The sequence below is a fragment of the Streptomyces sp. NPDC027189 genome, from assembly GCF_055566975.1.
This window is the reverse complement of the sequence record NZ_JBVHRI010000038.1, coordinates 1-55,947: the sequence shown is the minus strand read 5'-3', so window position 1 is coordinate 55,947 and position 55,947 is coordinate 1. Positions and strand designations below refer to the sequence as shown.

The 55,947-nt window shown below is 71.0% G+C and carries 52 protein-coding genes (1 of these 52 only partly in view); 40 read left to right on the top strand and 12 right to left on the bottom strand.

The window, feature by feature from the left end; genetic code table 11:
* Positions 1-239 carry the 3' end of an elongation factor P gene (efp, locus tag ACZ4RZ_RS45655; RefSeq protein WP_037742222.1) on the top strand. Its footprint begins 328 nt before the window's first position, so only the last 239 of its 567 coding nucleotides appear in the window; the start codon falls outside the window, past its left edge; it ends in the stop codon at positions 237-239.
* A gap of 2 nt (positions 240-241) precedes the next feature.
* Positions 242-676 (top strand): transcription antitermination factor NusB, encoded by a 435-nt coding sequence (nusB, locus tag ACZ4RZ_RS45650; RefSeq protein ID WP_189188034.1) that lies wholly within the window; start codon positions 242-244, stop codon positions 674-676.
* A 209-nt stretch (positions 677-885) separates the two neighbouring features.
* On the opposite strand, the gene bldD is transcribed toward nusB, so the two are convergent.
* On the bottom strand, positions 886-1,386 hold the full coding sequence (gene bldD, locus ACZ4RZ_RS45645; protein WP_067366005.1) for a transcriptional regulator BldD: 501 nt from the start codon (positions 1,384-1,386) through the stop codon (positions 886-888).
* A gap of 253 nt (positions 1,387-1,639) precedes the next feature.
* Here bldD and pyrR point away from each other — a divergent pair, with 253 nt between their 5' ends.
* The 14 genes from pyrR (at position 1,640) to ACZ4RZ_RS45575 (ending at position 18,454) form a co-directional block, all read left to right on the top strand.
* On the top strand, positions 1,640-2,230 hold the full coding sequence (pyrR, locus tag ACZ4RZ_RS45640) for a bifunctional pyr operon transcriptional regulator/uracil phosphoribosyltransferase PyrR (protein WP_399076288.1): 591 nt from the start codon (positions 1,640-1,642) through the stop codon (positions 2,228-2,230).
* Between the two features lie 90 nt (positions 2,231-2,320).
* Positions 2,321-3,298, top strand: a complete 978-nt coding sequence (locus tag ACZ4RZ_RS45635) for an aspartate carbamoyltransferase catalytic subunit (protein WP_467753475.1) — start codon at positions 2,321-2,323, stop codon at positions 3,296-3,298.
* A 5-nt stretch (positions 3,299-3,303) separates the two neighbouring features.
* The gene (locus ACZ4RZ_RS45630; RefSeq protein WP_467753474.1) at positions 3,304-4,590 is read left to right on the top strand and encodes a dihydroorotase; all 1,287 of its coding nucleotides are present in this window, start codon (positions 3,304-3,306) and stop codon (positions 4,588-4,590) included.
* A 14-nt stretch (positions 4,591-4,604) separates the two neighbouring features.
* Complete coding sequence (locus ACZ4RZ_RS45625) at positions 4,605-5,156, top strand: PH-like domain-containing protein (protein ID WP_467753485.1); 552 nt, start codon at positions 4,605-4,607, stop codon at positions 5,154-5,156.
* Positions 5,153-6,295, top strand: a complete 1,143-nt coding sequence (gene carA / locus ACZ4RZ_RS45620) for a glutamine-hydrolyzing carbamoyl-phosphate synthase small subunit (RefSeq protein ID WP_467753473.1) — start codon at positions 5,153-5,155, stop codon at positions 6,293-6,295. The genes ACZ4RZ_RS45625 and carA overlap by 4 nt, the downstream gene beginning before the upstream one ends.
* Entirely contained in the window at positions 6,288-9,596 is a 3,309-nt protein-coding gene (gene carB / locus ACZ4RZ_RS45615) for a carbamoyl-phosphate synthase large subunit (protein WP_467753472.1), read from the top strand. Before carA ends, carB begins: the two co-directional genes overlap by 8 nt.
* A 72-nt stretch (positions 9,597-9,668) precedes the next feature.
* Positions 9,669-10,775 carry a quinone-dependent dihydroorotate dehydrogenase gene (locus ACZ4RZ_RS45610; RefSeq protein WP_467753471.1) on the top strand — a complete coding sequence of 369 codons (1,107 nt, stop codon included), beginning with the start codon at positions 9,669-9,671 and terminating at the stop codon, positions 10,773-10,775.
* Positions 10,772-11,614 (top strand): orotidine-5'-phosphate decarboxylase, encoded by an 843-nt coding sequence (pyrF, locus tag ACZ4RZ_RS45605; RefSeq protein WP_467753470.1) that lies wholly within the window; start codon positions 10,772-10,774, stop codon positions 11,612-11,614. Before ACZ4RZ_RS45610 ends, pyrF begins: the two co-directional genes overlap by 4 nt.
* Before the next feature lie 310 nt (positions 11,615-11,924).
* A complete protein-coding gene (locus ACZ4RZ_RS45600) occupies positions 11,925-12,248 on the top strand; it encodes an integration host factor (protein WP_016638838.1) in 324 nt (107 codons plus the stop codon).
* A gap of 37 nt (positions 12,249-12,285) precedes the next feature.
* Positions 12,286-12,843, top strand: coding sequence for a guanylate kinase (gene gmk, locus ACZ4RZ_RS45595; RefSeq protein WP_467753469.1), 558 nt, complete (start codon positions 12,286-12,288; stop codon positions 12,841-12,843).
* A gap of 37 nt (positions 12,844-12,880) precedes the next feature.
* Complete coding sequence (gene rpoZ / locus ACZ4RZ_RS45590; protein WP_003982715.1) at positions 12,881-13,153, top strand: DNA-directed RNA polymerase subunit omega; 273 nt, start codon at positions 12,881-12,883, stop codon at positions 13,151-13,153.
* 96 nt (positions 13,154-13,249) lie between these two features.
* Entirely contained in the window at positions 13,250-14,452 is a 1,203-nt protein-coding gene (gene coaBC / locus ACZ4RZ_RS45585; protein ID WP_467753468.1) for a bifunctional phosphopantothenoylcysteine decarboxylase/phosphopantothenate--cysteine ligase CoaBC, read from the top strand.
* A 240-nt stretch (positions 14,453-14,692) separates the two neighbouring features.
* A complete protein-coding gene (gene metK, locus ACZ4RZ_RS45580; protein ID WP_467753467.1) occupies positions 14,693-15,901 on the top strand; it encodes a methionine adenosyltransferase in 1,209 nt (402 codons plus the stop codon).
* A gap of 405 nt (positions 15,902-16,306) precedes the next feature.
* A complete protein-coding gene (locus ACZ4RZ_RS45575; protein ID WP_467753466.1) occupies positions 16,307-18,454 on the top strand; it encodes a primosomal protein N' in 2,148 nt (715 codons plus the stop codon).
* 106 nt (positions 18,455-18,560) lie between these two features.
* Here ACZ4RZ_RS45575 and ACZ4RZ_RS45570 read toward each other — a convergent pair whose 3' ends face one another.
* Positions 18,561-19,103: a hypothetical protein gene (locus tag ACZ4RZ_RS45570; RefSeq protein WP_467753465.1), complete on the bottom strand. Its 543-nt coding sequence runs from the start codon at positions 19,101-19,103 to the stop codon at positions 18,561-18,563.
* A gap of 496 nt (positions 19,104-19,599) precedes the next feature.
* On the opposite strand from ACZ4RZ_RS45570, the gene fmt reads away from it, so the two are divergent.
* A complete protein-coding gene (gene fmt, locus ACZ4RZ_RS45565; protein WP_467753464.1) occupies positions 19,600-20,532 on the top strand; it encodes a methionyl-tRNA formyltransferase in 933 nt (310 codons plus the stop codon).
* Between the two features lie 182 nt (positions 20,533-20,714).
* Positions 20,715-22,148, top strand: coding sequence for an RsmB/NOP family class I SAM-dependent RNA methyltransferase (locus ACZ4RZ_RS45560; RefSeq protein ID WP_467753463.1), 1,434 nt, complete (start codon positions 20,715-20,717; stop codon positions 22,146-22,148).
* An 18-nt stretch (positions 22,149-22,166) separates the two neighbouring features.
* Here ACZ4RZ_RS45560 and ACZ4RZ_RS45555 read toward each other — a convergent pair whose 3' ends face one another.
* Entirely contained in the window at positions 22,167-24,338 is a 2,172-nt protein-coding gene (locus ACZ4RZ_RS45555) for an MMPL family transporter (protein ID WP_467753462.1), read from the bottom strand.
* Positions 24,339-24,472: 134 nt separating this feature from the next.
* On the opposite strand from ACZ4RZ_RS45555, the gene rpe reads away from it, so the two are divergent.
* The 7 genes from rpe (at position 24,473) to ACZ4RZ_RS45520 (ending at position 29,699) form a co-directional block, all read left to right on the top strand.
* Positions 24,473-25,159: a ribulose-phosphate 3-epimerase gene (gene rpe / locus ACZ4RZ_RS45550; RefSeq protein WP_467753461.1), complete on the top strand. Its 687-nt coding sequence runs from the start codon at positions 24,473-24,475 to the stop codon at positions 25,157-25,159.
* A 78-nt stretch (positions 25,160-25,237) separates the two neighbouring features.
* A complete protein-coding gene (locus ACZ4RZ_RS45545) occupies positions 25,238-26,281 on the top strand; it encodes a sugar-binding transcriptional regulator (protein ID WP_467753460.1) in 1,044 nt (347 codons plus the stop codon).
* A gap of 50 nt (positions 26,282-26,331) precedes the next feature.
* Positions 26,332-26,745, top strand: a complete 414-nt coding sequence (locus ACZ4RZ_RS45540) for a guanyl-specific ribonuclease (protein WP_467753459.1) — start codon at positions 26,332-26,334, stop codon at positions 26,743-26,745.
* Positions 26,742-27,119 (top strand): barstar family protein, encoded by a 378-nt coding sequence (locus ACZ4RZ_RS45535; RefSeq protein ID WP_467753458.1) that lies wholly within the window; start codon positions 26,742-26,744, stop codon positions 27,117-27,119. Before ACZ4RZ_RS45540 ends, ACZ4RZ_RS45535 begins: the two co-directional genes overlap by 4 nt.
* A 107-nt stretch (positions 27,120-27,226) precedes the next feature.
* Positions 27,227-28,669, top strand: coding sequence for a GuaB1 family IMP dehydrogenase-related protein (locus ACZ4RZ_RS45530; protein ID WP_467753457.1), 1,443 nt, complete (start codon positions 27,227-27,229; stop codon positions 28,667-28,669).
* Positions 28,670-28,747: 78 nt separating this feature from the next.
* Positions 28,748-29,272, top strand: coding sequence for a GNAT family N-acetyltransferase (locus ACZ4RZ_RS45525; protein WP_467753456.1), 525 nt, complete (start codon positions 28,748-28,750; stop codon positions 29,270-29,272).
* Positions 29,273-29,303: 31 nt separating this feature from the next.
* A complete protein-coding gene (locus ACZ4RZ_RS45520) occupies positions 29,304-29,699 on the top strand; it encodes a hypothetical protein (protein ID WP_467753455.1) in 396 nt (131 codons plus the stop codon).
* 34 nt (positions 29,700-29,733) lie between these two features.
* On the opposite strand, the gene ACZ4RZ_RS45515 is transcribed toward ACZ4RZ_RS45520, so the two are convergent.
* From ACZ4RZ_RS45515 to ACZ4RZ_RS45505, 3 genes are read right to left on the bottom strand one after another with little or no spacing between them, the layout of a single operon-like run.
* Complete coding sequence (locus ACZ4RZ_RS45515; protein ID WP_467753454.1) at positions 29,734-30,678, bottom strand: GDSL-type esterase/lipase family protein; 945 nt, start codon at positions 30,676-30,678, stop codon at positions 29,734-29,736.
* Positions 30,675-31,466, bottom strand: a complete 792-nt coding sequence (locus ACZ4RZ_RS45510; protein ID WP_467753453.1) for an SDR family NAD(P)-dependent oxidoreductase — start codon at positions 31,464-31,466, stop codon at positions 30,675-30,677. The genes ACZ4RZ_RS45515 and ACZ4RZ_RS45510 overlap by 4 nt, the downstream gene beginning before the upstream one ends.
* Before the next feature lie 56 nt (positions 31,467-31,522).
* Complete coding sequence (locus ACZ4RZ_RS45505; protein ID WP_467753452.1) at positions 31,523-32,635, bottom strand: LLM class flavin-dependent oxidoreductase; 1,113 nt, start codon at positions 32,633-32,635, stop codon at positions 31,523-31,525.
* A 327-nt stretch (positions 32,636-32,962) separates the two neighbouring features.
* Between ACZ4RZ_RS45505 and ACZ4RZ_RS45500 the strand changes: the two genes are divergently transcribed.
* Positions 32,963-34,456, top strand: coding sequence for an amino acid permease (locus ACZ4RZ_RS45500; protein WP_467753451.1), 1,494 nt, complete (start codon positions 32,963-32,965; stop codon positions 34,454-34,456).
* A 10-nt stretch (positions 34,457-34,466) separates the two neighbouring features.
* Positions 34,467-34,919, top strand: a complete 453-nt coding sequence (locus tag ACZ4RZ_RS45495; RefSeq protein ID WP_015661832.1) for an Lrp/AsnC family transcriptional regulator — start codon at positions 34,467-34,469, stop codon at positions 34,917-34,919.
* A 108-nt stretch (positions 34,920-35,027) separates the two neighbouring features.
* Here ACZ4RZ_RS45495 and ACZ4RZ_RS45490 read toward each other — a convergent pair whose 3' ends face one another.
* Positions 35,028-35,768 carry a GntR family transcriptional regulator gene (locus ACZ4RZ_RS45490; RefSeq protein WP_467753450.1) on the bottom strand — a complete coding sequence of 247 codons (741 nt, stop codon included), beginning with the start codon at positions 35,766-35,768 and terminating at the stop codon, positions 35,028-35,030.
* 211 nt (positions 35,769-35,979) lie between these two features.
* On the opposite strand from ACZ4RZ_RS45490, the gene ACZ4RZ_RS45485 reads away from it, so the two are divergent.
* The 8 genes from ACZ4RZ_RS45485 (at position 35,980) to ACZ4RZ_RS45450 (ending at position 44,849) form a co-directional block, all read left to right on the top strand.
* Positions 35,980-37,137 carry an ABC transporter substrate-binding protein gene (locus tag ACZ4RZ_RS45485; protein ID WP_467753449.1) on the top strand — a complete coding sequence of 386 codons (1,158 nt, stop codon included), beginning with the start codon at positions 35,980-35,982 and terminating at the stop codon, positions 37,135-37,137.
* Complete coding sequence (locus tag ACZ4RZ_RS45480) at positions 37,134-38,039, top strand: ABC transporter permease (protein WP_467753448.1); 906 nt, start codon at positions 37,134-37,136, stop codon at positions 38,037-38,039. Before ACZ4RZ_RS45485 ends, ACZ4RZ_RS45480 begins: the two co-directional genes overlap by 4 nt.
* A complete protein-coding gene (locus tag ACZ4RZ_RS45475; RefSeq protein WP_467753447.1) occupies positions 38,027-38,839 on the top strand; it encodes an ABC transporter permease in 813 nt (270 codons plus the stop codon). Before ACZ4RZ_RS45480 ends, ACZ4RZ_RS45475 begins: the two co-directional genes overlap by 13 nt.
* A gap of 3 nt (positions 38,840-38,842) precedes the next feature.
* Positions 38,843-39,919 carry an ABC transporter ATP-binding protein gene (locus tag ACZ4RZ_RS45470; RefSeq protein WP_467753446.1) on the top strand — a complete coding sequence of 359 codons (1,077 nt, stop codon included), beginning with the start codon at positions 38,843-38,845 and terminating at the stop codon, positions 39,917-39,919.
* 66 nt (positions 39,920-39,985) lie between these two features.
* Positions 39,986-41,467 (top strand): HAD-IA family hydrolase, encoded by a 1,482-nt coding sequence (locus ACZ4RZ_RS45465; RefSeq protein ID WP_467753445.1) that lies wholly within the window; start codon positions 39,986-39,988, stop codon positions 41,465-41,467.
* Between the two features lie 188 nt (positions 41,468-41,655).
* The gene (locus ACZ4RZ_RS45460) at positions 41,656-44,001 is read left to right on the top strand and encodes a sensor histidine kinase (protein ID WP_467753444.1); all 2,346 of its coding nucleotides are present in this window, start codon (positions 41,656-41,658) and stop codon (positions 43,999-44,001) included.
* The gene (locus ACZ4RZ_RS45455; protein ID WP_467753443.1) at positions 43,991-44,461 is read left to right on the top strand and encodes a roadblock/LC7 domain-containing protein; all 471 of its coding nucleotides are present in this window, start codon (positions 43,991-43,993) and stop codon (positions 44,459-44,461) included. Before ACZ4RZ_RS45460 ends, ACZ4RZ_RS45455 begins: the two co-directional genes overlap by 11 nt.
* A gap of 7 nt (positions 44,462-44,468) precedes the next feature.
* Positions 44,469-44,849 (top strand): DUF742 domain-containing protein, encoded by a 381-nt coding sequence (locus ACZ4RZ_RS45450; protein ID WP_467753442.1) that lies wholly within the window; start codon positions 44,469-44,471, stop codon positions 44,847-44,849.
* A gap of 44 nt (positions 44,850-44,893) precedes the next feature.
* Here ACZ4RZ_RS45450 and ACZ4RZ_RS45445 read toward each other — a convergent pair whose 3' ends face one another.
* Positions 44,894-45,445 (bottom strand): Repetin, encoded by a 552-nt coding sequence (locus ACZ4RZ_RS45445; protein ID WP_467753441.1) that lies wholly within the window; start codon positions 45,443-45,445, stop codon positions 44,894-44,896.
* A gap of 293 nt (positions 45,446-45,738) precedes the next feature.
* Here ACZ4RZ_RS45445 and ACZ4RZ_RS45440 point away from each other — a divergent pair, with 293 nt between their 5' ends.
* Positions 45,739-46,527 (top strand): carbon-nitrogen hydrolase family protein, encoded by a 789-nt coding sequence (locus tag ACZ4RZ_RS45440; protein ID WP_467753440.1) that lies wholly within the window; start codon positions 45,739-45,741, stop codon positions 46,525-46,527.
* A gap of 52 nt (positions 46,528-46,579) precedes the next feature.
* A complete protein-coding gene (locus ACZ4RZ_RS45435; RefSeq protein WP_467753439.1) occupies positions 46,580-48,274 on the top strand; it encodes a flavin monoamine oxidase family protein in 1,695 nt (564 codons plus the stop codon).
* A gap of 27 nt (positions 48,275-48,301) precedes the next feature.
* On the opposite strand, the gene ACZ4RZ_RS45430 is transcribed toward ACZ4RZ_RS45435, so the two are convergent.
* Positions 48,302-49,231, bottom strand: a complete 930-nt coding sequence (locus tag ACZ4RZ_RS45430) for an LLM class F420-dependent oxidoreductase (RefSeq protein ID WP_467753438.1) — start codon at positions 49,229-49,231, stop codon at positions 48,302-48,304.
* 88 nt (positions 49,232-49,319) lie between these two features.
* Complete coding sequence (locus ACZ4RZ_RS45425) at positions 49,320-49,994, bottom strand: DUF5995 family protein (RefSeq protein ID WP_467753437.1); 675 nt, start codon at positions 49,992-49,994, stop codon at positions 49,320-49,322.
* A gap of 171 nt (positions 49,995-50,165) precedes the next feature.
* Between ACZ4RZ_RS45425 and ACZ4RZ_RS45420 the strand changes: the two genes are divergently transcribed.
* Positions 50,166-51,281 (top strand): glycoside hydrolase family 6 protein, encoded by a 1,116-nt coding sequence (locus ACZ4RZ_RS45420; protein ID WP_467753484.1) that lies wholly within the window; start codon positions 50,166-50,168, stop codon positions 51,279-51,281.
* Here ACZ4RZ_RS45420 and ACZ4RZ_RS45415 read toward each other — a convergent pair.
* A complete protein-coding gene (locus ACZ4RZ_RS45415; RefSeq protein ID WP_467753436.1) occupies positions 51,263-52,657 on the bottom strand; it encodes a uracil-xanthine permease family protein in 1,395 nt (464 codons plus the stop codon). The two genes, ACZ4RZ_RS45420 and ACZ4RZ_RS45415, sit on opposite strands and share 19 nt — an antisense overlap.
* A gap of 121 nt (positions 52,658-52,778) precedes the next feature.
* On the opposite strand from ACZ4RZ_RS45415, the gene ACZ4RZ_RS45410 reads away from it, so the two are divergent.
* Both ACZ4RZ_RS45410 and ACZ4RZ_RS45405 read left to right on the top strand, forming a co-directional pair.
* Positions 52,779-54,044: an alginate lyase family protein gene (locus tag ACZ4RZ_RS45410; protein WP_467753435.1), complete on the top strand. Its 1,266-nt coding sequence runs from the start codon at positions 52,779-52,781 to the stop codon at positions 54,042-54,044.
* An 88-nt stretch (positions 54,045-54,132) separates the two neighbouring features.
* Positions 54,133-54,594: an acyl-CoA thioesterase gene (locus tag ACZ4RZ_RS45405; RefSeq protein ID WP_467753434.1), complete on the top strand. Its 462-nt coding sequence runs from the start codon at positions 54,133-54,135 to the stop codon at positions 54,592-54,594.
* Here ACZ4RZ_RS45405 and ACZ4RZ_RS45400 read toward each other — a convergent pair.
* A complete protein-coding gene (locus ACZ4RZ_RS45400; protein ID WP_467753433.1) occupies positions 54,554-55,765 on the bottom strand; it encodes an MFS transporter in 1,212 nt (403 codons plus the stop codon). The genes ACZ4RZ_RS45405 and ACZ4RZ_RS45400 overlap by 41 nt on opposite strands.
* Positions 55,766-55,947: the final 182 nt, after the last annotated feature.

The window sequence follows — 55,947 nt, the reverse complement described above, 5'->3', positions numbered from 1 at the left end:
TCACCGCCACCGTCGCGCAGCACGAGGGCGAGGTGCTCTTCGTCGAGCTGCCGGCCGCCGTCGAGCTCGTCGTCCAGGAGACCGAGCCGGGCGTCCAGGGCGACCGCTCCACCGGTGGCACCAAGCCCGCCACCCTGGAGACCGGCCACCAGATCCAGGTCCCGCTCTTCATCACCACCGGTGAGAAGATCAAGGTCGACACCCGCACCAGCGACTACCTCGGCCGGGTGAACAGCTAACCGTGGCTGCCCGCAACACGGCCCGCAAGCGCGCCTTCCAGATCCTCTTCGAGGGCGACCAGCGCGGCGTGGACGTCCTGACGGTCCTCGCGGACTGGATCCGGCACTCCCGGACCGACACCCGGCAGCCGCCGGTGAGCGAGTACACGATGCAGCTGGTCGAGGGCTACGCCAAGAAGGCGGCCCGGATCGACGAGCTGCTGGCGCAGTACGCCGTCGGCTGGACGCTGGACAGGATGCCGGTCGTCGACCGCAACATCCTGCGCCTCGGTGCCTACGAGCTGATCTGGGTCGACGAGACCCCGGACGCCGTGGTGCTCGACGAGGCGGTGCAGTTGGCGAAGGAGTTCTCCACGGACGAGTCGCCCTCGTTCGTGAACGGCCTGCTGGGCCGGCTGAAGGACCTGAAGCCGTCGCTCCGCCGGGACGAGGCGTAGGCGCTCCGCTGGGAGGGCGGGTGTGAACAGGGGAACCGTTGGCTCCGCCCCCAGAAGCCGTCACGGAGGGCCCGCAGCGGACGCTGCGGGCCCTCCGGCGTTCCCGTACCGCTGAGGCTCCCGAGGCGCGCAGAAAGCCGCCGGGGTGGGCGGAACCATGAAATTCCGGCCACCCCGGCGGCACGTTTCTGCTGAGTTGCCCGAAGGGGTCAGCCCTCGTCGTGGGAGACAGCGCGGCGCGCGTCCGCGTCAAGGACGCCCCAGCTGATCAGCTGCTCGGTGAGGACCGAGGGCGACTGGTCGTAGATGACGGCGAGGGTGCGCAGGTCGTCCTGGCGGATCGACAGCACCTTGCCGTTGTAGTCACCGCGCTGGGACTGGATCGTCGCCGCGTAACGCTGGAGAGGACCCGCCTTCTCGGCCGGCACGTGGGCCAGCCGCTCCAGGTCCAGGACCAGCTTCGGCGGCGGCTCGGCGGCCCCGCCCGGCGTGGTGCCCGGCAGCAGCTCCTGCACCGGGACCCCGTAGAAGTCCGCCAGCTCCGCGAGGCGCTGCACGGTGACGGCGCGGTCGCCGCGTTCGTATGAACCGACCACGACCGCCTTCCAGCGTCCCTGGGACTTCTCCTCTACGCCGTGGAGGGAAAGGCCCTGCTGGGTGCGGATGGCGCGGAGCTTGGCCCCGAGCTGTTTGGCGTATTCGCTGGACATATAGCTCCCCGGACGCTGTATCAACGTGCGGCTCCGCCGCGCGGCTGGTGACTCTTGTGACTCACAGTGAGGTTACGCAGCGTTACTCTTCCCCGTCAAGCCGAATGGTCCGGACCGACCCTTGCGTGGGAGTCACCGGCGGTGGCTTGAAGGGGGGTGATCAGGCGCGTTGTCGGGCTGGTACCGTGGATGGCGCAATTCCGACGTCCTTTAATGATCCGTCCCGTGAGGCGGAGAAGGAGGTCCGTTTCGTATGGACACAGAGCAGGACAAGCAGAGTTACGAAGCCGATGCGCGGCCCGTTCTCGAAGCCCCCGACATCGCGCGGGTGCTGACCCGCATCGCCCACGAGATCGTCGAGCGCGCCAAGGGCGCGGACGACGTGGTGCTCCTCGGCATTCCGACCCGAGGCGTCTTCCTGGCCCGCAGGCTGGCCGACAAGCTCGAAGAGATCACCGACCGCAAGATCCCGGTCGGCTCCCTCGACATCACCATGTACCGCGACGACCTGCGCATGCATCCGCCGCGTGCGCTGGCCCGCACCGAGATTCCCGGTGACGGCATCGACGGCCGCCTGGTCGTCCTCGTCGACGACGTGCTCTTCTCCGGCCGCACCATTCGCGCGGCGCTCGACGCGCTGAACGACATCGGCCGCCCGCGCGCCGTGCAGCTCGCGGTCCTCGTCGACCGCGGTCACCGCGAACTGCCCATCCGCGCCGACTACGTCGGCAAGAACCTCCCCACGTCGTTGCGGGAGACGGTCAAGGTCCAGCTCGCCGAGGAGGACGGTCGCGACACCGTGCTGCTCGGTGCGAAGCGGACCTCCTCGGACGCACAGCAGTAGCCCTCCGGCGTACGCCGCTGTCGTACGCCCCTGAGCACGCTCTGCCTGCCCGAATCCTCCCGAACTGAACTGCCTTACGGAGCCTGACAGATGCAGCGTCATCTCATCTCGGCCGCCGACCTCACTCGCGACGACGCCGTCCTGATCCTCGACACCGCCGAGGAGATGGCCCGGGTCGCCGACCGGCCGATCAAAAAGCTGCCGACCCTGCGCGGTCGCACCGTCGTCAACCTCTTCTTCGAGGACTCGACCCGCACCCGGATCTCTTTCGAAGCCGCCGAGAAGCGCCTCTCCGCGGACGTCATCAACTTCACCGCCAAGGGATCGAGCGTCTCCAAGGGCGAGTCCCTGAAGGACACCGCCCAGACGCTCGAAGCCATGGGTGTCGACGCCGTCGTCATCCGGCACGGCGCCTCCGGTGCCCCGTACCGGCTCGCCACCTCCGGCTGGATCGACGCCGTCGTCATCAACGCCGGCGACGGCACCCACCAGCACCCCACGCAGGCCCTGCTCGACGCCTTCACCATGCGCCGCCGCCTGGTCGGCCGGGACGCCGGGATAGGGCAGGACCTGTCCGGCAAGCGCATCACGATCGTCGGCGACATCCTGCACAGCCGGGTCGCCCGCTCGAACGTCGATCTGCTGCACACCCTCGGCGCCGAGGTCACCCTCGTCGCTCCGCCGACCCTGGTGCCGGTCGGCGTCGAGACCTGGCCCTGCGAGATCTCGTACGACCTGGACAGCACGCTCTCCAAGTCCGACGCGGTGATGATGCTGCGCGTGCAGCGCGAGCGGATGAACGCGGCGTTCTTCCCCACCGAGCGCGAGTACTCGCGGCGCTACGGCCTCGACGGCGACCGCATGGCGCGGATGCCCGAGCACGCCATCGTGATGCACCCCGGCCCGATGGTCCGCGGCATGGAGATCACCGCCGAGGTCGCCGACTCCGAGCGCTGCACCGTCGTCGAGCAGGTCGCCAACGGCGTCTCGATCCGGATGGCCGTCCTGTACCTGCTCCTTGGCGGCAACGAGCCCGCCGTCACCCACACCCGTACCGAGGAGAAGTAAGAACCATGAGCAAGATCCTTATCCGTGGTGCGAAGGTGCTCGGGGGCGAGCCGCAGGACGTCCTGATCGACGGTCGGACGATCGCGGAGGTGGGTGTCGGTCTCAGCGCCGACGGGGCCGAGGTCGTCGAGGCCAACGGCAAGGTGCTCCTTCCGGGGCTCGTCGACCTGCACACGCATCTGCGTGAGCCGGGCCGCGAGGACTCCGAGACCGTGCTGACCGGCACGCGGGCGGCGGCGAGCGGTGGCTACACGGCCGTGTTCGCCATGGCCAACACCTTCCCGGTCGCCGACACCGCCGGTGTGGTCGAGCAGGTCTACCGGCTCGGCCAGGAGCACGGCTATTGCGACGTGCAGCCGATCGGCGCCGTCACCGTCGGCCTGGAGGGCAAGAAGCTCGCCGAGCTGGGCGCGATGCACGAGTCGGCGGCCGGCGTCACGGTCTTCTCGGACGACGGCAAGTGTGTGGACGACGCGGTGATCATGCGCCGCGCGCTGGAGTATGTGAAGGCCTTCGGCGGTGTCGTCGCGCAGCACGCGCAGGAGCCCCGCCTCACCGAGGGCGCCCAGATGAACGAGGGCGTCGTCTCCGCCGAGCTGGGGCTCGGCGGATGGCCCGCGGTGGCCGAGGAATCGATCATCGCCCGGGATGTCCTGCTCGCCGAGCACGTCGGCTCGCGCGTCCACATCTGCCACCTGTCGACGGCCGGTTCGGTCGAGATCGTGCGCTGGGCCAAGTCCCGGGGCATCGACGTCACCGCCGAGGTCACCCCGCACCACCTCCTCCTCACCGACGAGCTGGTGCGCACATACAACCCGGTCTACAAGGTCAACCCGCCGCTGCGCACCGAGCGTGACGTCATGGCGCTGCGCGAGGCGCTCGCCGACGGCACGATCGACATCGTCGCCACCGACCACGCGCCGCACCCGCACGAGGACAAGGACTGCGAGTGGGCCGCGGCCGCCATGGGCATGGTGGGCCTCGAAACCGCGCTGTCCGTCGTCCAGCAGACGATGGTCGAGACCGGCCTGCTCGACTGGGCCGGCGTCGCCGACCGTATGTCCGTCAAGCCCGCCCGGATCGGCCGGGCCGCGGGCCACGGCCGTCCCGTCTCGGCAGGTGAGCCCGCGAACCTCACGCTGGTCGACACGGCATACCGTGGGGCCGTGGACCCCGCGGGCTTCGCCTCGCGCAGCCGCAACACCCCCTACGAGGGCCGTGAGCTGCCGGGCCGGGTCACGCACACCTGGCTGCGGGGCAAGGCCACCCTCGTCGACGGGAAGCTCGCGTGACACCTCTCATCTCGATGGCCGCCGAACAGAAGTCGGCGCCCGTGACCGACTGGGCCGGCCGGATCGGCTGGCTCGTCGGGCTCACCCTCTTCGTCGTGCTCGTCTACTGGCTGATGCGCGAGGGCTGGAAGTGGCGCGCCACTCTCCAGGGTGACCTGCCCGAGCTGCTTACCGCGCCAGAAGACCTCGGCCCGGCGAAACTGAGCATGAGCGGCCGCTACCACGGCTCCACCACCGCAGGGCAGTGGCTCGACCGCATCGTGGCGCACGGCCTGGGCACCCGCAGCCGGGTCGAGCTGACTCTGACGGAGGCGGGCCTGGATGTCGTACGCCCGGGAGCGACCGACTTCTTCGTGCCTCTCGCGGCCCTGCGCGAGGCCCGGCTCGACAAGGGCATCGCCGGCAAGGTCCTCACCGAGGGCGGACTCCTCGTCGTCACCTGGGCGCACGGCGACAAGCTGCTCGACTCCGGCTTCCGCTCGGACCGCGCGGCCGAGCACAACGAGTGGGTCGACACCCTGAACAGCATGATCAACAAGAGCAACGACACGGAAGGCGCGCGATGACGACCTCCACCAGGGGAGCTGCCAAGGTTCCCGCCGTACTCGTCCTGGAGGACGGCCGGTTCTTCCGCGGCCGTGCCTACGGGGCCGTGGGGGAGACCTTCGGCGAAGCGGTGTTCTCCACCGGCATGACCGGCTACCAGGAGACCCTCACCGACCCGTCGTACCACCGCCAGGTCGTCGTGATGACCGCCCCGCACGTCGGTAACACCGGCGTCAACGACGAGGACCCCGAGTCGCAGCGCATCTGGGTCTCCGGCTATGTCGTACGTGACCCCGCGCGCGTGCCCTCCAACTGGCGCGCCAAGCGCTCGCTGGACGAGGAGCTCCGCCACCAGGGCGTCGTCGGCATCAGCGGCATCGACACGCGTGCGCTGACCCGCCACCTGCGCGAGCGCGGCGCCATGCGCGTCGGCATCTTCTCCGGCAACGCGCTGCCCGACGAGGGCACCATGCTCGCCGAGGTGCGCCAGGCCCCCGAGATGAAGGGCGCGAACCTCGCAGCCGAGGTCGCCACCAAGGAGACGTACGTCGTCCCCGCGATCGGCGAGAAGCGCTTCACCGTCGCCGCCGTCGACCTGGGCATCAAGGGCATGACCCCGCACCGCATGGCCGAGCGTGGCATCGAGGTGCACGTGCTGCCCGCGACGGCCACGGCCGAGGACGTGTACGCCGTGAACCCCGACGGCGTGTTCTTCTCCAACGGCCCGGGTGACCCGGCCACCGCCGACGGTCCTGTCGCGGTCATGCAGGAAGTGCTCTCGCGCAAGACGCCGCTCTTCGGCATCTGCTTCGGCAACCAGATCCTGGGCCGCGCGCTCGGCTTCGGCACGTACAAGCTGAAGTACGGCCACCGCGGCATCAACCAGCCGGTGCAGGACCGCACGACCGGCAAGGTCGAGGTCACCGCGCACAACCACGGCTTCGCCGTCGACGCCCCGCTCGACAAGGTGTCCGACACCCCCTACGGCCGCGCCGAGGTCTCCCACGTCTGCCTGAACGACAACGTGGTGGAGGGCCTCCAGCTGCTCGACCAGCCGGCCTTCAGCGTCCAGTACCACCCCGAAGCGGCAGCGGGCCCGCACGACGCCGCCTACCTGTTCGACCGCTTCGTATCCCTGTTGGAGGGCCAGCGTGCCTAAGCGCACCGATATCCAGTCCGTCCTGGTCATCGGCTCCGGCCCGATCGTCATCGGCCAGGCCGCCGAGTTCGACTACTCGGGCACCCAGGCGTGCCGCATCCTGCGCGCCGAGGGCCTGAGGGTCATCCTGGTCAACTCCAATCCGGCGACGATCATGACCGACCCGGAGATCGCCGACGCGACGTACGTCGAGCCGATCACCCCGGAGTTCGTCGAGAAGATCATCGCCAAGGAGCGCCCGGATGCGCTCCTGCCCACCCTGGGTGGCCAGACGGCGCTCAACACCGCCATCTCGCTGCACAAGGCCGGGACTCTCGAGAAGTACGGCGTCGAGCTCATCGGCGCCAACGTCGAGGCCATCAACAAGGGCGAGGACCGCGACCTCTTCAAGGACGTCGTGGAGGCGGTGAACCAGAAGATCGGGCACGGCGAGTCCGCCAAGTCCGTCATCTGCCACTCCATGGACGACGTGCTCAAGGGCGTCGAGACGCTCGGCGGCTATCCGGTCGTCGTCCGCCCCTCCTTCACTATGGGCGGCGCCGGCTCCGGCTTCGCGCACGACGAGGAGGAACTGCGCCGCATCGCCGGTCAGGGCCTCACGCTCTCGCCGACCACCGAGGTGCTCCTCGAGGAGTCCATCCTCGGCTGGAAGGAGTACGAGCTGGAGCTGATGCGCGACAAGCACGACAACGTCGTGGTCGTCTGCTCCATCGAGAACTTCGACCCGATGGGCGTACACACCGGTGACTCGATCACCGTCGCCCCGGCGATGACGCTCACCGACCGCGAGTACCAGATCCTGCGCGACATCGGCATCGCGGTCATCCGCGAGGTCGGCGTGGACACGGGTGGCTGCAACATCCAGTTCGCGGTGAACCCCGAGGACGGTCGCGTGATCGTCATCGAGATGAACCCTCGCGTGTCGCGCTCCTCGGCCCTCGCCTCCAAGGCGACCGGCTTCCCGATCGCCAAGATCGCCGCGAAGCTCGCCGTCGGCTACACGCTCGACGAGATCCCGAACGACATCACGGAGAAGACCCCGGCCTCCTTCGAGCCGACGCTCGACTACGTGGTCGTGAAGGCCCCGCGCTTCGCCTTCGAGAAGTTCCCGTCCGCCGACTCCACCCTGACGACCACCATGAAGTCGGTCGGCGAGGCCATGGCGATCGGCCGCAACTTCACCGAGGCGCTGCAGAAGGCGCTGCGGTCGCTGGAGAAGAAGGGCTCGCAGTTCACGTTCGTGGGCGAGCCCGGCGACAAGAAGCTCCTCCTCGAAGAGGCCGTACGGCCGACCGACGGGCGCATCAACTCCGTCATGCAGGCCATCCGCGCCGGCGCCACGCCCGACGAGGTCTTCGAGGCGACGAAGATCGACCCGTGGTTCGTCGACCAGCTGTTCCTGATCAAGGAGATCGCGGACGAGCTGGCCGCCGCCGACAAGCTCGACCCCGAGCTGCTGGCGGAGGCCAAGCGCCACGGCTTCTCCGACGTGCAGATCGCCGAGATCCGCGGGCTGCGCGAGGACGTCGTGCGCGAGGTGCGGCATGCGCTGGGCGTGCGCCCGGTGTACAAGACGGTCGACACGTGCGCCGCCGAGTTCGCGGCCAAGACGCCGTACTTCTACTCCTCCTACGACGAGGAGACGGAGGTCGCGCCCCGCGAGAAGCCCGCGGTGATCATCCTGGGCTCCGGCCCGAACCGTATCGGCCAGGGCATCGAGTTCGACTACTCCTGCGTCCACGCCTCGTTCGCGCTCAGCGACGCGGGCTACGAGACCGTGATGGTCAACTGCAACCCCGAGACCGTCTCCACGGACTACGACACCTCCGACCGCCTGTACTTCGAGCCGCTGACGCTGGAAGATGTACTGGAGATCGTCCACGCGGAGTCGCTGGCCGGTCCGATCGCGGGTGTCATCGTCCAGCTCGGCGGACAGACCCCGCTGGGCCTGTCGCAGGCGCTCAAGGACAACGGCGTGCCGGTCGTGGGTACCTCGCCCGAGGCCATCCACGCCGCCGAGGACCGCGGCGCCTTCGGGCGGGTCCTCGCGGAGGCGGGTCTCCCGGCGCCCAAGCACGGCACCGCCACCACCTTCGCCGAGGCCAAGGCCATCGCCGACGAGATCGGCTACCCCGTCCTCGTACGGCCCTCGTACGTGCTCGGCGGGCGCGGCATGGAGATCGTGTACGACGAGACGCGGCTGTCCTCGTACATCGCCGAGTCGACCGAGATCAGCTCCTCCCGGCCCGTCTTGGTCGACCGGTTCCTCGACGACGCGATCGAGATCGACGTCGACGCCCTGTACGACGGCGAGGAGCTCTACCTCGGCGGCGTGATGGAGCACATCGAGGAGGCCGGCATTCACTCCGGCGACTCGGCGTGCGCGCTGCCGCCGATCACGCTCGGCGGGTTCGACATCAAGCGGCTGCGGGCGTCCACGGAAGCCATCGCGCGCGGAGTGGGCGTGCGCGGACTGATCAACATCCAGTTCGCGATGGCCGGCGACATCCTGTACGTCCTCGAAGCCAACCCGCGCGCCTCGCGCACCGTGCCCTTCACCTCGAAGGCGACCGCGGTGCCGCTCGCCAAGGCCGCGGCCCGGATCTCTCTCGGCGCGACCATCGCCGAACTGCGGGCGGAGGGGCTGCTGCCCGCGGGCGGTGACGGTGGCACGCTGCCGCTCGACGCGCCGATCTCCGTCAAGGAGGCCGTCATGCCGTGGTCGCGCTTCCGTGACATTCACGGACGCGGTGTCGACACGGTGCTCGGCCCGGAGATGCGTTCCACGGGTGAAGTCATGGGCATCGACTCGGTGTTCGGGACGGCGTACGCCAAGTCGCAGGCGGGCGCGTACGGTCCGCTGCCGACCAAGGGCCGCGCGTTCATCTCCGTCGCCAACCGCGACAAGCGCTCGATGATCTTCCCGGCGCGTGAACTCGTCGCGCACGGGTTCGAGTTGCTCGCCACGTCCGGCACCGCCGAGGTGCTCAAGCGCAACGGCATCAACGCCACGGTCGTGCGCAAGCAGAGCGAGGGCGAGGGCCCGAACGGTGAGAAGACCATCGTCCAGCTCATCCACGACGGCCTGGTCGACCTCATCGTCAACACGCCGTACGGCACCGGTGGCCGCCTCGACGGCTACGAGATCCGTACGGCCGCCGTGGCCCGGTCCGTGCCGTGCCTGACGACGGTCCAGGCGCTCGCCGCCGCCGTCCAGGGCATCGACGCGCTCAACCACGGTGACGTGGGCGTGCGTTCACTCCAGGAACACGCCGAGCATCTGACCGCGGCCCGCGACTAGCAGCCCTGAGGGGGACATCGGAAACGGTGTCCCCCTCTTCATGAGGCTCATGAGCTTCAAGAGGACACTGAGATGTACAAACTCTTCTTCAACCTCGTCTTCAAGCGGATGGACCCCGAGCAGGCGCACCACCTCGCCTTCCGCTGGATCCGGCTCGCCGTCCGCATCCCCGTCCTGCGCACCTTCATCGCCGCCGCCCTCGCGCCCCGCTACAAGGAGCTGCGCACCGAGGCGTTCGGGCTGCGGATGCACGGCCCCTTCGGGCTCGCGGCGGGCTTCGACAAGAACGCCGTCGCCATCGACGGGATGTCGATGCTCGGCTTCGACCACATCGAGATCGGCACGGTCACGGGGGAGCCGCAGCCCGGCAACCCCAAGAAGCGCCTGTTCCGCCTTGTGCCGGACCGCGCGCTGATCAACCGCATGGGGTTCAACAACGAGGGCTCCGCGGCCGTCTGCGAGCGCCTGGCGGCCCGTACGCCCGTGTTCAAGACCGTCGTGGGCGTCAACATCGGCAAGACCAAGGTCGTACCGGAGGCCGAGGCCGCTGCCGACTACGTGAAGTCGACCGAGCGGCTGGCCGCGCACGCCGACTACCTCGTGGTCAACGTCAGCTCCCCGAACACGCCCGGTCTGCGCAATCTCCAGGCCACGGAGTCGCTGCGACCGCTGCTGACCGCGGTCCGCGAAGCCGCCGACCGCGCCGTGACCGACCGGCGCGTGCCGCTGCTCGTCAAGATCGCCCCCGATCTCGCGGACGAGGACATCGACGCGGTCGCCGACCTGGCCGTCGAGCTCGGCCTGGACGGGATCATCGCGACGAACACCACCATCGCGCGCGAGGGACTCGGTTTGAAGTCCGAACCCTCTCTGGTCAAGGAGACCGGCGGACTCTCCGGCGCGCCGCTGAAGTCGCGCTCCCTGGAGGTGCTGCGCCGTCTCTACGCGCGCGTGGGCGACCGGATCACCCTGGTGGGCGTCGGCGGCATCGAGAACGCCGAGGACGCCTGGCAGCGCATCCTGGCCGGCGCCACGCTGGTCCAGGGCTACAGCGCCTTCATCTACGAGGGCCCCTTCTGGGGCCGCGCCATCCACAAGGGGCTCGCCGCGCGCCTTCGCACGAGCCCGTACGCCAGCCTCGCCGACGCGGTCGGCGCCGACGTGAGGAAGTCCGCATGAGTCTGGAACCCTTTGGCGCACGCCTTCGCCGCGCCATGGACGAGCGTGGCCCCCTGTGCGTGGGCATCGACCCGCACGCCTCCCTGCTCACCGACTGGGGCCTGAACGACGACATCGCGGGCCTGGAGCGCTTCAGCCGCACCGTCGTCGAGGCGCTGGCCGACCGGGTCGCCGTCCTCAAGCCGCAGAGCGCCTTCTTCGAGCGCTTCGGATCGCGCGGGATCGCCGTCCTGGAGAAGTCGGTCGAGGAGGCGCGTGCGGCCGGCGCGCTGGTCGTGATGGACGCCAAGCGCGGCGACATCGGTTCGACCATGGCCGCGTACGCGGAGACCTTCCTGCGCAAGGACGCGCCGCTCTTCTCGGACGCGCTGACCGTGTCGCCGTACCTCGGCTACGGCTCGCTGAAGCCCGCGGTGGAACTCGCGCGCGAGAGCGGGGCCGGGCTCTTCGTCCTCGCGCTCACCTCCAACCCGGAGGGCGGCGAGGTGCAGCACGCGGTCCGCGAGGACGGCCGGAACGTCGGAGCGACGATGCTCGGGCACCTGGCCGCCGAGAACGCGGGGGAGGCGCCGCTGGGCTCCTTCGGCGCGGTCGTCGGGGCCACGCTGGGCGATCTCTCCTCGTACGACCTGGACATCAATGGACCGCTCCTCGCGCCCGGAATCGGCGCCCAGGGGGCGACGGCGGCCGATCTGGCGGGTGTCTTCGGCGTGGCGGTGCGCAATGTCGTCCCGAACGTGAGCCGGGGTGTTCTGCGTCACGGTCCCGACGCGGTCGCGCTGCGTGAGTCCGCGGAGCGCTTCGCGGAGGAGATCAGGGCCGCCGTGGCCATCTCCTGAGTCCTCGGACAGCCGCTCGACAGTCCTCGGATGAGTGTCTTCGGAGCGCCCTGAGTCTGAATACATCCTCAAATCCAGGGCAATATGTCTGAAATGTCCGACTCCAGGGAGGCTGACCAGGACTTTTCCGCTGTTCTCGCTGACTCTGGCGGACTTGCCCGCTAGTCTCCGTCGAGTGGGGGCACCTCCCACGCTTTTAAGGCAGTGGGGGAGAACGGGCAAGCGTGTTGCTCGTAGCTCCCCAGGTGTGGGGCGACTAGGTTCCTCACCGGTCCGTATCCGACAGTTCGACATCCGAGGTGACGTAGGCGTGGCTCTTCCGCCCCTTACCCCTGAACAGCGCGCAGCCGCGCTCGAAAAGGCCGCCGCGGCTCGCCGGGAGCGGGCCGAGGTCAAGAATCGACTCAAGCACTCCGGCGCCTCCCTTCACGAGGTCATCAAGCAGGGCCAGGAGAACGACGTCATCGGCAAGATGAAGGTCTCCGCTCTCCTCGAGTCCCTGCCGGGCGTGGGCAAGGTCCGCGCCAAGCAGATCATGGAGCGACTCGGGATCTCCGAGAGCCGCCGTGTACGCGGCCTCGGCTCGAACCAGATCGCCTCCTTGGAGCGCGAGTTCGGCGGCTCCGGCGCCTGAGTCCTGGGCACTCCGGGATTGCTGGAATAATCGCTGCATGAGTGAACGACCGCGGCTGACCGTGCTCTCCGGCCCCTCAGGGGTCGGCAAGAGCACGGTCGTCGCCCATATGCGCAAGGAACACCCCGAGGTCTGGCTCTCGGTGTCGGCGACGACCCGTAAGCCGCGCCCCGGTGAGAAGCACGGAGTCCACTACTTCTTCGTCACCGACGAGGAGATGGACAAGCTGATCGCCAACGGTGAGCTGCTGGAGTGGGCCGAATTCGCCGGCAACCGCTACGGGACGCCGCGCAAGGCCGTCCTGGAGCACCTGGAGGCGGGTGTGCCGGTCCTCCTGGAGATCGACCTTCAGGGGGCCCGTCAGGTCCGTGAGTCCATGCCGGAGGCCCTGCTCGTGTTCCTGGCCCCTCCCTCCTGGGAGGAGCTGGTGCGCAGGCTCACCGGGCGGGGCACCGAACCGCCCGAGGTGATCGAGCGCCGCCTGGAGGCGGCCAAGATCGAGCTGGCGGCCGAGCCGGAGTTCGATGTCACCCTGGTCAACACCTCCGTCGAGGACGTGGCGCGCGAGCTGCTAGCCTTGGTGGACGTTGTGTGATCTTCACTGATCAATCCCACCTTTCGGAAGGCCAAGCGTGTCCTCTTCCATCACCGCGCCCGAGGGCATCATCAACCCTCCGATCGACGAGCTCCTCGAGGCCACCGACTCGAAGTACAGCCTCGTGATCTACGCGGCCAAGCGTGCCCGTCAGATCAACGCGTACTACTCGCAGCTCGGCGAGGGTCTCCTCGAGTACGTCGGTCCGCTCGTCGACACCCACGTCCACGAGAAGCCGCTTTCGATCGCCCTGCGTGAGATCAACGCGGGTCTGCTGACGTCCGAGGCCGTTGAGGGCCCCGCGCAGTAGTCACCGCTTCTTTCCTTCATCCCAGGCCCGGCAGCGCGACTGTCGGGCCTGTGGTGTGTCATGGGGTTGTACGTTTTCGAGTGTTGGGGAGGCCCGGTGGACAAGCCGAAGGTCGTTCTGGGGGTCAGCGGCGGCATCGCCGCTTACAAGGCCTGTGAGCTGTTGCGTCGTTTGACCGAGTCCGGTCATGACGTACGGGTCGTCCCCACCGAGTCGGCGCTGCACTTCGTCGGCGCCGCCACCTGGTCCGCGCTCTCCGGCCACCCCGTGTCCACCGAGGTCTGGTCGGACGTCCACGAGGTCCCGCACGTCCGCATCGGGCAGCAGGCCGACCTGGTGGTCGTCGCTCCCGCGACGGCCGACATGCTCGCCAAGGCGGCCCACGGCCTGGCCGACGACCTCCTCACGAACACCTTGCTGACCGCCCGCTGTCCGGTCGTCTTCGCGCCCGCCATGCACACGGAGATGTGGGAGCACCCGGCCACGCAGGACAACGTGGCGGCACTGCGCCGCCGCGGCGCCGTGGTCATCGAGCCCGCGGTGGGCCGCCTGACCGGCGTCGACACCGGCAAGGGGCGGTTGCCCGAGCCCGCCGAGATCTTCGAGATCTGCCGCCGGGTGCTCGCGCGGGGCGTGACCGAGCCCGATCTGGCCGGCCGTCACGTCGTGATCAGCGCGGGCGGCACGCGCGAGCCGCTCGACCCGGTCCGCTTCCTCGGCAACCGCTCCTCCGGCAAGCAGGGATACGCCCTCGCCCGTACGGCGGCCGCGCGCGGCGCCCGGGTCACCCTGATCGCCGCGAACACCGGACTGCCGGACCCGGCCGGGGTGGACGTCGTACAGGTCGGGACGGCCGTGCAACTGCGCGAGGCGGTGCTGAAGGCGGCCTCCGACGCCGACGCCGTGGTGATGGCCGCGGCGGTGGCGGACTTCCGCCCGGCCGTGTACGCGGCCGGAAAGATCAAGAAGAAGGACGGCCAGGAACCGGAGCCGATCGTTCTGATCCGCAATCCGGACATCCTCGCGGAGATCTCGACGGACCGCCCGCGCCCCGGCCAAGTCGTGGTCGGCTTCGCCGCCGAGACGGACGACATCCTCGCCAATGGCCGTACGAAGCTGGAGCGCAAGGGCTGCGATCTCCTCGTGGTGAACGAGGTGGGGGAGCGCAAGACGTTCGGCTCCGAGGAGAACGAGGCCGTGGTGCTCGGAGCCGACGGCAGTGAGACCCCGGTGCCGTACGGACCCAAGGAAGCCTTGGCCGAGACCGTGTGGGACCTGGTGACACGCCGCCTGCGGTGAATGTCTCATTCGCCGCAACGGACGCCTCCATCCGCGCGAAATACGGTGTGACGAACCTGGTGAAGACCGATCGTCATGGCGCAGAATGCCCGTGCCGCAGGTCACAGCGCTTCCGAGAAGCGAGACAAGGGGGCCTGCGGGCGAGCGCGACCGATAAACTGTTCTCGGACGACGCCGGGCGCAGCTCCCGTCCCGTCCGCCAATGATCAGCCAGCAGCCGCTGCAACCACAGGGAGCGTTGTGTCCCGTCGCCTGTTCACCTCGGAGTCCGTGACCGAGGGTCACCCCGACAAGATCGCTGACCAGATCAGCGACACCATTCTCGACGCGCTTCTGCGAGAGGACCCGACGTCCCGGGTCGCCGTGGAGACGCTGATCACAACCGGCCTGGTGCACGTGGCCGGCGAGGTCACGACCAAGGCGTACGCGCCGATCGCCCAGCTCGTGCGGGACAAGATCCTCGAGATCGGCTACGACTCGTCGAAGAAGGGCTTCGACGGCGCGTCCTGTGGCGTCTCCGTGTCCATCGGCTCGCAGTCGCCGGACATCGCGCAGGGCGTCGACACGGCGTACGAGAACCGGGTCGAGGGCGACGACGACGAGCTGGACCGGCAGGGCGCGGGCGACCAGGGCCTGATGTTCGGTTACGCGACCGACGAGACGCCGAACCTGATGCCGCTTCCGATCCACCTGGCGCACCGCCTGTCGCGCCGCCTCTCCGAGGTCCGCAAGAACGGCACGATCCCCTACCTCCGTCCCGACGGAAAGACCCAGGTCACCATCGAGTACGACGGTGACAAGGCGGTCCGCCTGGACACGGTCGTGGTCTCGTCCCAGCACGCTTCGGACATCGACCTGGACTCGCTCCTGGCCCCCGACATCCGCGAGTTCGTGGTCGAGCCGGAGCTGAAGGCCCTCCTCGACGACGGCATCAAGCTGGAGACCGAGGGCTACCGGCTCCTGGTCAACCCGACCGGCCGCTTCGAGATCGGCGGCCCGATGGGCGACGCCGGCCTGACCGGCCGCAAGATCATCATCGACACGTACGGCGGCATGGCCCGCCACGGCGGTGGCGCCTTCTCCGGCAAGGACCCGTCCAAGGTCGACCGCTCCGCCGCGTACGCGATGCGCTGGGTGGCCAAGAACGTCGTCGCCGCGGGCCTCGCCTCCCGCTGCGAGGTCCAGGTCGCCTACGCCATCGGCAAGGCCGAGCCCGTCGGTCTGTTCGTCGAGACCTTCGGCACCGCCAAGGTCGACGCCGAGAAGATCGAGACCGCCATCACCGAGGTCTTCGACCTCCGCCCGGCGGCCATCATCCGCGACCTCGACCTGCTGCGCCCGATCTACTCCCAGACGGCCGCGTACGGCCACTTCGGCCGCGAGCTGCCCGACTTCACGTGGGAGCGGACGGACCGCGTGGAGGCGCTGCGCAAGGCTGCCGGTCTGTAGGACGAGCTCTTTCGGCGAGGCCCGGTGTCCCTTCGGGGTACCGGGCCTCGCCGTTTCACACGCAGCCGAAATCGGCTGGTCCGGGCGGCCAGAGGTTCGTACGCTGGTGATCTCCCGGTGCGATGGCCGCGGTTACTTCGGTGGAGTGCGCCCAGGGTGCGCGGTGAATCTGGAACATGGTCCGCTGCCGCTTGGAACTCGGGAGGTGCTGACGTCGAGGCGCCCGGTGCGATGGTTGCGGTTACTTCCGGGAGATCTCCTTCGCAGGTTCGAATCCTGCTGCCGGTCCTGGACCGGTATGGCCGAGTGGTCCATGGCAGAAGCGTCCTCAGGGCGTTCGCGATCCGTGGCCGGCTTGATCTCGGGCGCACGGCGGTGTCAGTGGGGTCTGGTAGGAATGTTGCTGTGAGCAGCGCGAATGGGCGGGGTGAGGGTGGCGCGGAGGGTGCGCCGCCCGAACAGCTTGCGCTGATTCGCGAGGGGGTGCGGCAGGCCAAGGTGCCCAAGGCGAAGCCGCGGACCTGGCGGGGAGCGGCCCTTGCCGACGAACTGCCCGTCGCGCGGGTGCTGGTCGACAAAGGTGTGCTGCACCTCGATCGGTACTTCGACTACGCCGTGCCCGAGGAGCTCGACGAAGCGGCTCAGCCCGGGGTGCGGGTCCGGGTGAGGTTCGGGGCCGGGCGGCATCGAGTTCGGGAGGGCCGGCGTGAGGGCGGGGGGCTGATCGACGGGTATCTCGTCGAGCGGCTCGCCGACTCCGACTACTCCGGGCCGCTCGCCGCGCTGGCCCAGGTGGTGTCTCCCGAGCCGGTGCTCGGGCCCGAGTTGCTGAGGCTGGCGCGGGCCGTCGCCGATCGGTATGCGGGAAGCCTCGCGGATGTGCTGCAGCTCGCCGTGCCGCCGCGGAACGCGCGGGCCGAAGGGAAGCCCTCGCCCGCGCCACCGCCGGTTCCCGGGGCGCCCGAGGTGGGGTCCTGGGCACGGTACGGGCGCGGGGCCGCTTTTCTGGAGTCGCTCGCGGCGGGCGGGGCGCCGCGAGCCGTGTGGAACGCGTTGCCGGGTCCCGGTTGGGCCGAGGAAATCGCCAGAGCCGTGGGCGCGACGCTCGCCTCCGGGCGGGGCGCCCTCGTCGTCGTACCGGACGGGCGCGCCGTGTCCCGGGTTGATGCCGCGCTGACCTCGCTGTTGGGGGAGGGGCGGCATGCGGTGCTCACCGCCGAGGCCGGGCCCGAGAAGCGGTATCGGGAGTGGCTCGCCGTCCGGCGTGGGTCCGTGCGGGCCGTCGTGGGCACCCGGGCCGCCATGTTCGCGCCCGTGCGGGATCTGGGGCTGGTCGTCATCTGGGACGACGGGGACGACAGCCACAGCGAGCAGCACGCTCCGCAGCCGCATGCGCGGGAGGTGCTGCTGCTGCGCGCCGCCCATGACAAGTGCGCCTTCCTGCTGGGGAGTTGGGGCTGCACGGTCGAGGCCGCGCAGCTCGTCGAGAGCGGGTGGGCACTGCCGCTCGTCGCGGAGCGGGAGCAGGTGCGGGGGGCCGCGCCGCTCGTGCGGACCGTGGGCGACGGGGATCTCGCACGGGACGAGGCCGCTCGTGCCGCGCGGCTGCCCACGCTTGCCTGGCAGGTCGTCAGGGAGGGACTGAGGAACGGGCCCGTGCTGGTGCAGGTGCCTCGCCGGGGGTACGTGCCCCGGATGGCCTGCGCGCAGTGCCGGGCGCCCGCGCGGTGCCGGCACTGCGCCGGGCCGTTGGAGGCACAGGACGCGGGGGCGCTGCGGTGTACGTGGTGCGGGCGGGACGAGGCGGCCTGGCACTGCCCCGAGTGCGGCGGGTTCCGGCTGCGGGCGCAGATCGTAGGGGCGCGGCGCACCGCCGAGGAGCTGGGGCGGGCGTTCCCGGCTGTGCCGGTGCGGACGTCCGGGCGGGAGCAGGTGCTGGACACGGTCTCCGAGGCGCCCGCCCTGGTCGTCAGTACACCGGGGGCCGAGCCTGTCGCCGAGGGCGGGTACGCCGCCGCGCTGCTGCTTGACGGCTGGGCGATGCTCGGGCGGCCCGATCTGCGGGCCGGTGAGGACGCGTTGCGGCGGTGGATCGGGGCCGCGGCGCTCGTACGCCCGCAGGGGGCCGGGGGCACCGTGGTGGTCGTCGCCGAGCCGACGTTGCGGCCCGTGCAGGCGCTCGTGCGGTGGGATCCGGTCGGGCATGCGGTGCGCGAACTCGCCGAGCGGGCCGAGCTGGGGTTTCCGCCTGTCTCTCGGATGGCGGCCGTCTCCGGTGCGCCGGAGGCTCTCGCCGGGTTTCTCGCGGTGGTCGAACTGCCGTGCGACGCCGAGGTGTTGGGGCCCGTGCCGATGGCCGTCACGGAGGCGGGGCGGCCGCGGCGGGCGGGCGCGCCGCCTCCGGGTGAGCGCTGGGAGCGGGCCCTCATCCGCGTGCCGCCCGGGAGCGGTGCGGCGCTGGCGACCGCGCTGAAGACCGCGCAGGCGGCGCGGATGGCGCGTGGGGGAAGCGAGCCCGTACGGGTTCGGATCGATCCGCCGGACATTGGGTGAGGGTGCATCAGCGAAGGCGTGAAGCCTGGGCTGCCTCGGCGCGGGCTGCCTCGCCATGAGGCTGCCTCCCGGGTCGGTCGGCTCCGGGAGGCAGCGGAGGAGTCGGTCAGCCGTTGCGCGGGCCCGGGAACGCGGTGGGCCTGACGTCCTCTCGGAGGGTGGGGCTGCCCGCCGTCGGCTGGGTCGGCATCGAGCGGGCCGCGGGGACCGTCGGCACCGTGGGGATGCCGGTGTTGACGGCTACGGTGTGGCTGCCCGACGTCTCGGTGGCCCGCTCGGCCTCGGCCGCTGCCTGGGCGGCGGCGCGGCGGGCGCCGTAACGGCGGTGCACAGCCTGCTTGGTGACTCCGAGGGCCGAGCCCACCGCGTCCCACGAGAAACCGAGTGAGCGGTCGAAGTCCACGGCGGCCGTGACCAGGGTCTCGACACTGTCCCGCAGCTCCTGGGCGAGGCGGACGGTCGGGGCGGGGGCGCGTCCGTAGACGACGAAGCCCGTGGAGGGGCCGGAGCGGCGCGGGCGGTAGACGTTGCCCAACTGGGCGGTGAGCGTGCGCAGTGCGTCCACCTGCCGGCGGACCCGCTCGATGTCCCGCACCAGCAAGTGCAGGCTGGCCCGAGCCTGGGCGTCGTGGGTTGCGTGGTCGGCCATGAACAAGCCTCTCGAACCGGCGTTGAAAAGGATCGGGCCGCGATTGCGGCCCGTTGTGGTCAACTCTTTCTTGACCAACGCGTTTACGCTCCGCTGGTCACGCATCGGGGGCGTAAGGGCATATGCCCGGGGCGCGTCTTGATGCGTACGCCGCCGGTGGGGGACTCGCCTCCGCATTCGGCCTTGGCTCGGTTGTTCTCCCGCCCGCGCACCGCCCGCTCACCGCCCGTGCGAGTCAGGTGTCGAGTGCGGGTCTCCCGTGGGGGCGGGTCGCCGTTGGCGGCTGCGAGTTGGGGCCGCGGGTTGGGCTGCGAGGTGGTGGGCGCGGGTTGGGCCGCGAGGTGGGGGCCGCGAGTTGGGGGCGCGCGGCAGGCGCGGAATCTGCGCGCCCCCGAGTCCCGGGGCCGCATAGACTGGTGCGCTGCCCCGTGCTTCGCCCCACCCGGCAGGTGTGCGGGGGCTCAAGAACTCCCGCCCGAGAGGCCAACCGCCACCCATGAAGCTTGTCTTCGCAGGTACCCCCGAGGTCGCCGTTCCCGCTCTGGACTCCCTGATCGCCTCCGGGCGGCACGAGGTGGCCGCTGTCGTCACGCGGCCCGACGCGCCGGCCGGGCGGGGGCGGCGGCTCGTCGCGAGTCCGGTCGCCGAGCGGGCGGAGGAGGCCGGGATCGAGGTGCTGAAGCCGGTGAAGCCGCGGGACGAGGAGTTCCTGGCGCGGCTCAGGGAGATCGCGCCCGACTGCTGCCCCGTGGTCGCGTACGGGGCGTTGCTGCCGCGCGTCGCCCTCGACATCCCCGCCCACGGCTGGGTCAATCTGCACTTCTCGCTGCTGCCCGCCTGGCGCGGCGCCGCTCCCGTGCAGCACGCGATCATGGCCGGCGACGAAATCACCGGTGCGTCCACGTTCCTCATCGAGGAAGGGCTCGACTCGGGGCCCGTGTACGGCACCGTCACCGAGGAGATCCGGCCCACCGACACCAGCGGCGACCTGCTCACGCGGCTCGCCTTCGCCGGCGCCGGGCTGCTCTCGGCGACGATGGACGGGATCGAGGACGGCAGCCTCAAGGCCGTGCCGCAGTCCACCGACGGCGTCACCATGGCGCCGAAGATCACCGTCGAGAACGCCCACATCGACTGGGCCGCCCCGGCGCTGCGCGTCGACCGGGTCGTCCGCGGGTGCACGCCCGCGCCCGGCGCCTGGACCGTGTTCCGGGGCGAGCGGCTCAAGCTCATCCAGGTCGCGTCCGTGCCCGACCGCACCGACCTCGCCCCGGGCGAGCTGTCCGTCGGCAAGAACAACGTCTACGTGGGCACCGGTTCGTACGCCGTCGAGCTGCTCTGGGTCCAGGCCCAGGGCAAGAAGCCGATGCGCGCCGCAGACTGGGCGCGCGGCGTGCGGATTCCCTCCGGGGAGCGCCTCGGGGTCTGACCGGCGGACGCGGCCCGCGACGCGCGCCCACCCCCGCCCCGCCGACGCGGCCCCTGCGGGCACTCCGCGCCCGCGACGCGCGCCCACGCCCGCCCCGGCGTACGCCGCCCGCACGGCCCCCCGCGCCCGTCCGGACGTAGGCTGGACGGGTCGAACCATCCAGAATCCGGAGCACCTTTTTCGTGAGTGAGCAGTCCCGTCGGCCGCGCAAGCCCGGCAAGCCCTACCGCCGTCCGCAGAAGGACCCGGTCCGCATGCTCGCCTTCGAGGCGCTGCGGGCCGTGGACGAGCGGGATGCGTACGCGAACCTCGTTCTGCCGCCGCTGCTGCGGAAGGCACGCGAGAAGGGCGACTTCGACGGGCGGGACGCGGCGCTGGCGACCGAGCTGGTCTATGGGACGCTGCGCCGGCAGGGGACGTACGACGCCGTCATCGCGGCCTGTGTCGACCGGCCGCTCAGGGAAGTCGATCCGCCGGTGCTCGATGTGCTGAGCCTCGGTGTGCATCAGCTGCTCGGGACGCGGATTCCCACGCACGCCGCCGTCTCGGCATCCGTCGAGCTCGCCCGTGTCGTGCTCGGCGACGGGCGCGCCAAGTTCGTCAACGCCGTACTGCGCAAGGTCGCGCAGCAGGATCTCGATGGGTGGCTGCAGCAGGTCGCGCCGCCCTACGACGAGGACCCCGAGGACCATCTTGCCGTCGTGCACTCGCACCCGCGCTGGGTCGTCTCCGCGCTGTGGGACTCGCTGGGCGGCGGCCGTGCGGGCATCGAGGATCTGCTCGAAGCCGACAACGAGCGGCCCGAGGTGACCCTTGTCGCCCGGCCCGGGCGTTCCACCGCCGATGAGCTCCTCGACGTACTCGGAGACGAGTCCGCGCTGCCCGGCCGTTGGTCGCCGTATGCCGTGCGGCTCACCGAGGGCGGCGAACCGGGCGCCATCGACGCCGTACGGGAGGGCCGTGCCGGCGTCCAGGACGAGGGCAGCCAACTGGTCGCCCTCGCTCTGGCGAACGCGCCGCTCGACGGACCCGACAAGACTTGGCTGGACGGCTGCGCCGGACCCGGCGGCAAGGCCGCCATGCTGGCCGGGCTCGCCGCCGAACGCGGTGCCGTCCTGCTCGCCTCGGAGAAGCAGCCGCACCGGGCCGGCCTGGTGGCGAAGGCGCTCGCCGGCAACCCCGGGCCGTATCAGGTGATCGCCGCCGACGGCACCCGTCCGCCGTGGCGGCCCGGCACCTTCGACCGCGTCCTCATGGACGTGCCCTGCACGGGGCTGGGCGCGCTGCGCCGCCGTCCCGAGGCCCGCTGGCGGCGCCGCCCCGAGGACCTGGAGGGCTTCGCGCCGCTCCAGCGCGGGCTGCTGCGCACGGCGCTCGACTCGGTGCGGGTCGGCGGTGTCGTCGGGTATGCGACCTGCTCGCCGCACCTCGCCGAGACCCGCGCGGTCGTCGACGACGTGCTCAAGCACTACGACGACGGCTCCGCCGAACTGCTCGACGCCCGCCCGCTTCTGCCGGGCGTACCGGCCCTGGGCGACGGCCCCGACGTACAGCTGTGGCCGCATCTGCACGGGACGGACGCCATGTACCTGGCGCTGATCCGCAGGACCGGCTGACCCGGCCCCGGGCTCGTCCTAGTCCGGCTGCGACGCCGGTTCCGGAGCCTGTGACGGCGTCGCCGCCGGCCGCCCCGAGTCACCCTCCTGGGCCAGTCGGTGCGGCCACCACACCTTCGGTCCCACGTCCAGGAACAGCGACGTCACCAGGATCGACCGCACGATGAAGGTGTCCAGGAGGACGCCCAGGGCCACCGCGAAGCCGATCTCGGCGAAGGCGACCATCGGGAGGGTGCCGAGCGCGGCGAAGGTGCCGGCCAGGACCAGGCCCGCGGACGTGATGACCGCGCCCGTCGCCGCAAGGCCCGTCACCACACCGGCACGGGTGCCCTGGCTGTCGGCCTCCTCGCGGATCCGGGTGGTCAGGAAGATGTTGTAGTCGATGCCGAGGGCGACCAGGAAGACGAAGACGAACAGCGGGAAGTCCGTCTGCTCGCCCGCGTAGTCGAAGATGTGCCGGAAGGCGAGCGCGCTGGCGCCGAGCGCTGCCGCGAAGGACAGTACGACCGTCCCGATCAGCAGCAGCGGCGCCACCAGGGCGCGCAGCAGCACACCCAGGATCAGCAGCACGACCAGCAGGACCGCCGGGATGATCAGGATGTTGTCGTGGGTGGTCGCCGCGTCCATGTCGAGCAGGGCCGCGGTCCCGCCGCCCACCCGCGCGTCGGCGTCCGGCACGGCGTGCGCGGCATCCCGTACGCGCTCGACCGTCCGTTTCGCGGCCTCGCTGTCGGCGGGATCGGTCATCGTCGCCTCGAACAGCACCTTGCTGTCGTACGAGGGTTTCGTGCCGGCGGGCACGGTGATGCTGTTCGGCACCACCCCCTTCGTACCGGCCACCGCGCTGCGGACCTGTTCGCCCTGGGCCTGGCTGGAGACGATGACCAGCGGATCACCGCTGCCCGCCGGGAAGTACCGCTCGGAGATCTCCTGCCCGGTGATGGAGTCCGGCTTGCCGGTGAACGCGTCCGCGTTGCTGATCCCCGCGGCGCGGATCTGCAGCAGGCCGAGGGAGAGGACCGCCAGGGCGAGGGCGGTGGCGCCCCAGACGACGCGGGGGCGGCGGGCGATACGGCGGCCCATCCGGGCCCAGACGCCGCTCGCGGTCGGGTCGGACGAACCGAAGTGCGGGATCGCCGGCCAGAAGATCCAGCGGCCGAAGACCAGCAGCAGGGCCGGGAAGAGCGTGACCATGGCGAGGAGGGCGACGGCCACACCGATCGCGGCCACCGGGCCCAGGCCCCGCGTCGAATTCATCTCGGCGGCCAGCAGCACGAGCATGCTCAGGACGACCGTCGCGCCGGACGCCAGCACCGCCGGGCCCGCGCGGTTCAGGGCGAGTGCCATCGCCTCGTGCCGGTCCTCGTGGCGGCGCAGCTCCTCGCGGTAGCGGGCGACCAGGAGGAGCGCGTAGTCGGTGCCCGCGCCGAAGACGAGGACGGTGAGGATGCCCGCGCTCTGCCCGTTGACGGTCAGGCCCGCGTGCTTCGCGAGGAGATAGATCAGCGCCTGGGACGTGAAGAGCGCGGCGACCACGCCGATCAGCGGGACGAAGATCAGGGTGAGGCTGCGGTAGGTGAGCAGCAGCATCACGATCACGACGCCCATCGCGGAGAACAGCAGCGTCGAATCGATGCCCTCGAAGGCCTTGGAGAAGTCGGCGGAGGTGCCGCCCGGGCCCGTGATGTGCACCGCCAGACCGCCGCCGCCCTTGCCGACCTGGTCACGGATGGAGTCGACCGCGGGCGCGATCTCCTCCCAGCCCTTCTTGTCCATCGTGATCGGCACGTAGATCTGGGCGGCTTCGGGGGCGGTCGGGTTGTTGTAGACGGGGCCGCGCGTCTCGGAGCCGCGTACGCCGTGTGCCGTGAGGTCCTTGATCCGCTGGGCGTCCTGGGCGATGGCCCGCTTGTCCTGGGCGGTCAGGCCGCCCTCGCGGGCGTACACGACGACCGCCGGGATCTGCTCGGGCCTGAACTTGCTGGACATGTCGAGGACTTGGGTGGACTCGGCGGACCCGGGCAGCCAGGAGGCCGCGTCGTTCTCCTGGGCGTCGGTGAGCTTGGAGGCGAGCGGTGCCGCCACCACGAGCGCCACCAGCCACAGGCCGACGATCAGCCACTTGCTGCGCCGCCCGCACACGAATCCGATGAGTCCCTGGCGCACATGGCGCTCTTTCCCGTCCGTCATGGCCACCCCCGTAGCCGTATCTGGAGCCGGTCGGCGGCCCAGCATGGCATGTCGGGCCGCTGTACAACATCCGCAGAACGGCCTAGGTCTGGACCGAGGAGAGCAACCGGTGCCGGGCATGGCAGTCTTGGGGCATGGCCGTGCAGATCAACCCCAGCATCCTGTCCGCCGACTTCGCCCGTCTTGCCGAGGAGGCAAAGGCGGTGAAAGGAGCCGACTGGCTCCACGTCGACGTCATGGACAACCACTTCGTACCGAACCTCACGCTCGGTGTGCCGGTCGTAGAGTCTCTGGCCCGAGCGACGGACACGCCGCTGGACTGCCATCTGATGATCGCGGACGCCGATCGGTGGGCTCCCCAGTACGTCGAAGCGGGTGCCGGTTCCGTCACCTTCCACGCCGAAGCGGCCGCCGCGCCGGTGCGACTCGCCCGCGAGATCCGGGCCAAGGGCGCCCGCGCCTCCATGGCGCTCAAGCCCGCGACCCCCATCGAGCCGTACGAGGACCTGCTCCCCGAACTCGACATGCTGCTGATCATGACGGTCGAGCCCGGCTTCGGCGGCCAGGCGTTTCTCGACATCATGCTCCCGAAGATCCGCCGCACCCGTGAGCTGATCAGCAAGCACGGCCTCGAACTGTGGCTCCAGGTCGACGGTGGCGTGTCGGCCTCCACCATCGAGCGGTGCGCGGAGGCCGGAGCCGACGTCTTCGTCGCCGGTTCGGCGGTGTACGGGGCATCGGACCCGGCTCAGGCGGTACGTGCATTGCGCACCCAGGCACAGGAGGCGACGTCCCATGCGGCGTGGGCGTGCGACCACTGAGCCAAGGGAACGTGAACGCCGCCCATCAGGGCTGATCAAGTACGCCGGATCTGCAAGGATGAACGGCGAATCCAGAGTGTGAACAGCAGTGAGGAGATCGCCGTGTCGGGTATGTCGGCGGGCCGGTCAGCCATGCGGATGGGACCCGCTGAGCTGGTGCAGGCGGCGGCCATGGCCCGCCGCTTCTACCTCGAGGGCAAGTCCAAGATCCAGATCGCGGAGGAGTTCGGCGTCAGCCGCTTCAAGGTGGCCCGGGTCCTGGAGACCGCTCTCGAACGGGATCTGGTGAGGATCGAGATCCGTGTGCCCGCCGAGCTGGACGCGGAGCGCTCCGACGCGCTGCGCGCCCGCTACGGCCTCCGGCACGCCGTCGTGGTCGAGTCCCCGGCCGAGGCCGAGGAGTCGCCCGATCCGGAGAACCTCGGAGAAGTGGCCGCCGACCTGCTCGGCGAGCTCGTCAACGAGGGCGATGTGCTCGGCCTCGCCTGGGGCCGCTCCACCATTCACATGGCGGCCGCGCTCGACCGGCTCCCGCCGTGCACGGTGGTGCAGCTGACGGGCGTGTACGACGCCGGGACCGCCGAGCGCGGTTCGGTGGAGGCCGTGCGGCGCGCCGCCCAGGTGTCGGGCGGGGACGCCCACCCGATCTACGCGCCGATGCTGCTGCCCGACGCGGCCACCGCGGCCGCGCTGCGCAACCAGACCGGGATCGCCCGCGCCTTCGAGTATTTCGACAAGGTCACGGTCGCGTGCGTGTCCATCGGTTCCTGGGAGCCGGGCATCTCCACGGTGCACGACATGCTGAGCGACGAGGAGCGCGCGCACTACGCGTCGCTCGGTGTCGCCGCCGAAATGTCCGCGCACCTCTTCGACGCCGAGGGCCGACGGGTCGGCCGTGACCTGGGCGAGCGCTGCATCACGGTGGAGGCCGACCGGCTGCGGCGCATTCCCGAGGTCGTCGCCATCGCCGGCGGGCAGCGGAAGGCGGCCGCCATCGACGCGGTGCTGCGCTCCGGACTCGTCACCAGCCTGGTGACGGACACGTCGGCGGCGGACTATCTGATGACGGCGGGTCCGACGCCGCGACCGGCTCTGAACCGGGCGGACCCCGACGGGCCCTGAGGTCTTCGCACCGCGCGCCGCGAGGGGGCGGCCGTGGCAGCATCGACGTCATGCTGCTGCGGTCCGTCCCCCGCGTGTTCGCGGGCCTGTTCCTGTGCCTCGGAGTGCTCCTGACGGGCTGCTCCTCGGCGACCACGAGCGTCTCCGACACCCGAGCCTCGACGGCAGCCCCCTCCTGGGTCGGCGGCATACGGACCGTCCCCGTGGCCCAGCTGCCCGCCGAGGCCCGTCAGACCCTCGCCCTCATCGACAAGGGCGGTCCCTTCCCGTACGCCAGGGACGGCATCGTCTTCGGCAACTTCGAGCGGCTGCTGCCGAAGCACCCCCGCGGCTATTACCACGAGTACACGGTCAAGACCCCCGGCGAGCGAGACCGCGGAGCCCGGCGCATTGTCACCGGGCAGGGCGGTGAGATCTACTACAGCGATGATCACTACAAGTCGTTCAGGGCGGTGCTGAGATGACTCACGGGCCCTTCGCGGACATGTGCCGCACGGCCGGATGGCAGGTCACCGAGCTCGACCTCACCGGCGTCGGGGACAAGGGTGCCTTCATGGAGCGCTGCGTGCGCGCCCTCGACCTGCCCGAGTGGTTCGGCCGGAACTGGGACGCGCTCGCGGACGTCCTGGGCGACCCCGACTGGGGGCCCGCGACCCCGGGCCGACTGCTCGTGGTGACCGGCTGGCGACCCTACGCGGTCCGGCGCCCCGACGAGTGGGAGATCGCCCAGGAGGTCCTGGCGTCGGCCGCGGGGCACTACCAGGAGCACGACGCGACGCTGTCCGTCGTCCTCTCTCTTGGAGGATCCGACCAACTGCCCTCCGGCCAGCCTGGATGATCTGTCCGGGCAACACATACCGGCCGACATGGGACAATGAAGTACGTGCTCTTCCCCCTGGCTGACCTGTCCGGGGGCCACCTCTGATCGACTGGGATGTGCAGCACGTGCGTTTCCTCAATGACATCCAGCCCCCGTACGACCTGACGTACGACGACGTCTTCATGGTGCCCAGCCGCTCCGCGGTCGGCTCGCGTCAGGGCGTGGACCTCGCTTCCCCGGACGGCACTGGCACCACCATCCCGCTCGTCGTCGCCAACATGACCGCCATCGCGGGCCGCCGGATGGCCGAGACCGTCGCCCGCCGCGGTGGCCTCGTCGTCATCCCGCAGGACATCCCGATCGAGGTCGTCACCGAGGTCATCTCCTGGGTCAAGGGACGCCACCTGGTGCTCGACACCCCGATCGTCCTCGCCCCCCACCAGACCGTCGCCGACGCGCTGGCGCTGCTGAACAAGCGCGCGCACAACGCGGGCGTCGTCGTGGACGAGGACGGCCGCCCGGTCGGCGTGGTCACCGATGCCGACCTCTCCGGCGTGGACCGCTTCACGCAGCTGACCGAGGTCATGTCCCGGGACCTGCTGCTCCTCGACGCCGACATCGAGCCGCGCGAGGCCTTCCACAAGCTCGACCACGCCAACCGCCGCTACGCCCCCGCCGTGGACGCTGACGGCAAGCTCGCCGGCATCCTGACCCGCAAGGGCGCCCTGCGCGCCACGCTGTACACCCCGGCCACCGACGCGCAGGGCAAGCTGCGCATCGCGGCCGCAGTCGGCATCAACGGCGATGCGGCGGGCAGGGCCAAGCAGCTGCTGGACGCGGGCGTCGACACGCTCGTCATCGACACGGCGCACGGCCATCAGGAGTCGATGATCAGCGCGATCAGGACGGTGCGCGCGCTGGACCCGCAGGTCCCGATCGTCGCGGGCAACATCGTCGCCGCCGAGGGCGTCAAGGACCTCATCGACGCGGGCGCGGACATCATCAAGGTGGGCGTGGGTCCCGGCGCCATGTGCACAACCCGCATGATGACCGGCGTCGGCCGCCCGCAGTTCTCGGCCGTCCTGGAGTGCGCCGCCGAGGCGAAGAAGTACGGCAAGCACGTGTGGGCCGACGGCGGTGTCCGTCACCCGCGTGACGTCGCCATGGCGCTGGCCGCGGGCGCGTCCAACGTCATGGTCGGCTCCTGGTTCGCCGGTACGTACGAGTCCCCGGGCGACCTTCAGCAGGACGCCGACGGGCGCCTGTACAAGGAGTCGTTCGGCATGGCGTCCGCGCGCGCGGTGCGCAACCGCACCAGCGAGGAGTCGGCGTACGACCGGGCCCGCAAGGCGCTGTTCGAGGAGGGCATCTCCACCTCGCGGATGTTCCTCGACCCGTCCCGCCCGGGCGTCGAGGACCTGATCGACTCGATCATCGCGGGCGTCCGGTCCTCCTGCACCTACGCGGGCGCCAACTCGCTGGAGGAGTTCGCCGAGAAGGCCATCGTCGGCATCCAGAGCGCGGCCGGCTACGCCGAGGGCAAGCCGCTGCACGCCAGCTGGAGCTGACGCGCTTCTTGTCCCGTTCGGCCCCCGTGGTGCGACCACGGGGGCCGTCGGCGTCCGTACGCCACTAGGGTCGACCGGATGAAGATCGCCATGTGCGGAGCCGCCGACGTCGCGCTCCTCGACCAGTACATCGGCTCCGCCGGAGCCACGTCCTTCCACGCCCGCCGCTTCGCCCGGCAGGAGGCGGGCGAAAGTACGTATCTCGTGGCCTGGCGCGACGAGAGGCCCGTGGGGCACGCGGAGGTGCGCTGGACCGGCTGCGCCGCGCCCGAGGTGCGGGCCGCGCGCCCCGGGTGCCCCGAGATAAACGGGCTCGGCGTGTGGCCCGAGGAACTGCGTTCGCGGGGCATCGGCAGCGCGCTGATCCGGGCGGCCGAGGAGCTGGCCCGGGAGCGAGGCCTCGAAGTGATCGGTCTCGGCGTGGGAGCGGACAATCCGCGCGCGGCGGAGCTCTACGCGCGGCTCGGGTACCGGCGTCTGACCGGATACGTCGACCGCTGGTCGTACGAGGACGCCGCGGGCACGACCCGTGAGTGCGCCGACCCGTGCACCTTCCTGGTCAAAGAGCTGTCCGTCGTCGAGCAGGGCGTCAGGCCTTCTTGACGTCAAGCCCGCTTGACACAACGCTGAAGTCATGACGACACCGCAGAACATCGAGCCGCAGTACACCCTGCTGACCGCGGTGGCCCGCCTCGACGAGCTGCGCGTGCGGGAGTCGCTCGCCGGGGCCGGGAGCGACGCCGAGGCGCTCGACCGGGCCGAGCTGCTGGAACTCCTCGCGCTGAGCGAGGTGGTCGCTCACAAGGCGGCGTACGGCCGTCAGCTCACCGTCCGCGCCGCCCGTGAGTCCGGGGCCTCCTGGTCGCAGATCGGCGCGGCCCTCGGCACCAGCAAGCAGGCCGCCTGGGAGGCCCACACACGCTGGATCGACGCGCAGGCGGCGGCGTACGGGCGGCCCGGGCAGCTGGGGTTCGACGAGGAGGACGTGGCGCAGGCGCGGGCGATCGCCGGGGGGCCGGACGAGGGCTGACGCCGGGGCGCGGAGCCGCGCGCCATCGTGGCCGTCACTCCGTCTTCCGCATCGCCTCCACCACCGCCTCCGCCAGTCGCGCGTGCCCCTCGTCGCCGGGGTGGACGCCGTCCACCAGCTGGGCGGCGTCCAGGAGCCGGCCTCCGGGGAGCAGGGGGACCTCGCGAGCGGCCCGCTCCACCGCCTCGCGCAAGTCCGCCAGGGTGGCGCCCAGGCGGTTCGGAGTCGTCTCCGCGTCCGGGCGTACGACGGGGGAGACGACCAGCAGGGGGACGTGCGGGTGTGCCCGGCGGACGACTGCCAGGAACGCGCGGGTCACCTCGTACAGCAGCGGGGCCGAATGTGGGGTCCGCGCCCAGCAGTTGGTGCCGAGGGCGACGGTGATCAAGTCGGCTCTGAGCGAGGCCAGTTGCTCGGCCGAGGCGAGTTCGCCGCGCGCCGCGCCCGCGTAGCCGAGGTTCACCGTCTCGACGCCCAGTGCGCGTCCGGCGATGGCGGGCCAGGCGAGGTGCGGGCGGGACGCCGCCCAGCCCTCGACGATCGAGTCGCCGTGGACGAGCCAGCGGGGGAGTGCGGGAGCGGGCTCGATCGTGCCCGCGTCCGTGCCGACCGCACGGATCACCGGGCACAGGGCTTCTGGCAGGTGCACCGTGAACTCCCCGTCGGGTTGGGGGAGTTCGAGAACCGCCGTGTCGTCGTCCGTCGGGTGCGCCGACGTCTCGGCCGCCACCTCGTCGCCGGACAGCAGCGTGAAGACGGGGGCGTGCGGGCGGTAGGTGTCCGCCAGGGACGGTTCCGACGCCGCGTACCGGATCCGCAGCGCGGACACCCCGCGACACCTCAACTCCAGGCGTACGCCCGCCGGTACGAGCGCCCGCGACCAGGTGTCGGCCGGCAGCCGGTCCCGGTCGGCCGGGTCGGCGCGCAGTGGACGGCCGTCGTTCGACCACCAGGCGATGCCGCGCAGGAGGCTTTTCATCGTGGGCCGCCGATCGTCGGGTACGGGAACTTGACCGTGACGCCGCCGTCCACGACGAGGGTCTGACCGGTGACGTACGAGGAGAGCGGGGACGCCAGGAAGAGCAGGGCCGAGGCGATGTCGGCGGGTTCGGCCATGCGCCCGAGCGGCGCGTTCTCGGCGTTGCGCCGGCGGCCCTCCGTGCCCAGCAGCGCGGCGACGCGTGGCGTCCACACCGCCCCGGGAGCAACGGCGTTGACCCGTACTCCGCGTGGCCCGAACTCCACCGCCGCCGAGCGGACCAGCGACACGAGGCCGGCCTTCGCGGCGCCGTACGCGGCGTGCAGCGGCGCGGAGGTCAGGCCGGAGACGGAGGCGACGAACACGAGGGGGCCGCCGCCGGATTCGGCGACCGCCGGGCCGCCGTACTGGACCGCGAGCCACGCGTGCCGCAGCACCATGTCGAAGTGCCAGTCCCAGGCCTGGTCGTCCATCGCGTCCAGGGGGCCGTACTGGGCCATGCCGACGATGTCGACGACTCCGCCGACCGGGCCCAACTCCCGTACGGCATGCGTGAAGAGGTCCCGTACCGCCTCCCGTCCGGTCACGTCGGCGACGTACGGCACCCCGCCCGTCTCGGCGGCGACGGCCTCCGCGCGTTCCTTGTCCACGTCGACGCAGAGCAGCCGGGCGCCCAGTTGAGTGAGCGCGTGCGCGGTCTGACGGCCGATGCCGTTGCCGGCGCCGAGGAGGACGAACGACCGGCCGTCGAGGCGGTGGAGGGAGGCGTAGTCGGGCACCGGGGACATGTCCAAAGCGGGCGTGGGGTCAGGTGCTGTGGGGTCAGGGGTTGCGGGGCCTGGGGTCATGGCGCCGCCTTCGGCCGGTACCCCGCCAGTTCCGGGATGACTTCCTTCCCCAGGATCTCTATCGTGCGCAGGATCTCCCGGTGCTCCAGATAGCCCCACTGGACGTAGCAGATGAGCTGGTCGATGCCGAGGTCCGCGTAGTGCTTCGCCTTGCGGACGATTGTCTCCGCGTCGCCGATGAGGATCATGTCGCCGTCGTTGAACTCCCTTACGGGAACGGCGCCTTGGAGGATCGGATCGAGGAGCGGGAAGGCCCGCTCACGCTCGTCGGGGGAGAGATGGGGGAGCTCCCAGTCCAGGGTGAAGCGCGCGAGGTTCTCGTACCACCAGGCGACCGAGTCCCAGACGCGCTTGCCCGGACGGTCCGTGGCGTGGACGAGGGTGTACGCGGCGACGCGGTCCGTCGTGACGTCCGTGATGGGGTGCGGGGCGCGGGCAGCCGCGCGGTAGGCGTCGATCTGGCGGGCCATCGACTCCAGCGGCTGCATGATCGAGAACGAGAGCAGGCCGAGGCCGCTCGCGCCCGCGACCTGCGCCGAGCCGGGCGAGGTCGCCGCCATCCAGCAGGGCGGATGCGGGTCCTGGACCGGTTTCGGGGTGACCATGCGGCGGGGGAAGGCGAAGCGCGGCGACTCGTAGGCGAAGTACTCCTCGCGCCACATCCCGGTGACGATCTCGATCGCCTCGCGCCAGTCCTCGCGGGAGTTGGCGCGGTCCACGCCGAAAGCCGTCTGCTCCATGGGCGTCGAGCGTCCGGTGCCCCACTCCACGCGTCCGTCGGACAGTACGTCGACGGCGGCGACCTTCTCCGCGATCCGCTGCGGGGGAGTGAAGCCGAAGGGCGTGAGGGTCACGCCGAAGCCCAGCCGGATGCGCTCGGTCAGCGCCGCGAGATGGCCCAGCAGCACCTCCGGGGCAGGGCAGTGCGAGCGCCCCTCGCGGAAGTGGTGCTCCACCGCCCACACCGTGCGGAAACCCATCCGGTCGGCGAGCCGGATCTGCTCCACGGCCTCGCGGTACGCCCGCTGCTCGGCCGCGCGCTGACCGTAGGGGTGCGGCCCCTTCCAGGGCTTCGGTACGTCGATCTCGTACAGGACATCCAGGTCCATGCCGTGCCTCCCGTATCGAGTGGCGAGCACCATGAAGCAGACCTGACGAGGTGTCAATCCATTCGGCTTCCGGAGCCTCGTCCAGGCGCGGAAAGGCGCCTTGCGCAACCATCGAAAGGCCCCGCGCAACGAACATGCGCCCGGATGCGATGAACGCAACGATCGTGCGGAGATGCGCAAGGTTGCTGCATTACGCCAGTGAAGCCCGGACTCATAGGGTCAAGCGCTGTACATAGGCGTGGCGGGGACCCCGCTCGGTGGGTTCCTGCTCGCAGGGGTGCCGCCGGTCCCCGCCGTCCCGACCGGCAGCGATGAAGGAGCCAGCGCGTGCTCGACCAAGGCGCACCCCCGCAGTCCCGCACCACATCCGCCCCACCGTCCCCGGGGGTCGGCGCGCGCCTCATGCGCCGCAAGCCTGTGGAACGCCTGGTCGCCGAGGGTGGCCAGGGAGAGGGCGGCACCCTGCGGCGCTCTCTCGGGCTGTGGCAGCTGACCATGATCAGCATCGGTGCCACGCTCGGCACCGGCATCTTCGTCGTCCTCGGCGAGGCCGTCCCCAAGGCCGGGCCCGCGGTCACCCTGTCCTTCGTGATCGCCGGTCTCACGGCGCTCTTCTCCGCCCTCTCGTACGCCGAGCTGGCGGGCACCATCCCGGTCTCGGGGTCCTCTTACTCGTATGCGTACGCAACGATGGGCGAGCTGATCGCCTGGATCTGCGGCTGGTGTCTGGTCCTGGAATACGGCGTGTCGGTGGCCGCGGTCGCGGTCGGCTGGGGCGAGTACCTGAACGAGCTGCTCGACGGCACGATCGGCGTCACCATCCCGGACGCCCTGTCCGCGCCGCCCGGCGACGGCGGCATCTTCAACCTGCCGGCGCTGATCGTGGTGCTGCTCGCCATGGCGTTCCTGCTCGGCGGGGCGAAGGAGTCGGCGCGCGCCAACACGATCATGGTGTGCGTGAAGATCGCCGCGCTGGTGCTCTTCTGCGCGATCGGCATCCAGGGCTTCCGGTCCGGCAACTACGAGCACTTCATGCCGCTCGGCATGGCGGGCGTCAGCGCCGCCGGTGCCACGCTCTTCTTCTCGTACATCGGCTTCGACGCCGCCTCCACGGCCGGTGAGGAGGCGAAGAACGCGCAGCGTGACCTGCCGCGCGCGATCATGCTCTCGCTGGTCATCGTGACGGCCCTGTACGTCCTCGTCGCGGCCGTCGCCGTCGGCGCCAAGCCCTGGCAGCGATTCAACGACTCGGAGGCCGCGCTCGCCCAGATCATGAAGGACGTCACCGGACAGACCTTCTGGGGCACGCTGTTGGCCGCCTGCGCCGTCATCGCCATCGCCAGCGTCGTCCTGACCGTGCTGTACGGCCAGACCCGCATCCTCTTCGCCATGTCCCGTGACGGGCTGGTGCCCAAGGTCTTCGCGCGAGTCAACCCGAAGACGGGTACGCCCCGCGCCAACACCGTGATCGTCTCGCTGTTCTGCGGTGTCCTCGCCGCCGCGATTCCGCTCGGCCAGCTCGCCGACGCCACCAGCATCGGTACGCTCTTCGCCTTCGCGCTGGTCAACATCGCCGTCGTGGTGCTGCGCCGGACACGCCCGGACATGCGGCGCACCTTCCGGGTTCCGCTGTCGCCCGTGCTGCCCGCGATCGGCTTCGCCCTGTGCGTGTGGATGATGGGCAGCCTGTCGACCGTCACCTGGGTGGTCTTCGGGGTCTGGATGGCCGTCGGGCTCGTGTTCTACTTCAGTTACGGCTACCGCCGGTCCCGTATCGCCACCGCGGAAGCCGCAACCGCAGAACCACTCGCAGAAAAGTGAACCACCCGCAGTGCTGAACGATCTCGACGAACGCATCGTGCACGCCCTCGCCGAGGACGCCCGTCGCTCCTATGCCGACATCGGCCAACTGGTCGGTCTGTCCGCGCCTGCCGTAAAGCGGCGCGTGGACCGGCTGCGGGCCACCGGGGCCATCACCGGATTCACCGTGCGGGTGGACCCGGCGGCGCTCGGGTGGGAGACCGAGGGGTTCGTCGAGATCTACTGCCGCCGGAACACCTCGCCGGAGACGATTCAGCGTGGCCTTGAGCGGTATCAGGAGGTGGTGGCCGCCTCCACCGTCACCGGGGAGGCGGACGCGGTCGTGCAGGTCTTCGCCTCCGACATGCGGCACTTCGAGCGGGTCCTTGAGCGGATCGCGGGCGAGCCCTTTGTGGAGCGTACGAAGTCCGTGCTGGTGCTCTCGCCCTTGCTGCGACGGTTTTCTTCCGGGTCGCCTACGTAAGTGCCCCTGAGGGGCCGGTTCGCGGCTGCGGACCGTGTGTGGCTGGTCGCGCCCACGCGGCGGAGCCGCACATGTCACGGCCCCGCGCCCCCATCGGGGCGCAGCTGCTCACTCCGCTGTCTTGCGGGCCAGCGCGTTGTTCCCGATCGAGTTGTGCACGCTGAAGCTCACGGCGTCCGAGCGGTAGCGGTCGTCTGACCACTCCACCGGGCGCCCTTCGCGTGTGGTGGTGACGCGGCGGACGCGCAGCAGCGGGCTGGTGCGGCGGATGCCCAGGAGATCGGCGTCCTGGGCGCCGGCCGCCACCGCGTCGATGACGTGCTCGCCGTAGGCGAAGACCAGCCCGGTGTCCTCGAAGAGCCGCTGGGTGACCGAAGGGCACTCCGGCTCGATGGCCTCGACGGCGGGCGAGATCCAGTCCGCGTACACGGTCCGCTCCAGCAGGACCGGTTCGCCGTCCAGGCCGCGGACGCGCAGGACGTGCAACACAGGTGTCCCCTCGGGGAGTTGGAGACGTACGGCGTCCTCCGCGGTCGCCGGCTGGTATTCCTGGGACACCACATGGCCCGTCGCCTCGCGCCCCATCGCGCGCGCCCACTGGGCAAAGCTGCGCAGTTCGGCGAAGCTCTGGCTGCGGCGGCTGGCCAGGACCACGCGGCGGGCGCCCTGGCGGGAGCCGATGAGCCCCTCGGCGGTCAGGGCCGCCACGGCCTGGCGGACCGTGCCGCGCGAGACGGCGTAGTGGGCCGCGAGGTCCGTCTCCGCAGGCAGCAGACTGCCCACCGTGTACTCCTCGCGGTCGATCGCCCGCCGCAGTTCGTCGGCGATCTCCTCGTGTCGCGCCGCCATGCTTCCCCTCTGATTCGACTGCTGTGCACAGCGTGACCAGCCTAATCGAGATGCGACGGTGATCGACGCGGGCTGGGATTGTGCAGGGAATCGCGGGTCACGGTTTCATCAAAGTTTACGAACAGGACACCATCGCCGGGCCTACTGGGGCCAACTTGTTCAGACAAGTTCTCCGTTCCACCCCACCCTCGTGCGTACTCCTGGAGAGACCGTGACCGTGTTCCTGCCGAGGACCGCCGTCCTCACCGGCGGCCTCGCCGTCGCCGCCGCACTCGCCCTGAGCGCCTGTGGCGCCGCTCCCGACGACAAGGCGACCACCGCCAACGGCAAGAGCGCGGCCACCGCGACCTCGGCCGCGGACTTCGGTGGCCTCGACGCCCTGGTCAAGGCCGCCAAGAAAGAGGGCACGCTGCACGCGATCGCGCTGCCCCGCGACTGGGCCAACTACGGCGCCCTGATCGACGGCTTCAAGAAGAAGTACGGCATCAAGGTCGAGGTCGAGAACCCGGACGGCTCCAGCCAGGACGAGATCAACGCCGTCACGTCGCGCAAGGGCCAGGACCGCGCGCCCGACGTCCTCGACCTCGGCAGCTCCTTCGCTCTGAGCGCCGCCCAGCAGGGGCTGCTCGCGCCCTACGAGGTCGCCTCCTTCGGCGACATCCCCGAGGGCCAGAAGGACCCGAAGGGGCAGTGGTACAACGACTACGGCGGCTACATCTCCATCGGCTGCGACGCCAAGAAGGTCAAGGAGTGCCCGACGACCTTCAAGGACCTGCTGAAGCCGCAGTACAAGGGCCAGGTCGCCCTCAACGGCAACCCGACCAAGTCCGGTTCGGCCTTCGGCGGCGTGTATGCGGCCTCCCTCGCCAACGGCGGCTCCTTCGACGACATCCAGCCCGGCCTGGACTTCTTCGCCAAGCTGAAGAAGAACGGCAACTACACGCCGGTCGAGTCGACGCCGGCCACGGTCGAGAAGGGCGAGACGCCCATCAGCATCGACTGGGACTACCTGAACGCCGGTTACGCCGACGAGTTCAAGTCCAAGGGCGTCGACTGGAAGGTCACCGTCCCGACGGACGGCCAGTTCTCCCAGTACTACTCGCAGGCCATCAACAAGGACGCCCCGCACCCGGCGACTGCCCGCCTGTGGCAGGAGTACCTGTACAGCGCCGAGGGCCAGAACCTCTGGCTCAAGGGCTACGCCCGTCCGGCCCTGATGACCGCGATGGAGAAGGCCGGCACGCTCGACAAGACCGCCGCCGCCAAGCTCCCCCAGGTCTCGGGCACGCCGAGCTTCCCGACCGAGGCCCAGCAGAGCAAGGCCAAGGGCGTTCTCGCCCAGGGCTGGGGCAAGGCCGTCTCCGGATGACCACCGTCCTCACCGAGGCTCCGGCCGACGTGGCGCCCGCCGCTGCTGACCAGCAGCGGCGGCGCCGCGCGCCCGGCTGGCTCGCCGTCGTCCCGCTGCTCGTCGTCGTGGCCGTCGCCTTCGGGATTCCCGCCCTGGCCATGCTGAACGGCGCCTTCACGGTCAAGGACCAGGCCACCGGCGCCACGTCGTACACCACGGTCAATCTGACCGGCTCGCTGAAGGGCGCGTATCTCACCGCGCTGATCGGCAGCGTCAAGCTGTCCGCCGTCTCCGCGGGCATCGCGACCGTCCTCGGACTGCCGCTCGCCCAGGCCGTGGTGACCTCCCGCTTCCGTGCGCTGCGCGAGGCCGTGCTCACCGCGTCCGGCGTCCTCGCCAACTTCGGCGGGGTTCCGCTGGCCTTCGCCTTCGTCGCCACCCTCGGCAACTCCGGTGTGCTGACCCGGCACTTGGGCCTGACCGACAAGGGCTGGAACCTCTACAGCTTCTGGGGTCTGGTCATCGTCTACCTGTACTTCCTGATCCCGCTGATGGTCCTCACCATCACGCCCGCCCTGGAGGGACTGCGCTCCCAGTGGCGCGAGGCCGCGCAGAACAACGGCGCCACCTCCGTCCAGTACTGGCGGCACGTGGCGCTGCCCGTCCTCGCGCCCTCGCTGCTCGGTGGCCTGGTGCTGCTCTTCGGCAGCGCGTTCGCCGCGTACGCCACCGCCGCGGCCATGGTGGGCAGCGCGGTTCCACTGGTCACCCTGCAGATCGCCGACGCCATCTCCGGCAACGTGCTGGTCGGTCAGGAGAACGTGGCGCTCGCTCTCAGCCTCGACATGGTCCTCGTGGCGGGCCTGGTCATGGCCGTGTACCTGCCCCTGCAACGACGGAGTGCGCGATGGCTCGCCTGAACCTGTGGCGCTGGGTCGTTCTCGGCTGCGCCGCGCTGTACTTCCTGGTCCCGCTCGCCGCGTCGGTGATCTTCACGGTCGACGTGCCGGGCCAGGGCGTCACCTTCGACGCTTACAGCCAGATCGTCTCCACCGACGGCTTCGTCTCCAGCCTGCTGCTCTCACTGGAACTGGCCGCCGCCACCATCGCGATGGTGCTGCTCCTGATGGTGCCCGCGATGGTCGCGCTGCGGCTCGGGGCGCCTCGGCTGCGGCCGGTCGTCGAGGTGGTGTGCTCCCTGCCGCTGGTCGTGCCGCCGATCGCGTTCGTCGCCGGTATCGCCACCGTGCTGAAGTGGGGGCCCGAGCACCTCTCGCGCACCCCGCTGTTCCAGACGTTCGTGGCGATCCAGAACCCCGACTTCCCGTTCGTGCTCGTCCTCGCGTACGTCGTGATGGCACTGCCGTTCGTGTACCGGGCCCTGGACGCCGGACTGCGCGCCATCGACGTACGCACCCTCGTCGAGGCCGCCCGCAGCTGCGGCGCGGGCTGGCCGCAGGCGCTGGTCCGGGTCGTGCTGCCCAATCTGCGCGGGGCGCTGCTCAACGCCTCCTTCCTCACGCTGGCGCTGGTCCTCGGCGAGTTCACGGTCGCCCAGCTGCTCGGCTTCCAGCCGTTCGCCGTGTGGATCTACAGCGTCGGCGGCTCGCAGGCCCAGTTGTCCGTCGCCGTCTCCGTGCTCAGCCTGCTCGTCACCTGGGCCCTGCTCCTCTCGCTCGCCGGGCTCGGCGGGCGCTCCCGTACCGCTTCCCGGGGATGAACCATGACCGTCACCACGCTTGAGAAGGCCGCCGACGCCAAGGCCGCCACCGTTGAATTCCGGGGTCTGCGCCGGGAGTTCGGCCCGACCGTCGCCCTCGACGGATTGGACCTCACCGTTCGGCCCGGCGAACTCCTCGCCCTGCTCGGCCCGTCCGGCTGCGGCAAGACCACCGCGCTGCGCATGCTCGCCGGGTTCGAACACCCCGACTCCGGTGAGGTGCTGGTGGACGGCGAGGACGTCACGCGCGTCCCGGCGCACCGCCGTGACGCCGGGATGGTCTTCCAGTCGTACAGCCTCTTCCCGCATCTGAGCGCCCTCGACAACGTGGCCTTCGGACTTCGGATGCGCAAGGTGCGAACGGCCGAACGGCGGTCCCGTGCAGCCGAGTTGCTCGACCTCGTGGGTCTCGCCGACAAGGGCGAGCGGTTTCCGCACCAGCTTTCCGGCGGCCAGCAGCAGCGCATCGCGCTGGCCCGCGCGCTCGCCCTGCGGCCACGCGTGCTGCTGCTCGACGAGCCGCTGTCCGCGCTGGACGCCAAGGTGCGGCTCACGCTCCGCGAGGAGATCCGCCGTCTCCAGCAGGAACTCGGCATCACCACCCTGTTCGTGACGCACGATCAGGAAGAGGCGTTGTCCATGGCGGACCGGGTCGCGGTCATGCGGGCCGGGAAGCTCGAACAGTGCGCGGCGCCCGCCGAGTTGTACGGGCGTCCCGCCACCGCCTTCGTCGCCGAGTTCGTGGGCACGATGAGCCGGATTCCGGGACACCTGGACGGCGAGACGGTCGAGGTGCTCGGTCAGCGGCTGCCGGTGGACGGGGACGCGCCCGCCGTACGGGAGGTGGATGTGCTCGTACGGCCCGAGGCGGTGCGGGTGCGCGCGGACGACGCCGGTGACGCGCGCGTCGTGGCCACCGCCTTCCTCGGGGCGGCCACCCGGGTCACCGTACGGCTCGCGGACGGCACCGAGGTCAAGGCCGACCTGGCCACGCACGAGGCCTCGGCGCTCGGCTCGGGCGCCGCCGTGGCGGTGAGCCTGCCGGAGCGGGCGGTGCTGGTCGCCGAGCGTACGAACTGAAGAAGGGCCGGGTTTCGCCCACCGAAGCCCGGCCACCGAGACCCCCCACCGACGAAAGAGAGCACCGTGACCCACCGCACCCCCCGACTCACCCTCCAGGCCGTCCTGTTCGACATGGACGGCACGCTCGTGGACACCGAGCGGCTGTGGTGGGAGGCGGTGGAGCAGGTGGCCGACGGGCTCGGGCGTCCGCTGACGGGCGCCGACCAGGCCGAGGTACTCGGGCGGCCCGTCGAGTACACCGCGGCCTGGCTGGGCGGGATCACGGACGCCCCTGCCGAGGAGATCGCCGCCGAGCTGCACCGGGAGTTCGCGGACCGCGTCCGCACCGGCATCGTGCCCCGGCCGGGAGCGCTGCGCCTCCTCCAGGAACTGGTGCGCGAGGGCGTCCCCACCGCCCTCGTCACCGCATCACCGCGCGCGGTCGCCGACACCGTGCTCGAAGCCCTGGGCGCCGGACACTTCGCCGTCTCCGTCACCGCCGACGACACCGAGCGCACCAAGCCCGCCCCCGACCCGTACCTCGCGGCCTGCCGCGCCCTGGGGGTCGAGCCCGCCGCGTGCGTCGCCGTCGAGGACACCCAGACGGGCGTCGCCTCCGCCGAGGCGGCGGGCTGCGCCGTGCTCGCGGTGCCCTCCCTGGCGCCGATCGCCCCCGCGGCCGGACGCACCGTCCTCGCCAGCCTGGAGCAGGTGACCCCGGCACGGCTGCGCGCCATGGTGGCGCCCCGCGAGCTGCGGGTGATGAGCTGGAACCTCTGGTACGGCGGCACCAAGGTGGACGACCACCGCGAGAAGCAGCTCAAGGCCATCGCGGAGACGGGCGCGGACGTGGTCGGCCTCCAGGAGACGTACGGGAACTCGGCGGAGGAACTCGCCGAGGCGCTCGGCTGGCACCACCACCGGGCGGGCGAGAACCTCGGCGTGATCAGCCGCTACCCGATCACCGCCCGCCTCGGCGATCCGGACGTCGGTTTCTACGGGGGGACCGGCGTCCGGATCCGGCTGGACGGCGGGCAGGAGGTCGACATCTGGAGCGCCCACCTCGACTACACGCCGTACGGCCCGTACGAGGCCGCCTTCGACCGGCTCCCGGCGCACGAGCTCATCGCCCACGAAGCCGTACGGCTGGAGCAGATGCGGGAGATCCTCCGGCGGATCGCGGAGTCCGCCACCGACGCCGCCCCCGTGGTGCTGGTCGGTGACTTCAACGTGCCCTCGCACCTGGACTGGCCGGACGTCGAGTGGCCGGTGACCAAGGCCGCCGAGGAGGCGGGCCTGCGCGACTCCTACCGCGAGGCCCACCCCGACCCCGTACGGGATCCGGGGCACACCTGGTCGCCGATCCACGTGGAGCACGAGGACGGCAGCGGGCGGCTCGAGCCGCAGGACCGGATCGACTTCGTCCTGCATCGCGGCCTGCGGGTGCGCGACTCACGCACGTTCGTCAGCGGCACTCCGCGACCCTGGCCCGACGTCGCCGGCAACCACTGGCCGTCGGACCACGCCGCGGTCGTCACCACCTTCACCGTGCCCCGGGCCGACTGACCGGGTACGCGCCGCGCATTGAGCGGACCGGGCACTCCCCGCGTATTGAACAGAGAGCCAGTTCAGGAAGCCATTGCGGTCCGGGCGTGCCATCCCGTAGGTTGATCCGCGTCGCTACCGGCGGGTAACACCGATGGGTAACCACACGTCGCCCGGCCACCCGACCGTCCCGCCGTCCTGGGGAGACCATGCGCTGGCCCTTCGGCCGTCCCACCACGGTCCGTACGCGCATCGTGGCGCTCGCGCTCGCTCCGGTGATCGCCCTCATGGCGCTGTGGAGCTTCGCCATGGTGTCCGTCACCGGCGAACTGCGCGCGCTCGTCCGGGTCCAGGGGGTGTACGACGACTTCGGCACACCGGTCGACACGGCGGTCGGCCAGATCCAGATCGAACGGCGGCTCGCGGCCGCGTACCTGGGGGCGAACCACGGGACGGCAGCGGCCCTCGACCTGATGGAGCAACAGCGCCGCACCGATCGCGCCGTGACCGCCCTGCGGGACGCGATCCGGAACGGGGACCGCGGCCGGCTCTCCGACCGGCAGCGACAGGTGCTCGACGCCGTGCTCGACTCCGTCGACGGGCTGGAGGGGCTGCGGGAGCGCGTGCTGTCCCGCGACATCTCCTGGGACCAGGCCGTCAGCGAGTACAGCGCCCTCGTGGAACCGGGCTTCGACGTCCAGTCCGCGCTCACCGCGCTCCAGGCCGGACAGCTCGCGCGCGAGGCCCAAGTCGTCATCGAGCTGGTGCGGGTACGGGAGTTCGTGTCGCGCGAGGACGCGCTCGTCGCCGGGGCGCGGGCCGCCGGATCGCTCACCGACCGCCAGTACGACACGCTGACCGCGACGATCGAGGACCGCCGGGTCTTCGAGCGGACGTATGTGCCCGACCTGCCCGCCGACTCGCGCGCCCTCTTCGAGGAGTTCCAGCGTGGGGACCTCCACCGGCAGTTGACCCGGGGCGAGGACGCCCTGCTGCGTGCGGGCGCGCAGCGTGCGGGCGAGTCCGTGGCGGCCGGCTCCTGGCGCACCACCACCGACCGGGCCGTCAAGCGCTACATGCAGCTGTGCACCCGGTCGGCCGTCAACTCCGCCGAGCGCGGGCGGGAGTTCGCCTACCGGGAGCTGGCCAAGGCCGCGATCGTCGGCGTACTCGGACTCGCCGCCGTGGCACTGTCCCTGTGGTTCGCCGTGCGCGGCGCCCGTCGTATCTCGCGCCGTCTGGAGACGCTGCGGGACGCTGCCGACGTTCTGAGCTCCCGCCAACTGCCGGACGTGATGCGGCGGTTGAGTGCGGGCGAGGACGTGGACGCCGTCGCCGAGGCACCGCCCCTGGCCGACGGGGAGGCGGGTGCCGACGAGATCGGACAGGTCGGCCGGTCCTTCAACACCGCCCGCCTCGCGGCCGTCGAAGCCGCCGTCAAGCAGGCCACCCTGCGCCGCGGGCTGTTCGCCGTGCTCCTCAACATCGCCCGCCGCAATCAGGCGCTCGTGCACCGCCAGCTCAAACTCGTCGACACGCTGGAGCGGCGCACCAACGACCCGGACGTCCTGGAGGATCTGTTCCGGATCGACCACCTCACCACTCGCATGCGGCGGCACGCGGAGAGCCTGATCATCCTGTCCGGCGCGGCGCCCGGCCGCAGATGGCGGCGGCCCGTGCCCATCGCCCACGTGGTGTCCTCCGCGGTGAGCGAGATCGAGGAGTACGCGCGCGTTGTGATCCCGCCGATGCCGGAAGTGGGTGTCGCGGCGGACGCCGTCGCCGACGTCGTCCATCTGATCGCCGAACTCGTCGAGAACGCCACCGTGTTCTCGCCGCCCCACACCCAGGTCACCCTGCGCACCGGACGGGCCGGGGGCGGTTTCGTCCTGGAGATCGACGACCGGGGCCTCGGCCTCGAGCCCGAGCAGATCGAGGAAGCCCACCGCACCCTCACCACGCCGGACGACTTCGACCCGACTCGCCACGACCGGCTCGGGCTGTACGTGGTGGGGCGGCTCGCCGCGCGGCACGGTATCGAGGTCACGCTGTGCCGGTCGCCGTACGGCGGTACGACGGCGGTGGTGCTGCTGCCGGAGGCGGTCCTCGCGCCGGTCGAACCCGAGCGGCCGGAGGCGGTGGCGGACACGGAACTGCGGGCGCTGCCCTCCCGGAGGGGGACCGCGGTCCTCCAAGAACGGCGCGCGGTGCAGCACGAGCGGGAGCAGGGCCAGGAGCGGGAGCAGGAACGAGAGCGGGAGCGGGAGCAGGTCCTGGACCTGAGCCCGCGCCGTATGCCGGAGAGCGGTCCGGCGTCGGAGTCGCCCGCCCTGCCCACCCGCGTCCGCCAGATCTCCCTCGCCCCCGAGCTGCGCACCGAGGTTCCGGCGACCGACGGGACGCCGGAGCGCGAAGTCACGCCCGAGGAGATCCGCGCGGTCTTCGGCGCCTTCCAGCGCGGCCTCGACCGCGGCCGCAAGGGCCTGCCCACGGAACCCGGCCCCGCGCAGCGAACCGACACCGAGGAAGGAACGGACGCCGACGATGCGCCCTGACCAGACCCACGAGCACGCCGCCGACCTCTCCGAGCCCCCGGGCATCACCCCCGAACCGCCCGGCACGGACCTCGGCTGGCTGCTCGACGACCTCGTGGCCCGAACCGACCACGTCCGCCAGGCCGTGCTCCTCACCGCCGACGGCCTCCCGCTGAGCTGCTCGGACGGCATGCACAGAGAGGACATCGAGCACCTCGCCGCGGTCTGCTCCGGCTTCCACAGCCTCGCCCGGTCGGCCGGCGAGCGCTTCGCCGCGGGGGAGGTGCGCCAGACCATGGTGATGCTCGACGACGCCTACCTCTTCATCACCCCCGCGGGCGACGGCAGTCGGCTGGCCGTCCTGAGCGACGTGCAGACGGACGTCGGACAGCTCGCCCACGAGATGGCGCTGCTCGTCCGCCGCGTCGGCCGCCACATGGCCGCCGCCGTACGGTCGGCCGCCGACCCCGCGGGCCCCTGATCCGGCCGTGACCGACGACCACTGGTACGAGGACGAGACCGGCTCGATGGTGCGGCCCTACACCGTGACACGGGGCCGGACCCGGCCCTCGGACCGGCACACGATCGATCTGATGTCGCAGGTCACGGCCGTGGAGACGGACGAGGGGAGGCCGGGCGTCGATCACGCCCCCGCCGCCCTGCTCGACCTGGTGCGCCGCGGACCCCGACCGGTCGTCGAGCTGGCCGCGGACGCCGACCTGCCCCTGACCGTCGTACGCGTGCTGCTCGGCGACCTGGCCGAGGCCGGTCTGGTGCGCGTCGACGCACCGCGGCGGACGGCGCCGGGCGGGCCGGCGGCCGACCCGGAGCTGCTGCGCGAGATCGTGGAGCGGCTGCGCGAGCTGTGAGAACCGGGCCCGAGCCGTGAGAACCGGGCCCAAACAGGGGGGAACTAGAACGCGGGCCGCCAGGGCACGACCGCGTAGTCGCCCGTGCCCTGCTTCACCTTCTCGAAGGGCGCGGAGCCCACGCACTTCGGCAGGTCCTTGGTCTCGACCGGATCGCCGACCGACGCCCAGCTGTAGCCCAGCCGGTCGTGGTGGCCGAGGTCATGGACCGTGATGCCGACCCGCCTGCCCTTCGCGCCTGGCAGGTCGGAGTCGGTGATCACTCCGGAGACGACGGCCACCTTGCCCCCGGTGAGCAGGCAGTCCACCTCGGCCTTCGCCCAGGCCCCGTTGCCGTCGATGTAATGGCTCCACGCGAAGGTGCCGGTGGCCTTCAGAGGGTTGTCGTTGTCCTTGGCCGCGAGGTGCGCGTCGAAGGAGAAGGTGATGTCGTCGCCCGCAGACCGGTACAGCTTGGCGGTTCCGGTGAGCGCGGCGGCCTCCCGCTTCCCCGGATGCCCGGTGCCGGACGCGGCGGCGGATCCGGCCGCCCCGGCGGAGAGGAGCACGGCGGCGCCGAGCGCGATGAGCTCCGTACGACGGTCGAGGCGGCTCATGACGGTCCTTTCTGCAGGTGAAACGGACAGCCACCACTGTTCCGCCGACGCCCGGCGGGCACATCGTGCCGTGGACGCCATCGCCCTCCGCCGCCCGGTGGGGGCCACGTCTGTGACCTGCGCCTCAAGGTGGATCCGGGCTACGTCCGAGGGTGCGCAATGAATCGCCGCGGGACCCCCGGGGCACGCAACGATTCGTTCAGTGGCGCGCAACGGGTCCTTCTTGTCCGGCCGAGCCCGCCGCCCGTACCGTCTATCTGGCCCCCAAACCTCCGTACCGCTGAGGAACACGCATGCGTACAGCCCTGCTCCAGAGCTCCGGCCGCCCCGGCTCGGTCGTCGAGAACCTCAAGGTGCTCGACGAGGCCGCGGGCCGCGCCGCCGGTGCCGGCGCCGGGCTGCTCGTGGTGCCGGAGATGTTCCTGACCGGGTACGCGATCGGCGACGACATCGCCCGCCTCGCCGAGCCCGCCGACGGCGACTCGGCGGACGCGATCGCCGAGATCGCCACCCGGCACGGCGTGGCCGTCGCCTACGGCTACCCCGAGCGCTCCGACGTTCAGGTCTTCAACTCCGCGCAGCTGATCTCCGCCGACGGCACCCGTCTCGCGAACTACCGCAAGACCCACCTCTTCGGATGCTTCGAGCGCGACCACTTCACCCCCGGCGAGCAGCCGGTCGTGCAGGCCGAGCTCGGCGGCCTGCGGGTCGGCCTCATGATCTGTTACGACGTCGAGTTCCCGGAGAACGTCCGCGCGCACGCCCTCGCCGGCACCGACCTCCTGCTCGTGCCGACTGCGCAGATGCACCCGTTCCAGTTCGTCGCCGAGTCCGTCGTCCCGGTGCGCGCCTTCGAGAACCAGATGTACGTCGCGTACGTCAACCGCACCGGCCCGGAGGGGGAGTTCGAGTTCGTCGGGCTCTCCACGCTGGCCGGGCCCGACGGGGTCGCCCGCGCCCGGGCCGGCCGCGGTGAGGAACTGGTCTTCGCCGACGCCGACCCCGGATTCCTCGCGGCCTCGCGCGAGGCGAACCCGTATCTGAAGGACCGCCGCCCCGGCCTCTACGGGTCGCTGATCTGAGTCCGGCCGCCCTCTCCCCTCACACAGCTTTCGCGCAAGGAGTCCGTACCCCATGACGTCCACGGTGCCCAACGCCGTCCAGCACGCCGATGTGCAGCAGCCGCCGATCACCATGTTCGGCCCGGACTTCCCCTACGCGTACGACGACTTCCTCGCGCACCCCGCGGGCCTCGGCCAGATACCCGCGACCGAGCACGGCACCGAGGTCGCGGTCGTCGGCGGCGGCCTGTCCGGCATCGTGGCCGCGTACGAGCTGATGAAGATGGGCCTCAAGCCCGTCGTGTACGAGGCCGACGAGATCGGCGGCCGGCTGCGCACGGTCGGCTTCGACGGCTGTGACCCCTCGCTCACGGCCGAGATGGGCGCCATGCGCTTCCCGCCGTCCTCCACCGCCCTCCAGCACTACATCGACCTGGTGGGCCTGGAGACCCGGCCGTTCCCCAACCCGCTGGCCGAGTCGACGCCCTCGACGGTCGTCGACCTCAAGGGCGAGTCCCACTACGCGACCACCGTCGACGACCTGCCGCAGGTCTACCGCGACGTGATGAACGCCTGGAACGCCTGCCTCGAAGAGGGCGCCGACTTCTCCGACATGAACCAGGCCATGCGGGAGCGCGACGTGCCGCGCATCCGCGAGATCTGGGCGAAGCTCGTCGAGAAGCTCGACAACCAGACCTTCTACGGCTTCCTCTGCGAGTCGGAGTCCTTCAAGTCCTTCCGCCACCGCGAGATCTTCGGCCAGGTCGGCTTCGGCACGGGCGGCTGGGACACCGACTTCCCGAACTCCATCCTGGAGATCCTGCGCGTCGTCTACACCGAGGCCGACGACCACCACCGCGGCATCGTCGGCGGCTCCCAGCAGCTGCCGCTGCGGCTGTGGGAACGCGAGCCCGAGAAGATCGTCCACTGGGCGCACGGGACGTCGCTGGCCACGCTGCACGACGGCACCCCGCGCCCGGCCGTGACCCGGCTGCACCGCACCGCGGGCAACCAGATCACGGTCACGGACGCGAACGGTGACATCCGTACGTTCAAGGCGGCCATCTTCACCGCCCAGTCCTGGATGCTGCTGTCGAAGATCGCCTGCGACGACTCGCTCTTCCCGATCGACCACTGGACGGCGATCGAGCGGACCCACTACATGGAGTCCAGCAAGCTCTTCGTGCCTGTCGACCGGCCGTTCTGGCTCGACAAGGACGAGGAGACCGGGCGTGACGTGATGTCGATGACGCTCACCGACCGGATGACCCGCGGCACCTACCTCCTGGACGACGGTCCGGACAAGCCCGCCGTCATCTGCCTCTCGTACACGTGGTGCGACGACAGCCTGAAGTGGCTGCCGCTGTCCGCGAACGAGCGGATGGAGGTCATGCTGAAGTCGCTCGGCGAGATCTACCCGAAGGTCGACATCAGGAAGCACATCATCGGCAACCCGGTGACCGTGTCCTGGGAGAACGAGCCCTACTTCATGGGCGCGTTCAAGGCCAACCTGCCCGGCCACTACCGCTACCAGCGGCGCCTGTTCACCCACTTCATGCAGGACGCGCTGCCCGAGAACAAGCGGGGCATCTTCCTCGCGGGCGACGACATCTCGTGGACGGCCGGCTGGGCCGAGGGCGCCGTGCAGACCGCGCTGAACGCGGTCTGGGGCGTCATGCACCAGCTGGGCGGGACGACCGACCCGACCAACCCCGGGCCTGGCGACGTCTACGACGAGATCGCTCCGGTGGAGCTGCCTGAGGACTGAGGCCGGATCGGGTTCCGCGGGCGGTCGTCAGATTCCGGCGGCCCGCGCCGCCGTGTACACCTCGGCGGCCAGGTCCTTGAGCTCCTGGGCGTCCCGCGGGGTGTCGCCGAAGTCGAGGAAGAACTCGTCGAGGCCCACCTCGGCGTGGGCCGCGAGGTCGGTCACGATCTGGTCGATGTCGCCCTGGAAGGGGGCGCGGTCAGAGCCGTCGTACGCCTTGGCCGTGTACTGGAGGTTCACCCGCGCCACCGACTCGATCGGCTCCGTCCGTCCCCGCTCGGCCGCGAAGTTCCGCACCCCCTGCCACTGCGTGGCGAGCTGCTCGGCCCCCATGGCCACCGGCATCCAGCCGTTGCCGCGCTCGACCAGCCGGGACAGCGACTTCTTGGTGAACGCGGGCAGCAGGACAGGGATCGGCCGGGCCGGCTTGGGGGCGACCACGGCCGACGCGATCTTCGTCAGGCGGCCCTCGTAGTGCACCGGGTCGGGACCCCACACCGCGCGGCAGACGTCGAGGACCTCGTCCAGGACCTGGCCGCGCTCCTCGAACGGGGCCACGCCCGCGGCCGCGTACTCGTCGAGCGACCAGCCCGTGCCCAAGCCCGCCACGACCCGGCCACCGCTCGCCGCGTCCAGCGTGGCGAGGGTCCTGGCCAGCTGGAACGGGCCGTGCAGCGGGGCGACCAGGACACTCGTGCCGATCCGGGCCCGCCGCGTGGCCGGCACGGCCAGGGTCAGCGTCACCAGCGGTTCGGCAAGGCCGCGGTACGCCGCGGGCCAGGGCACCCCCGGCATGCCGTACAGCCCCTGAGTGGCGGGCTCCGGGAACAGGGCGCGCTCGAACACCCACAGGCTCTCGTAGCCGATCTCCTCGGCCGCGCGGGCCACGTCCGGCACATCGCGTCCGATGTCGTACTGGTGCGTCTGCGGAAGACTCAGGCCGAGCCGAGTGGCCATGCTGGTGCTCCTTTGCGTCAGGCATATCGATCAGCAACGTATCGCTTACTACGTCATGTTCCGCGCCGTGCGCGTTGATATGGCCGGATCAGTCCGGCAGCGGGGTGAGCAGCATCCGGCCGGCGAAGCCCACCGCCGCGTCGAGGCGATCGCCGAACTCCTCGGCCAGGTCGGGCAGGCCGCGCAGCGCCCACAGGGCCCGCGCCGCCGACCAGGTGGCGTCGCGCGCCCGCTCCAGGCTCCACGAGCCGAGCAGATGGGTGAGCGGATCGGCGATCTGGAGCAGGTCGGGGCCCGGCATCAGATCTTCGCGGATGCGTTCCTCCATCGAGACGAGGAGATCGCCCACGCGGTCGAACTCGTCCTCCAGATCGACCGGTTCGCAGCCGAGCGTACGACAGGTGTCCACGACGGCCAGCGCGAGATCGTGCCCGATGTGCGCGTTGATGCCTGCCAGCGCGAACTGCAGTGGACGTACACCGGGATGGCGCCTGAACTGCAGCAGCGGTCGCCAGCAGGCGGGCGGGCGCCCCTCCTCGGCCACCTTCAGGTAGCGCTCCGCGAACCGCACGTCCAGCGTGATCGCGGCCTCGGGGTCGGGGAACGCCCCGGCGTCCAGGCACCGGTCGACCTCCTCGGTCACGGCGAGGTAGACACGGTTGAAGACCGCGACCCCGTCCCGCTCGGGCAGGGTCGCGTCCAGGATGCGCATACGGGAGACGACCGCGTCCACGGGAGTAATCGACTGTGCCAACTGCGCCATGGGGGCAGCGTCCCAGTCCTAGGCTGGCCGCAGTGCCGCCGGGCCGGACGCGTCCCCAGAACGGGGGAACGCGTCCGTGGCGGGAGGGGGGAGCACTACGTGTCAGGCTTACGTGCCCAGCGCCTGGCCGCGCGCAGGGACGAGCGCAGGCGGGCCGCCCGGCGCGGTGCCATGGTCGCGGCGGCCTCGGTCGTGGTCGCGGTCGGTACGGTGACCGGGATGGTGTCCGCGCTCGACCACGGGCGCCCTTCCGACGACGCCAAACCGCTGGTGACCCGCTCGCCCAGCCTCCGTCCGCTGCCCGCCGTACCGACGGCGTCGCGCACGTCGGCCTCGCCGTCCCCGGCCCCGTCCACATCCCCGCCCCCAAGGCCCGGCCCGAAGCCCTCCGCGAGCAAGAAGAAGCAGGAGACCGTGGCCGCTCCCGCCCTGCTCTACCGCCACCCCGACTCCCAGGTCCTCGACTGGGTCAAGGCCCATCCCGGCGACGCCCGGCGCGACGTGATCGAGTCCCGGATAGCCGGCCGCCCGGCCGCGGTCTGGTTCGCGGACTTCACGCCGTCCACCATCACCACGCGGGTCAGGGCGGTGACGTCGGCCGCCGCCGCGCAGGGCCGGGTCCCGGTCGTCGTGCCGTACGCCATCCCGCAGCGCGACTGCGGCGGCGCCTCGGACGGCGGGGCGCCCGACCTCGCCGCGTACGACGGCTGGATCGACAACTTCGCGGCGGGGCTGGGCTCCGGCGAGGTCATCGTCGTCCTGGAGCCCGACTCGATCGCCCAGTCCGACTGCCTCACCGAGGGCGAACAGGCCGACCGCTTCGCCTCGTTGGCCCGCGCGGGCCGCGTCCTCAAGGCCGCGAACCCGAAGGCCCGGGTCTATTACGACGCCGGCCACTCCGACTGGAACCCCGCCGCCAAACAGGCCTCGCTGCTCGACCAGGCGGGTGCTGCATCACCCGCCTCCTCCGACGGCGTCTTCACCAACGTGTCCAATTTCCACCGCACGAGCGACGAGATCGCGTACGCCCGACAGGTGCTGTCCGCTCTCGGCGGCCCGGCGAGCCTGGGCGCCGTCATCGACACCAGCCGCAACGGCAACGGCGCCCCGGCCGACGGCGAGTGGTGCGATCCGGCGGGCCGCAAGATCGGACAGGCGCCGACCCTGAACACCGGGGAGGCCAGGATCGACGCCTATCTGTGGGTGAAGCTGCCGGGCGAGTCGGACGGCTGCATGGGGACGCCGGGGACCTTCTCGGCGGAGTACGCCTATGAGCTGGCGCGCTGATCCGCGAACTCGTCGTACGAGGAGGTGCCCTCGTCCAGCAGCGGCTCCTGCGTCTTGAGGTGGGCCGGAGCCATCGCCCGCAGCGCGTGGTAGCCGGTGATCACGACGAGGGTGCCCAGCGCGATGCCGCTGAGCTGGAAGTTGTCGGAAAACTTCATGGTGACGTTGCCGATGCCGATGATGATGCCCGCGGCGGCCGGCACCAGGTTCAGCGGGTTGCGCAGGTCGACCCCGGCGTTGAGCCAGATCTGGGCGCCGAGCAGGCCGATCATGCCGTACAGGATGACGGTGATGCCGCCGAGGACGCCGCCCGGGATCGCCGCCACCACCGCGCCGAACTTCGGGCAGAGGCCGAAGAGGAGGGCGAAGCCTGCGGCGGCCCAGTAGGCGGCCGTGGAGTAGACGCGGGTCGCGGCCATCACGCCGATGTTCTCGGAGTAGGTGGTGTTGGGCGGGCCGCCAACCGCCGTGGAGAGCATCGAGGCGACGCCGTCCGCGGAGATCGCGGTGCCCAGCTTGTCGTCCAGCCGGTCGCCGGTCATCTCACCGACGGCCTTCACATGGCCCGCGTTCTCGGCGACCAGCGCGATCACGACGGGCAGCGCGACGAGGATCGCCGACCACTGGAAGGACGGCCCGTGGAAGCTGGGCAGCCCGATCCAGTCCGCCTTGCTCACGCCCGACAGGTCGAGCCGCCAGTGGTCGGTGAGCTTGCCGCTCGCGTCGACCGCGTGGATCTTGCCGAAGATCAGGTCGAAGGCCCAGGAGATCCCGTAACCGAAGACCAGACCCAGGAAGATCGCGATCCGTGACCAGAAACCGCGCAGGCACACCACGGCCAGACCGGTGAAGAACATCACCAGCAGCGCCGTCCACTGGTCCTGCGGCCAGTACGTGGACGCGGTCACCGGTGCCAGGTTGAAGCCGATCAGCATGACGACCGCGCCGGTGACGATCGGCGGCATGGTGGCATGGATGATCCGCGCCCCGAAGCGCCGCACAGCGAGTCCCACCAGGAACAGGGCGATGCCGACCACGAACACCGCGCCGGTCACCGTCGCGCCGGTGCCGCCCTGCGCCCGGATCACGGCCGCGACGCCCACGAAGGAGAGCGAGCAGCCCAGGTAGCTGGGCACACGGCCGCGTGTCGCGAGCAGGAAGATGACCGTCGCGACGCCGGACATCATGATCGCGAGGTTCGGGTCGAGACCCATGAGGACGGGTGCGACGAAGGACGCCCCGAACATGGCGACCACGTGCTGGGCGCCGAGCCCGACCGTGCGGGGCCAGGAGAGGCGTTCATCGGGGCGGACGACCGCTCCGGGAGCGGGCGTGCGCCCGTCGCCGTGCAGTTTCCAGCGCACGCCGAGGTCCATGGTGTGGCTTCGCTTTCTCTGTACGTGAATCTGTCCGGACCATTGTCAGGGGTAACCAGCCGCCCTACGCTCGCACGGTCCTACTCATGAACTGCGTTCATATTTCTGATCGGAGTGCTCGATGAGTGCACGACCCCGACTGGGTGTGGTCCTGGCGGCCGTGGTCGCCCTCACGGCCGCCGTCGTCCCCTCCGCCGCCGCACATGCCGCGCCGAAGGCCCCGCGGACGGCGGTGCTCGACGGCGCGCGCCTGCAGCAGACGAGGGCCCGTCTGGATCACGGAGATCCCCAACTCAAGCGCACGTTGAAGGACTTGACGGCCCGCGCCGACAACTGGCTGGACCAGGGCCCCTGGACGGTCGTCGACAAGCCGAAACCCGCACCCGGCGGCGACGTCCACGACTACCTCAGCCAGGCCCCCTACTGGTGGCCCTCGCAGCCCAGGACCGACGCCAACCCCTGGGGTTGCCCCTACGTCCAGCGTGACGGCCAGCGCAATCCCGAGGTCGACACCGGCACCGACCGCCAGGACGTCGAGAAGGTCTTCGACTCGGCCTATGACCTCTCGCTGGCCTGGTATTACACGGGCAGGAAGCAGTACGCCGAGAAGGCCGCGACCGTTCTGCGGACCTGGTTCCTCGCCCCGGACACCCGGATGAACCCGAACCTGAACCACGGTCAGTTCATCCCCTGCAAGTACGACGGCCGGGCCATCGGCATCATCGACTTCTCGCAGTCCTACACGAGCGTCCTGGACGCCATCGCGATCCTGGAGACGGGCGCCCCGGGCTGGTCCAAGAGTGACCGCACCGCGATGCGCGCCTGGAACACCGACTTCCGCGACTGGCTGGCGAACAGCGCCTTCGGCAAGGAGGAGGGCGCCGCCAAGAACAACCACGGCACCTTCTACGACATGCAGCTCGCCGCCCTGGCGTACGCGACCGGCGACAACGACCTCGCCCGGCGGACCGTCCTCGACGCGCGCGCCCTGCGCATCGATCCGCAGATCGCCGCCGACGGCAGTCAGCCCCAGGAGCTGGCCCGCACCCGCAGTTGGCACTACTCGACCTTCGACCTGGTCGCCTACACCCGCCTCGCCGCCATCGGCCGGCACGTGGGCGTGAACCTCTGGTCGTACCAAGGGCCGGACGGCCAGAGCCTGTTCAAGGCGGTCGACTATCTGCTGCCCGCCGCGACGGGCGCCGAGCCATGGGCCCACCCGGAGCTGGAGTTCCACCGGTTCGCGGCGAGCGACGTCGTGCACGCGGCCGCCGACGCGGGGGACAGGGCCGCGAAGGCCGCCGTGCCGAAGCTCGAAACGCCGCCCGGCGGTGACCTGTGGGCGCTGCGACCGGCGGCGGAGCAGCTGGACTCCATAGCGGGCTGACCGGCCCCGCACCGACAGGGGCTCCTGAGCGGCTGCTTAGGATGGGATGACCCCACCGTCCCGTCCGGCACCCTCAGGAGCCCCGCCCGTGACCGCCGAAGCACCACCCGCCGCCCCCGTCCTTGCCTATGGGCGGCTGATACCCGTCACCGTCCACTTCGACGACCTGGACGCGCTCGGGCTGCTGCACAACGCCCGCTACCCCGTGATGGTCGAGCGTGCCTGGACGGCGCTGTGGTACGAGCGCGGCTTCGGCTTCGAGGGCGACTGGGAGGCGGCGGGCGACTTCTGCAACGCAGTCAAGGAGCTCCGAATCAGTTACGAGGCCCCGGTCAGCCGGCCGGGCGCGTACGCCGTCCACCTCTGGCTGGAGCGGCTCGGCAACACCGGACTGACGTACGGCTTCCGCTTCTGCTCGGCCGACGGCTCGGTGACGTACGCGCACGGCACCAGGGTGTTGGTCCGGCTCGACGCGGGGACGCTGCGTCCGACGCCGTGGAGCGACCGGTTCAGGGCCTTGGGTCGGGAACTGCTGCGCTCGCAGGGCTGACCTTCGGCCGGTTGCGGTCCCCCGCGCGCAGTACGCCCGCGAACGCGACGAGCCCGCACGCCAGCACCGTCACCAGCCCGAACGACACCACCAGGCTCGTCGCCTGCGCCAGTGTGCCGATCGCGCCCGGCGCGACCAGGCCCGAGGTGTACGTGATGGTGGCGACGCCCGCGATGGCCTGGCTGGGGTTGGGGCCGCTGCGCCCGGCCGCGGCGAAGCAGAGGGGGACGACGACGGCGATGCCGAGGCCCAGCAGGGCGAACCCGCCCATGGCCACGGCCGGGCTTGCGGCCATCACGACGAGCAGTCCGCCGAGCGCCGCGCACAGGCCGCCGACGCGTACGGTGCGTACGGCGCCGAAGCGGTCCACGATCCGGTCGCCCGCGATCCGCGCGAGGGCCATGGTGAGCGTGAAGCCCGTGGTGCACGCCGCCGCGAGACCCGCCGAGGTGGCCAGCTGGTCGCGCAGATAGACCGCGGACCAGTCCAGGCTCGCGCCCTCCGCGAACACCGCGCAGAACCCGACCGCACCGATGAGCAGCGCCGACCTGGGCGGCAGGGTGAAGCGCGGCGGGGGCTCCTCGTCCTCGGTCGGCTTGATATCCAGCACCCACTGGCAGGCGACCAGGCCGAGGACGGTCAGCACCGCCGCCGCCAGCGCGTGGTGCAGGCGTGCGTCCGAGCCCAGATGCGCGGCGAGGGTGCCGGCTGCCGAGCCGATCAGGGCGCCCGCGCTCCACATGCCGTGCAGCCCGGACATGATCGACTTGTCGAGGCGGTTCTCGACCTCCACGCCCAGGGCGTTCATCGCGACGTCCGCCATGCCCGCCGTGGCGCCGTAGGCGAAGAGCGCCAGGCACAGCGTGTACAGGTTCGGTGCGAGCGACGGCAGGATCAGGGCCAGCGTCCACAGCGAGATCAGGCCGCGCAGCGCCGTGCGGGCACCGAAGGTGTGGCTGATCCGGCCCGCGAGCGGCATCGCGACGGACGCGCCGATCGCCGGGAACGCGAGCGCGATGCCGAGCTGGCCCGCGCCCACCGAGGCGTGGTCCTGGATCCAGGGCACGCGGGTCGCGAACGAGCCCGTCACCGCGCCGTGCACCGCGAACACTGCGGCCACGGCGTAGCGTGCCCGCTTCAACGCGCGCATGTCGTAGACCACTTCACCCATGGTGCCGCTGCCCCTCCCGGACGTCCTCCCCGTGCTGCCGTCGTAAACTATCAGGAACCCTGCCTGATAAATAGCGGAATTAGAGCCGGGGGGGTGCCTCTATGTCTTTCGTCAAGCGAGGCGTGGGGTTCTGGGTTCGTAGAAGGTGCCGTCGCGGAGCATCGCGAACAGCACGCTGATGC

What these genes read in the sequence shown, in the direction of transcription:
- bldD (WP_067366005.1), bottom strand. Translation starts at nt 1,386, where the DNA reads ATGTCCAGCGAATACGCCAAACAGCTCGGGGCCAAGCTCCGCGCCATC.
- pyrR (WP_399076288.1), top strand. Translation starts at nt 1,640, where the DNA reads ATGGACACAGAGCAGGACAAGCAGAGTTACGAAGCCGATGCGCGGCCC.
- ACZ4RZ_RS45635 (WP_467753475.1), top strand. Translation starts at nt 2,321, where the DNA reads ATGCAGCGTCATCTCATCTCGGCCGCCGACCTCACTCGCGACGACGCC.
- ACZ4RZ_RS45630 (WP_467753474.1), top strand. Translation starts at nt 3,304, where the DNA reads ATGAGCAAGATCCTTATCCGTGGTGCGAAGGTGCTCGGGGGCGAGCCG.
- ACZ4RZ_RS45625 (WP_467753485.1), top strand. Translation starts at nt 4,605, where the DNA reads ATGGCCGCCGAACAGAAGTCGGCGCCCGTGACCGACTGGGCCGGCCGG.
- carA (WP_467753473.1), top strand. Translation starts at nt 5,153, where the DNA reads ATGACGACCTCCACCAGGGGAGCTGCCAAGGTTCCCGCCGTACTCGTC.
- ACZ4RZ_RS45610 (WP_467753471.1), top strand. Translation starts at nt 9,669, where the DNA reads ATGTACAAACTCTTCTTCAACCTCGTCTTCAAGCGGATGGACCCCGAG.
- pyrF (WP_467753470.1), top strand. Translation starts at nt 10,772, where the DNA reads ATGAGTCTGGAACCCTTTGGCGCACGCCTTCGCCGCGCCATGGACGAG.
- gmk (WP_467753469.1), top strand. Translation starts at nt 12,286, where the DNA reads ATGAGTGAACGACCGCGGCTGACCGTGCTCTCCGGCCCCTCAGGGGTC.
- ACZ4RZ_RS45570 (WP_467753465.1), bottom strand. Translation starts at nt 19,103, where the DNA reads ATGGCCGACCACGCAACCCACGACGCCCAGGCTCGGGCCAGCCTGCAC.
- fmt (WP_467753464.1), top strand. Translation starts at nt 19,600, where the DNA reads ATGAAGCTTGTCTTCGCAGGTACCCCCGAGGTCGCCGTTCCCGCTCTG.
- ACZ4RZ_RS45555 (WP_467753462.1), bottom strand. Translation starts at nt 24,338, where the DNA reads ATGACGGACGGGAAAGAGCGCCATGTGCGCCAGGGACTCATCGGATTC.
- rpe (WP_467753461.1), top strand. Translation starts at nt 24,473, where the DNA reads ATGGCCGTGCAGATCAACCCCAGCATCCTGTCCGCCGACTTCGCCCGT.
- ACZ4RZ_RS45540 (WP_467753459.1), top strand. Translation starts at nt 26,332, where the DNA reads ATGCTGCTGCGGTCCGTCCCCCGCGTGTTCGCGGGCCTGTTCCTGTGC.
- ACZ4RZ_RS45535 (WP_467753458.1), top strand. Translation starts at nt 26,742, where the DNA reads ATGACTCACGGGCCCTTCGCGGACATGTGCCGCACGGCCGGATGGCAG.
- ACZ4RZ_RS45525 (WP_467753456.1), top strand. Translation starts at nt 28,748, where the DNA reads ATGAAGATCGCCATGTGCGGAGCCGCCGACGTCGCGCTCCTCGACCAG.
- ACZ4RZ_RS45520 (WP_467753455.1), top strand. Translation starts at nt 29,304, where the DNA reads ATGACGACACCGCAGAACATCGAGCCGCAGTACACCCTGCTGACCGCG.
- ACZ4RZ_RS45515 (WP_467753454.1), bottom strand. Translation starts at nt 30,678, where the DNA reads ATGAAAAGCCTCCTGCGCGGCATCGCCTGGTGGTCGAACGACGGCCGT.
- ACZ4RZ_RS45510 (WP_467753453.1), bottom strand. Translation starts at nt 31,466, where the DNA reads ATGTCCCCGGTGCCCGACTACGCCTCCCTCCACCGCCTCGACGGCCGG.
- ACZ4RZ_RS45505 (WP_467753452.1), bottom strand. Translation starts at nt 32,635, where the DNA reads ATGGACCTGGATGTCCTGTACGAGATCGACGTACCGAAGCCCTGGAAG.
- ACZ4RZ_RS45490 (WP_467753450.1), bottom strand. Translation starts at nt 35,768, where the DNA reads ATGGCGGCGCGACACGAGGAGATCGCCGACGAACTGCGGCGGGCGATC.
- ACZ4RZ_RS45480 (WP_467753448.1), top strand. Translation starts at nt 37,134, where the DNA reads ATGACCACCGTCCTCACCGAGGCTCCGGCCGACGTGGCGCCCGCCGCT.
- ACZ4RZ_RS45475 (WP_467753447.1), top strand. Translation starts at nt 38,027, where the DNA reads ATGGCTCGCCTGAACCTGTGGCGCTGGGTCGTTCTCGGCTGCGCCGCG.
- ACZ4RZ_RS45470 (WP_467753446.1), top strand. Translation starts at nt 38,843, where the DNA reads ATGACCGTCACCACGCTTGAGAAGGCCGCCGACGCCAAGGCCGCCACC.
- ACZ4RZ_RS45460 (WP_467753444.1), top strand. Translation starts at nt 41,656, where the DNA reads ATGCGCTGGCCCTTCGGCCGTCCCACCACGGTCCGTACGCGCATCGTG.
- ACZ4RZ_RS45455 (WP_467753443.1), top strand. Translation starts at nt 43,991, where the DNA reads ATGCGCCCTGACCAGACCCACGAGCACGCCGCCGACCTCTCCGAGCCC.
- ACZ4RZ_RS45445 (WP_467753441.1), bottom strand. Translation starts at nt 45,445, where the DNA reads ATGAGCCGCCTCGACCGTCGTACGGAGCTCATCGCGCTCGGCGCCGCC.
- ACZ4RZ_RS45440 (WP_467753440.1), top strand. Translation starts at nt 45,739, where the DNA reads ATGCGTACAGCCCTGCTCCAGAGCTCCGGCCGCCCCGGCTCGGTCGTC.
- ACZ4RZ_RS45435 (WP_467753439.1), top strand. Translation starts at nt 46,580, where the DNA reads ATGACGTCCACGGTGCCCAACGCCGTCCAGCACGCCGATGTGCAGCAG.
- ACZ4RZ_RS45430 (WP_467753438.1), bottom strand. Translation starts at nt 49,231, where the DNA reads ATGGCCACTCGGCTCGGCCTGAGTCTTCCGCAGACGCACCAGTACGAC.
- ACZ4RZ_RS45425 (WP_467753437.1), bottom strand. Translation starts at nt 49,994, where the DNA reads ATGGCGCAGTTGGCACAGTCGATTACTCCCGTGGACGCGGTCGTCTCC.
- ACZ4RZ_RS45420 (WP_467753484.1), top strand. Translation starts at nt 50,166, where the DNA reads ATGGTCGCGGCGGCCTCGGTCGTGGTCGCGGTCGGTACGGTGACCGGG.
- ACZ4RZ_RS45415 (WP_467753436.1), bottom strand. Translation starts at nt 52,657, where the DNA reads ATGGACCTCGGCGTGCGCTGGAAACTGCACGGCGACGGGCGCACGCCC.
- ACZ4RZ_RS45410 (WP_467753435.1), top strand. Translation starts at nt 52,779, where the DNA reads ATGAGTGCACGACCCCGACTGGGTGTGGTCCTGGCGGCCGTGGTCGCC.
- ACZ4RZ_RS45400 (WP_467753433.1), bottom strand. Translation starts at nt 55,765, where the DNA reads ATGGGTGAAGTGGTCTACGACATGCGCGCGTTGAAGCGGGCACGCTAC.